Below are 57,216 nucleotides of genomic sequence, written 5' to 3'. Positions count from 1 at the left end.
CTTGATGACGCCCGTGTTGGACGGCGGCGTCTGCGGCAGGATGCTGCTCATCGCATAGGTGTAGTACCGGCTCTGCGTCTCGATGACGATCTCGTCGCCGGGCTTGAGGCGGTTGATGTAGCGGAACGGCTCGCCATGGGTGTTGCGGTGCCCGGCGAGCGCGAAGTTGCCCTTCTTGTCCCACGGCATGGCGGTCTTCAGGGGGCTCTTGCCGTAGTGGCCGACCATGCCGCGGTCGAGGACCTTGTGCTTGTCGATGCCCTCCGCGATCGGGGCCTTCACATCCAGCTTGGGGATGTAGAGGATCGCGAACCCCTGCCCGGGGGAGAAGGTGCCCGGGTCCCGGTTGTCGCCGCTCTCGTCCCACTTCTTCTGCAAGTTGTTCGCGGCGCCGTTGGCCTGCTGATGGGCACGGATGTTCGTCCACCACAGCTGATAGGTGACAAAGAGCAGCATCACCACGCCGAGCGTGATGAACAGCTCGCCGACCACCCGGCTCGCCACCACCCCGGGGCTGTCCTTGCGCGCCCGCGCGGCGCGCTTGGCCTCCATACGGGTGCGGGGCCGGGCGCCCCCCGCGCCCTCCGCGGCCCGCCCGTCGTCCGCCTCCGCCGTGCCGCGCCGGGCGCGGGAGCCATGGCGTCCGGCGCGCTTCCCGGTCCCCTGGGCGGCCTTACGGCGGGCGGCCCGGCCGCCGGGCGGGGTCGTGGGGTCGGCGTCCTGGTCCGGCTCGACCTTGCGCAGCATCACGGTCTGGTCGGCGAGGTGCGCGTCCACGGCGCGCAGGGCGACCGTCTCGTCGTCGCCCTGGGGCCTCACCGGAGGCAGGACGGCCGTCTCCGCGGCATCGGGGACGCGTGCGGACGGCTCGCCGGAGAAAAAGCCGGAGCCTGGGCCGGGGCCTCGGCCCGAGGACGCCCCCTGGGCGTCGCGTCCGGGCGTCTGGGCGGCGTGTGCGGGCCCTGGGGGCCCCGAGGGGGCCGCGCGGGCGCGTCGGCGCCCCGTGGGCGGCCCGGCCGCCTCAGCAGGCTCCTCAGGGCCGGTGGAGGCCGGGCGGGCGCGCCGGCGGCGGCCGGTCGGCGGCGGCACGGAGAGCGACGCGGTGCCCGTGGTACGCCCCGTGGGCCCGGACGGGACGGAGTCCGGCAGCGAGTCGGCCGACGGGCCGGTCAGCGAGTCTCCAGGACCCTCCACAGCCGCCGCGAACGCCTCCGGGCCCCCATGGGCGGCATGGGAGCCGTGGGCGCCATAGGCGTCATGGGCGGCGTGCCGCTCATGAGACCCGTACGACGCGTACGGGGCGGGCTCCCGGGCGCCACGGGCGGCGCCCTCGCGCTCGTGGCGCGGTCCGGTCACTCGCCGGCCTTACCGCCGACCGCCCCGACCACCGGGGCGAGCCCCGCGGACCGCCCCACGGCATCCGTGTCCCCGCACTCCACCAGCCAGTTGGCGAGCATTCGGTGGCCCCATTCGGTGAGGACCGACTCGGGGTGGAACTGGACGCCCTCGACGCGCAGTTCACGGTGGCGCAGCCCCATGGCGATACCGGTCTCCGTCCAGGCCGTGATCTCCAGCTCCGGGGGCACGGTGCCCCGTTCCACGGCCAGCGAGTGATAGCGGGTGGCGGTGAAGGGCGAGGGCAGCCCGCTGAAGACGCCGGCCTCCTCGTGGGTCACCAGCGAGGTCTTGCCATGCAGCAGCTCCGGGGCCCGTCCGACGACTCCGCCGTACGCGACGGCCATGGACTGCATCCCCAGGCAGACGCCGAACACCGGTACGCCGGTGCTCGCGCAGTGCCGCACCATGTCGACGCAGACCCCGGCCTCCTCAGGGGTGCCGGGCCCGGGGGACAGCAGGACCCCGTCGAAGCCGTCCTGGGCGTGGGCCAGGGAGACCTCGTCGTTGCGCACCACCTCGCACTCGGCGCCGAGCTGGTACAGGTACTGGACGAGGTTGAAGACGAAGCTGTCGTAGTTGTCGACGACCAGGATGCGCGTGCTCATCGCGGACCCGCCATCCCCTGGTCGACGGTCACGTCGTTGAACGGCAACAGGGGCTCCGCCCAGGGGAAGACGTACTGGAAGAGCACGAAGACGATCGCCAGCACCAGCACGAGCGAAATCAGCGCCCGCATCCATGCGTTACCCGGCAGATGCCGCCAGATCCAGCCGTACATGCCATCCCTACTCACCGATGACGAAGTCGATTGCAGCACCGGAGTGCAGCACCAGAGTAAGGGTCGAGGGGTGGGGCCGGAGGGTCAGCTGTACAAAGCCTTGGGCTTGCCTTGGGCTACGGATTGGGTCGCGTCGAGGTGTGCCCAGGCGATCAGACGGTGGCTGTGGCCCCACTCCGGCTCACAGGTCGTCAGCGTGAGATAGCGGCCGGGGCGCCGGAAACCGGAGGCGCGCGGCACCGGATCGATCACCTCGGTGTCGGTCGGCAGGGTGCGGTAGGGCCGCCGGTCGACCCGGTAGGTGAACCAGGTGGTGCCGTCGCTCAGCACCACCGCGTCACCCGGGCGCAGCTGGGGAAAGCCCTTGAAGGGGTCGCCGTAGGTGCGGCGGTGCCCGGCGACGGAGAAGTTGCCGAGGGCACCGAGGCGGGCGGTGCGGGAGTAGTGGCCGAGCCCCTTCTTCAGGGTGCCGGTGGCGGTGCCCTCGAGGACGGGTTTGGCCCAGTCGGCGCCGAAGCGCGGGATGTACATGATCGCGAAGGAGGCGCCGGGCTCATAGTGGCGCGGCTCGGACGAGGGTTCGGCACCGGCGGAGACCGTGCCGGTGGCCCAGCGGTCCTGGAGGTGGTCGATCTCGCCGTCCATGGCGCGGTCGGCCCGTACCGAGGTCCAGTAGAGGACGTAGACCACCAGAAGAACGATCAGAGCCCCGACGGTGACACAGATCTCACTGAGCGTTCTGACGATCAGCCGCGTTCTCATCGGCCCCCACTGTCCGCTCCCGCCGTCCCGGTGACGCCTACCGGTGTCCGCCGGCGCTATCCGATGGGCTGTGCCTGGTGCAGATCCACTGTGCCGGAGTAGCCGGGAAGAGTCACCGTGTCGTGCTTGTCGACTTTCCAGCCGAGGCCGTACGCATCGACATAGCTGCGGTAGTTCTGGATCGCGGGCGAGGCGGAGAGGGCGGCGCTCAGCTTGCCCCGGTCACCCACGGCGGTGACCTTGTAGGGCGGGGAGTAGACCTGGCCCTGGAGGATCAGGGTGTTGCCGACACAGCGGACCGCGCTGGTGGAGATCAGCCGCTGGTCCATGACCTTGATCCCCTTGGCGCCGCCCTGCCACAGCGCGTTGACCACGGCCTGGAGATCCTGCTGGTGGATGACGAGATCGTTGGGCTGGGGGTCCGGGACGCCGGGGATCTTCGGGGTGGCGTTGGGCGGGGCATCGGTGAGGGTGACGGTGAGCCCGGAGCCGGAGAGCTCCCTGGTGCCGGCGGTCTCCTCCAGGTCGGCCAGCTTGCGGCGCTCGGCCTCGGTGCTGCCGTTGTCCCGCCGGGCGAGGGCGTCGACCTCGGAGCGTATTTTGGCGGTGCTCTCGCCCAGGGTGCCGTTCTTACGGCTGCGCTCCTGGATAAGATCGGAGAGCCGCAGCATCGATTCATCACTGCGGAGATTGGTGCCCTGGGCTGTGTTGAAACTGGTCCAGAAGATCACTCCGGCCAGTGCGAAAACCGCTCCCGTGAGCAGCCGCACGGGCCGGAACCGGGGGTGGCGGGACGCCGGGGTGGGGAAGTCAGCGGAATTGCTCAACGTACCCTTACTCCTTACGACGCCGCGGAAGGACTACGCTAACCGACGTGTGGGGGAGGGACGTGGTCCCCGTCGCTGTCCCGCCCCGGCGCCGTCCGTACACATCCCCGCGCGGTCACGCAGCGCATCGACAGGAGAGTTCCTCGTGCCGAAGTCACGGATCCGCAAGAAGGACGACTTCACGCCGCCGCCCGCGAAGCAGGCAGCCAGCATCAATCTGAACAGCGGCCGCCGGTGGGTGGCACCGCTGATGCTGGCCATGTTCCTGATCGGCCTCGCGTGGATCGTCATCTTCTACGTGACCACGGGGGACATGCCGGTCGAGTCACTGGGCAACTGGAACATCGTCGTCGGCTTCGGCTTCATCGCCGCGGGCTTCGTCGTCTCCACCCAGTGGAAGTGACCTGGCTGTCCTCAGGGTCGTCCCCAGGTTGTCCACAGAGTTATCCACAGCCGGGGAAAACTCAGAAGATCTGTGGATAACCTCTGCCGTGTTGACGCCGGTGTGACCGGCGACGGGCGTCTGTTCGATCGTTCATACCCCCGCCTTCCTGCGAAAACGCAGGTCAGTCGGGGGGCGTCCGCAGGTTCTCCACAGGTTGCCTAAGATCCACCACTCGCTGTGGACAACTGAGCGGGTCCGGCCCGGTTCAGGTCATCGGAGATCGTCGGGAACCGTCCACGGCACTGTGGGCGGACGTCCGGCATGGCCCGCCGCTCACCGGCCGACCACTCCGCTCAGCCGGTGAGCTGCACCGTCCGGATCCACACCATCGCGACGATCGCGAGCAGCACCAGGACGCAGGTCCCGCGCTGCACCAGCGCCCGCTTGTCACGGGGCGCGTGCACCATCCCGTACGCCACCACCGTGCCCGCGACCAGGCCGCCGACATGGGCCTGCCAGGCGATTCCGGACCAGGTGAAGGTGAAGAGCAGATTCAGCGCCAGCAGTGCGATGACCGGGCGCATGTCGTAGTTCAGCCGGCGCATCAGCACGGCGGTGGCGCCGAGCAGACCGAAGATCGCGCCGGAGGCGCCAAGCGACGGCTGGTTCTGCGCGGCCAGGAGATACGACAGCGCACTGCCGCCCAGCCCCGACAGCGCGTACAGCACGATGAAGCGGGCGCGGCCGAGCGCGGCCTCCAGCGGGCCGCCGATCCACCACAGCGAGAGCATGTTGAAGGCGATGTGCATCAGCTGCTGGTGCAGGAAGACCGAGGTCACCAGGCGCCACCACTGGCCCTCGGCGACACCGACGATCTGCACCGTGCCGGGGTCGTAGGCGCGGCCGACCAGGTCGAGATCGTTCACCAGCCGGTCGCCCGCGGACAGCACCGCGAGCCATACCGCGATATTGATAGCGAGCAGGATCTTGGTGATCAGCCGGGGGTCCGACGTCATCGTGCCGCCGGCCAGTGTGCGCGGCCGCGCGGCACTCGGCGGGGGACCGGCGGCCGAGGCCCCGGACCCGGACGACACCCGTCCGCTCACGCACTCAGGGCACTGGAACCCCACAGAAGCGCTGATCATGCACTCGGGGCAGATCGGGCGCTCACAGCGGGTGCAGGTGATGCCGGTCTCCCGCTGGGGGTGCCGGTAGCAGCAGACCGCCTGGTCCTCCATGGTGTCCCCTCGCCCCTTGTTCCACTTCTGATCGGGCGTTCCCCCGCCCCGCTTGTTCACACGGACACTTGTTCACACGGACAAGCGGGGCATGAAAGTTCCCCGATGCGCTCAGCCCTCGCGGGTCTCCACGACGACCGACTCGATGACGACGTCCTGGAGCGGACGGTCGGTGCGCGGATTGGTCGCGGTGCCCACGATCGCGTCGACGACCTTCTTGCTGGCCTCGTCGGCGACCTCGCCGAAGATGGTGTGCTTACCGGTCAGCCACGCGGTCGGGGCGACCGTGATGAAGAACTGCGAGCCGTTGGTGCCCGGGCCGGCGTTGGCCATCGCCAGCAGGTACGGCTTGTTGAAGGCCAGGTCCGGGTGGAACTCGTCACCGAACTCATAGCCGGGGCCGCCGGTCCCGTTGCCCAGCGGGTCGCCGCCCTGGATCATGAAACCGCTGATCACCCGGTGGAAAACGGTGCCGTCGTAGAGCTTCTCCTTGGCCTTCTTGCCAGTGGCCGGGTGAGTCCACTCGCGACTGCCTTCGGCCAGTTCAACAAAGTTCTTGACCGTCTTGGGGGCGTGGTTCGGCAGCAGCCGGACCACGATGTCGCCATTGTTCGTCTTCAGGGTGGCGTAAAGCTGCTCGGCCACGATCAACCTTCCATCGTTTTCACTTCCGTCTCCTGATCCTCGCACGGACGCAACGCCGACGAGTAGCCGCGGAGGCGCCGCCGGGCGTGCCGACCCGAGCGGTTTCACCGAGAACCCCCCTATGACCCGGATGCCCGTTCACACATGCTGACCGCGCCGCCAACGGGCATGATCTCCACAAACAGGCATGATCTTTCTTGGGATGGAAACACGAAACTGGGCAAATAGAGCGCGCGAGGAAAACGCACGACTCTGAACCCCGGAGCTTGACCACGCCACCGAGGAGGAGGATCCCGTGACCCGCATTGACAGCGTGCGAGCCGCGACCGGCACGGCCAAGGGCAGTGTCCTGCACGCCGCGGAGGCGGTGGCACCCTACGCCGGCACGGCCAAGGACACCGCGGCGCGCTACGCGAACGAGGCCCGCGTACGGCTGGCGCCGAAGGTCTCGACCGCGGCGCACCAGGCCCGGTGCACAGCCGGTGCCCAGTACCACGCCCATGTCGCGCCACGGCTCAACCAGGCCCGCGGCACCCTGCCGCCGAAGGTGGACCAGGCCGCCACACGGGCCGCCAAGCGCACCCGTAAGGCGGCGCGGTACGCCGCCCACTACACCGCACCGCGGATGGAGCAGGCGATGGCCGGGATGCGCGCCGCCGCCGGACCCGCGCGCGAGGAGGCGGCCATCCGCACGGGCGCGGCCATCGCGGCGCTGCGCACCCATGTGACGGCCGCGGAGATCGAGAAGCTGGCCAGGAAGCACCGCCGCCGGGCCCGGGCCGCCCGTATCGCCAAGCGGGCGGCCTTCATCGGGCTGGTGGGCGCGGCCGTCTACGCCGCGTGGAAGTGGTGGGACAGGCAGGCCAACCCCGACTGGCTGGTCGAGCCCCCGGCGGCGACCGAGGTGGGCGACCGCGAGCGGCTATCGGCGGTGGACGGCAGCGACCAGAACACCCTCGACCCCGAGGCGCGGGCCAAGCAGGCCGAGGCCCGCAGGGACGACGAGCGCTGAACGGCGCCGCCGCACAGGGCGCCCGGCGCGGCCCTCCACGGCGAGCGCCCGGCGCGGCCCTCCACGAGGGGCGGGAGACCAAGGGATCTCCCGCCCCTCGCCCCGTCTCACCGCCTCGCGCCGTCTCCACGCCGCGTGCCGTTTCCGCACCAGCCCCCGGCTCAGCCCCAGTCCGCCGGGTCCTCCCCCTGGGAACGGCGCTGCCTCCGCTCCAGGAAGATCTCGGTGAAGACCGAGACCTTGGCCCGTAACGCCCAGGGGTCGAATGGCTTGGCCATGTAGTCCACCGCACCGGCCGCATAACCCCGCGAGGAGTGCTCGGGATCGGCGCCCATCGCGGTGAGGAAGATGATCGGGATGTCGCGGTTGCGAGGACGGCGCTTGATATGGGCCGCCGTCTCATAGCCATCCATCTCGGGCATCTGCACATCCAGCAGGATCACCGCGAAGTCATCGTGGTCGAGCAGCGCTTTGAGTGCCTCCTGTCCGGAGGTCGCGGTCACCAGCTCCTGGTCGAGCGTGGCCAGCACGGCCTCCATGGCCAGCAGATTGTTCTGCTGGTCGTCCACCACGAGGATCTTCGGCCGCGGGCCCGTGCCCCGCTTGGGCGCCGTGGGCCCCTCCGGACCCCCGGGCGCCTGCTCGGGCTGTGGCACGACGACCGGAGGCTGGGACTCCACCATGGCCAGCTGCCGCTCCAGGACCAGGCAGCGCTCCTCCGCCCGCCGCCCCCGCAGCCGCACCTCCTCCAGCTCCTCGGCCAGCCGCCGCACCTCCTGCTGGAGCAGATCCCGCTCCTTGAGCAGCTCGTCCCGGTCCGGGAGGTCCCGCTCCAGCGCGTCCGCCCGGGCACGCTCCGTCGCCCATGCCGCCTCGGCCTGGTTCAGCCGCACCTCGAGATCGGCGATGCGGTGCTTGCGGTCCAGCAGCGCCTCGCCCAGCGCGTCCTGGTGCGCCATGGAAACCCGCGCGTCCCGGTCGGCATCGGCCAGCTGGACCTGGAGGATCTCCATGGCGTGCCCGGGGGAGCGGCTGGTGCGGACCGCGGCCCGGTGCAGCTCCCGCACCAGCTCGATGGCGGCGGGGGTGGGAGCGACGCCCCGCCGCGCGGCGAGATCGGCGAACAGATCGAAGACGAACTCCCACGGCGGGATGCGGGTGCCGTTCAGAAACCGCGAGACGGTGCTCGGGTCCCGGTGCCTGCGCACCGCGTATCTGCGCACCGAGATCCCCAGCCCCAGGAACAGCTTCCTCAGCTCCACCGCGAACACCCGGCACTCCTCGGGCAGGTTCTCGCCCAGCGGATGCAGTTCACCCATCGTGTCCCCCTGTACGGCGGCCTGCGCCGATCAGACGACTCCCGGGCGATCTGCCCGAGTTGTGGGAAACACCCTGGAGCATCCCGCGGGTGTTGCGCCGGGTATTGACAGGAGTGGCAACACCGATATCAGGGGCGAAACGAAACAGCCAGGACACCGATCACGGTGTCCCGGCTGGCGATGGAGGTGGAGCCTAGGAGAGTCGAACTCCTGACATCCGCCATGCAAAGACGGCGCTCTACCAACTGAGCTAAGGCCCCTTCGCCGATCAGGATACCTGGTACCGACCACCATTCCCGACCGGGTATCGCTCGCGCGTAGACCTCTCCGTAGGATGCCACGCAAGATTCGCGGCAGCGAAGCGAAGGGGAGAGCGAGATGGACGCAACACAGCAGGATGCCACCGCGCGCGCACGGGAGCTTCAGCGCAGCTGGTACGGGGAGCCGCTGGGGGCGCTCTTTCGCCGTCTCATCGACGATCTCGGTCTCAACCAAGCACGTCTCGCCGCCGTCCTCGGTCTGTCCGCGCCCATGCTCTCGCAGCTCATGAGCGGCCAGCGAGCCAAAATCGGCAACCCCGCGGTCGTCCAGCGGGTACAGGCGCTCCAGGAGCTGTCCAGTCAGGCGGCGGACGGCAGGGTCAGCGCCGCCGAGGCAGCCGAGCGCATGGAGGAGATCAAGAAGTCCGCGGGCGGCTCCGTTCTCAACTCCACCCAGACCACGGCGAGCACGGGCGCCCCGACCGTAAGGCGAGTGGTGCGCGAGATCCAGTCGCTGCTGAGGTCCGTGTCGGCCGCGGGAGACATCATCGATGCCGCCGACTCCCTCGCCCCCACCCACCCCGAGCTGGCAGAGTTTCTCCGTGTGTACGGCGCCGGGCGGACCGCCGAGGCGGTCGCCCACTATGAGGCGCACCAGAGCTGACGGGCTGAACTGCTGACGAGTCGATGACGGGGCGGGCACGGCGCGATGGGTGAGATCTTCGCGGGCCGGTACGAGCTGGTGGACCCGATCGGGCGTGGAGGGGTGGGCGCCGTATGGCGCGTCTGGGACCATCGCCGCAGACGGTACGTGGCAGCGAAGGTGCTCCAGCAACGCGACGCCCACACACTGCTGCGCTTCGTCCGGGAACAGGCCCTGCGGATCGATCACCCCCATGTACTGGCACCGGCCAGCTGGGCGGCCGACGACGACAAGGTGCTGTTCACCATGGACCTGGTGGGCGGCGGCTCGTTCGCCCATCTCATCGGGGACTACGGCCCGCTGCCGCCCCGTTATGTGTGCACACTGCTCGACCAGCTGCTCGCCGGACTCGCCGCGGTGCACGCCGAGGGTGTGGTGCACCGGGACATCAAACCCGCGAACATCCTGCTGGAGTCCACCGGGACCGGCCGGCCGCACGTCCGGCTGGGCGACTTCGGCATCGCACTGACCAAGGGCGAGCCGCGCCTCACCGAGGCCAACTACGTGATGGGCACGCCTGGTTACTTCGCGCCCGAGCAGATGATGGGCGACGACCCGGACTTCCCCGCCGACCTCTTCGCCGTCGGGCTGGTGACGCTCTATCTGCTCACCGGGCACAAGCCGGACGGGGAGGCGCTCGTCAAGCTGTTCGAGCAGGGGGTGCCGAACGCGCCCACGGACGTGCCCGAACCGCTGTGGCAGGTGATCGCAGGCCTGCTGCAACCGGACCCCGAGAACCGCTTCCGCACCGCCACGGGAGCGCGGAAGGCGCTGGCGACAGCGATCGATCTGCTGCCCGAGGCCGACCTGGACGACGAGGCCATCGAGGTCTTCGACCATCTCGGGCCGCTGCCCACCGGGTTCGGCCCCGAAGGCCCGACCCGGCCGCGCCGCCGCCATGCGAAGGCCGACCCGCCCCAGGGGAACGGCTCGGCGCCGTCCGGACCTCAGTCCACCGCCGAGACGGCCCCGCCGTCGGCGCGGCCCCCGCCGCCCAAGCGGACCCGCCCCAGCAGCCCGCCGGTGAGGCGGCTCCTCCCCAGCCGGCCACTCCACAGCCGTCCATGTCCGACACCGGCAGCTTCACCCTCCCGCCGCCGCTCCCCCGGAACGACCAGCCACAGGTCCCGCAGACCCCGTCCGACCGGGCCTCGCGCCCCGAGACCCCGCCCGGCCGCACTCCGCACACCCATACGCCCGGGGCTCCTGGGTCTCCCGGGGCTCCGTCCTCCGAAGTCCGGTACACCGGGCCCCCATACGCCCAGGCGCCCCTGAACCGGACCCCACCGCCCCAGCCCGCGGGCCCGCCGACACCGACGCCCCCGCCACCGGCCGCCCAGCCCGCGACTCCGCCCCCGCCGGTCCAGCAGCCGTCGATACCCCACCCGCCGGCCCCGCCGACCCCTTCGACCGCGGCCCCGCTCCCACCGGCACAGCCGCCCGTGCACCATCCGCACCACGCACAGCAGCCCCCACACCCCGTACAGCCGGTGCAACATGCGCACCCGCATACGCCCACCCCCGCTCCCCATCCGACCGCGGCTCCCTCGCCGACTCCGACGCCGACACCCACGCCGACTCCGACACCGACCCCGACGCCGCCCCCGCGTGATTTCCCTTCTACTCGTCCATACACCGCCGAGCGGCCGCAAGTTCCCACCGCGACCCGGCGACGCCCCGGGCCGTCCCGGAGGGCGACGCTCTCGATCCTGATCGTCGCGGCGCTGTGCTTCGCCGTCGGCGCATGGGCGCTGGTCGCCTCGGGCTGAACAGCGCACTCCCCTGAGGCCCCCTGACGACGCCCCCGCTGACGACGCCCCGCGACACGCCTCGGAGAAATCAGACCCCGGCGACCGAACAGACCCGAGCCGCCAAACAGACCCCGGCCACCAGGCAGACCCCAGCCGCCGAACAGACCCCAACTACCAACCCGACGGCGGCCCGTACTGCTGAGACGAGGCCCGGCGCCTGGCGGCGTACGTCCACACGCCGAGCCCGAGCACCAGGGCCGTACCGGTGCCGATGCCCGCGTACCCCACCACCCGCAGCGCGGCCTTCGAGTCGGCGATGCCGGAGCCGGGCCCCTCCATCCGGTCGTCGTCCGCCGCGGCGTCCGGATGGCGCTTGGCCGCCCGCCGGTCGGCCGCCGTGAGCCCGAACCCCGCCTCGACCGGGTCCTTGTCGTAGCTGGGCCCGCCGCGCGCGGCGCCCGCGACCCGCACCCGCAGGACGACCGGCACCGAGGTGTTCAGATGCGGTGCCACCTGTGGCGGGTTGAGGGTGACCGCCAGGAAGTACCCGCCGCTGAAGCTCATCGCGCGGACCGTGGAGCCGGTGTTCGCATACCGGTTTCCGTAGGCCACCGGCGCGGTGGTCACCTGGGTGCGGGGCGACTCGCCGTCCTGTGCGGCGGGGGTGCCGCGCTTCGCGAGTCCGCGCGCCGGGTTGTAGGCGTGCATCGACAGTGCGCGGTCGAGCAGACGGGTGCTCTGGTCCTTGCCGTCGGCGGACATTTCCGCGACGGCGGAGAGGCGCTGGCCCCAGTCGACGGGCACCCGGTAGAAGTGCGTCTCCCCCGGCGTGATCTCGTCCCTCCACACCCCGGTCCCCAGGGTCGGCGCGTCGGTGAAGCCGCGCCCGCCGCTCCTCGGCCAGGCCGTGCCCTCCGGTGGCTCGGGCGGCGGTGTGCTCGAACTCCCCTCCGGGGCCGCCCCGGTGGCCCCGCCCTTCACGGGTGGTTCCACCATCAGCCGGAGCTCCACGGGCCAGCGCTCCGGGTCCGGCGATCCGTCCTGGCGCTCCACCGTCACCGCATAGCGCCCCGCCTGGTGGCAGGAAGCGGGGCCGGAGTCCGTCTGGCGGGAGGCGTAGTCGGCCAGGGGATAGGCGACGCCACTCGTCTCGACCTTCGGGGAGGCGGTGCCGCAGATGGCCCCGTCAGGGCTCTCCAGCGTCACCTTCACACCGTCGCGGTACGAGGTCACCTCCGCCCCCGGCCGGGGCGCCGCGACCGCCGAGACATAGGCGGCCGACTTCGTGTCGAGCGTCACGCCGTAGTACCGCTTCTCGCCCGGCCCGATGCTGTCGACATAGGTGCGGCCGGCCGCGAGGGAAGGGGCGCCCGGCTCACCGTCGGCGCCGTCTATCCGGGTGCCCCGGGTCTCGTACGCCCGGGCCCCGGCGGCACCGTCGGCGAGGGACGTCCCCGGTGCCGCGGCCACCGCGCACAGCGCCACCGCCGCGGCGAGACCGGCCCTGACCTTGCGGCGGTCCTTCATCGCGCGTCACTCCTCGTCGTACCGGCCGGTCAGCCCGTTCAACTTTGCCTGTGCAAGCTATTCGTTTGCGAGAGTGAAACACGAAGGCCGCCCGACATCCCGTCCCCCGACGCCCCCGCGACTTCCCCGTCAGGCGCCAGTAAAGCCGACGGGGCCCCGACCACTCCAGCGGTCGGGGCCCCGTATCGGGACTGTCGTAGGGGCTCACACACCCGAGCCTGCGGGCACGGAGTCGGTCGCCTCCGTCCACAGATCCTGCTCGGCGCGATCCGCCTGGATCTGGCGGTACACGAGGAGCCCGCCGATGGCGGCCAGTGCGACCAGGAGCAGCTTCTTCACTGCGCTACCTCGTCTCTTTCTTGACGTAGGGGACCTCTGGCGCCCGATGATACACACCGACCGATACCGATCGGTGACCTATGACCGGCATTGGCAGGTGAGAAATCGGGAAGGAACCGGGGATCAACTCCCGGCCCTCATACGACATCAGCCTGGACGGAGAAGATCTCCATCCAGGCTGATCGCGACGGTGGGGCTAACAGGACTTGAACCTGTGGCCTCTTCCTTATCAGGGAAGCGCTCTAACCGTCTGAGCTATAGCCCCGCGCTGCACCGAAAGATTAGCGCACCACCTGCCCCGTCCCAAAATCGGTATCGGCGGGCCGCTACTCGTCCTCGGCCAAGGTCAGCTCGACGCCGCCCACGAAGCCCGCCGACAGGTTGTAGATGAAGGACCCGAGCGTGGCCAGCGCGGTCGCCAACACCACATTGATCACGGCGATGATCGCGGTGAACCCCAGGACACGCGGAAGCGACAGGAACGACTCCAGGTCGAACCCGCTGCCCTTCTGCGACTCCGTCGCATCGCTGATGGTGTTGCCCACCGCGCTGAAGACGCCCATGGCGTCCATGACCATCCACAGCACCGCCACCGCGATCACGGTGCAGACGCCCAGCGCGATCGCCAGTAGGAAGCTGACCTTCATGACCGACCACGGATCGACCTTGGCGACCCTCAGCCGCGCCTTACGGGTCCGCGGCGCCTGACGGGCCCCCGCGGACGTACGGGGGCGCCGGACGCCCGTGGCGGCCTGCTGGTGCCCCTGCTGGGCGCCTTGGGCCGACTGCCCGGGCACCCCGGAACCGCCCCGTCCGGCCCCGCCGCCGGGCGGCGGGGCGTATGCCTGCGGCGGGTGGTACGGCTGCGCGGGCTGGGAGGGGGCGGGGCGCTCATTGGGGAGCGGGCTGGCGTACTGGGGGTGCGGATCGCGCTGCGGCCGCAGCTTCCGGGTCTCCGTCACGGCGGACTCCCCGGCCGGGCCACGGGCGCCTTCCCCAGCGGCGGTGCCGCCCACCGAAGTCGGGGCTCCCGGTCCCGGACGCCCTCCGGCGTCCGCACCGCCGCCCGCGGCACCCGTGGCTCCACTCACGACTTACTCCTCGGTCTCGTCGGCCGGGGGCTCTGTGCCCTCGGCCGCCTCGGACGCGGCCTCCTCGGCTGCCACGTTCCCGGACGAGGATTCCTCCTCGACCTCTTCAGCCTCACGACCGGCCTCGGCGTTCCGGGCGATGCCCACGACGGCATCGCGCTTACCCAGGTTGATCAGTTGGACGCCCATGGTGTCACGGCCCGTCTCCCTGACCTCATTGACCCGGGTACGGATCACGCCACCGCTGAGCGTGATGGCGAGGATCTCATCCGTCTCCTCGACCACCAGCGCCCCGACCAGGGAACCACGGTCCTCGACGATCTTCGCCGCCTTGATCCCGAGACCGCCGCGCCCCTGGACGCGGTACTCATCGACATTGGACCGCTTCGCGTACCCACCGTCCGTGGCGGTGAACACGAACGTACCGGGCCGGACCACATTCATCGAGAGGAGTTCGTCATCCTCGCGGAAGCTCATGCCCTTCACACCGGAGGTCGCGCGCCCCATCGGCCGCAGCGAATCGTCCGTCGCCGTGAACCGGATCGACTGCGCCTTCTTGCTGATCAGCAGCAGATCGTCCTCGGAGGAGACCAGCTCGGCACCGATCAGCTCGTCCTCGCGGCCGTCCTCCATCTCCCGGAGGTTGATCGCGATCACACCGCCGGAGCGGGGCGAGTCGTAGTCCTTCAGCGGGGTCTTCTTCACCAGCCCGGACTTGGTGGCCAGCACCAGATACGGCACCGCCTCGTAGTCCCGGATGGCAAGAATCCGCGCGATCTTCTCATCGGGCTGGAAGGCCAGCAGATTCGCCACATGCTGGCCGCGCGCGTCGCGTCCGGTGTCCGGGAGCTCGTACGCCTTCGCCCGGTAGACCCGGCCCTTGTTGGTGAAGAACAGCAGCCAGTGGTGGGTGGTCGAGACGAAGAAGTGCGAGACGATGTCGTCCTGCTTCAGCTTCGTCCCGCGCACGCCCTTGCCGCCGCGCTTCTGCGAGCGGTAGTCCTCGGTCTTGGTGCGCTTGACATAGCCGCCACGCGTGATCGTGACGACGATGTCCTCCTCGGCGATCAGGTCCTCGATGGACATGTCGCCGTCGAAGGGGACCAGCTTGGAGCGCCGGTCGTCGCCGTACTTCTCGACGATCGCGGTCAGCTCCTCGCTGATGATCTGCCGCTGCCGCTCCGGCGAGGCGAGGATCGCGTTGTACTCGTTGATCTTCGCCTGAAGCTCGTCGTGCTCCTGGATGATCTTCTGACGCTCCAGGGCGGCCAGCCGCCGCAGCTGCATCTCCAGGATCGCGTTGGCCTGGATCTCGTCGATCTCCAGCAGCCCCATCAGGCCGCCGCGCGCGGTGTCGACCGTGTCGCTGCGCCGGATCAGCGCGATGACCTCGTCGATCGCGTCCAGGGCCTTGAGCAGACCGCGCAGGATATGCGCCCGCTCCTCGGCCTTGCGCAGCCGGAAACGGGTCCGGCGGACGATGACCTCGACCTGGTGCGTGACCCAGTTACGGATGAACGCGTCCAGCGAGAGGGTGCGCGGCACACCATCGACCAGCGCCAGCATGTTGGCGCCGAAGTTGGTCTGAAGATCGGTGTGCTTGTAGAGGTTGTTGAGCACGACCTTGGCGACCGCGTCCCGCTTGAGCACGATGACCAGGCGCTGGCCGGTGCGCGAGGAAGTCTCGTCGCGGACGTCGGCGATGCCGCCGATCCTGCCGTCCTTCACCAGGTCGGCGATCTTCTGCGCGAGGTTGTCCGGGTTCACCTGGTACGGCAGCTCGGTGACCACCAGGCACTGCCGGCCCTGGATCTCCTCGACCTCCACCACCGCGCGCATGGTGATCGAGCCGCGCCCGGTGCGGTACGCCTCCTCGATGCCCTTACGGCCGACGACCAGCGCCCCGGTCGGGAAGTCCGGGCCCTTGATCCGGTCGATCAGGGCGTCGAGCAGCTCCTCCTGCGTGGCCTCGGGGTTGGCCAGGGCCCACTGGGCGCCCTCGGCCACCTCGCGCAGATTGTGCGGCGGGATGTTGGTGGCCATGCCGACCGCGATCCCCGCCGAGCCATTGATCAGCAGGTTGGGGAAGCGGGCCGGCAGGACCGTCGGCTCCTGGTTACGGCCGTCGTAGTTGTCCTGGAAGTCGACGGTCTCCTCGTCGATGTCCCGGAGCATCTCCATCGACAGCGGCGCCATCTTGCACTCGGTGTACCGCATGGCCGCCGCGGGGTCGTTGCCCGGGGAGCCGAAGTTGCCGTTGGAGTCGACCAGCGGCATCCGCATGGACCAAGGCTGGGCCAGCCGCACCAGCGCGTCGTAGATCGACGAGTCACCGTGCGGATGGTAGGTGCCCATGACGTCGCCGACGACGCGGGCGCACTTGTAGAAGCCCTTCTCGGGGCGGTACCCGCCGTCGTACATCGCGTACAGCACCCGGCGGTGCACCGGCTTGAGGCCGTCCCGGACGTCGGGCAGCGCACGGCTGACGATCACGCTCATCGCGTAATCGAGGTACGAGCGCTGCATCTCCGTCTCGAGGCCGACCGGCTCGACGCGGAGGGCGGCGCCGTCGGCGAGCTCGTCGGGGGTCTGGTCGTCGGGCGTGTTCGGGGTGTTCTCGTCGGCCATTGCTGGTCAAAGTCCTTCTGTCGTCTGCGGCTGGGGGCCGACTCAGATGTCGAGGAAGCGGACGTCCTTGGCGTTGCGCTGGATGAACGAGCGCCGTGCCTCGACGTCCTCACCCATGAGGACCGAGAACAGGTCGTCGGCCTGTGCCGCGTCGTCCAGCGTGACCTGGCCCAGGACGCGGTGGTCCTGGTCCATCGTGGTCACTCGCAGCTCTTCGGCGTTCATCTCGCCCAGACCCTTGAAGCGCTGGACGGAGTCGTCCCTGATGCGCTTGCCCTGTTCACGGCCGGCCTGGATCAGCGCGTCCCGCTCCCGGTCCGAGTACGCGTACTCGACCTCGTCCCGCCCCCACTTGATCTTGTAGAGGGGCGGACGGGACAGGAAGACATGGCCCGCCTCGACCAGCGGGCGCATGAAGCGGAAGAGGAAGGTCAGCAGCAGGGTGTTGATGTGCTGGCCGTCGACGTCGGCGTCCGCCATCAGAATGATCTTGTGATAGCGGAGCTTGGTGATGTCGAAGTCCTCGTGCACCCCGGTGCCGAAGGCGGAGATCAGCGCCTGGACCTCGTTGTTCTGGAGGATCTTGTCGACCCGGGCCTTCTCGACGTTGAGGATCTTGCCTCGGATCGGGAGGATCGCCTGATACTGCGGGTTACGGCCGGACTTGGCCGAGCCGCCGGCGGAGTCACCCTCGACGATGAAGATCTCGCACTTCGCCGGGTCGTTGGACTGGCAGTCGCTCAGCTTGCCCGGCAGCGACGCGGTCTCCAGCAGCCCCTTGCGGCGGGTCAGATCGCGCGCCTTACGGGCCGCGACACGGGCCGTGGCCGCCTGGATCCCCTTGCGGACGATGTCCGCCGCCTCATTGGGGTTGCGGTCCAGCCAGTCGGCGAGATGCTCGTTGACGATCTTCTGGACGAAGGTCTTGGCCTCCGTGTTGCCCAGCTTGGTCTTGGTCTGGCCCTCGAACTGTGGCTCGCCCAGCTTGACCGAGATGATCGCGGTCAGACCCTCGCGGATGTCCTCGCCCGTAAGGTTGTCATCGCGCTCCCGGAGCAGCTTCTTGTCGCGCGCGTACTTGTTGATCAGGTACGTCAGCGCGGCGCGGAAGCCCTCCTCGTGGGTGCCGCCCTCATGGGTGTGGATGGTGTTCGCGAAGCTGTAGACACCCTCGGTGTACTGCGCGTTCCACTGCATCGCGAGTTCGAGGGAGAGCATCCGCTCCTTGTCCTCGGCCTCGAAGCCGATCACCGTGGGGTGGACCAGCTCGCCCTTGCGGGAGTTGAGGTAGGTGACGAAGTCGACGATGCCGCCCTCGTAGTGGTACTTCACGGAGAGCGGCTTGCCCTCCTCGTCCACATGGGCCTCGCGCTCGTCCGTGAGCGAGATCGACAGCCCCTTGTTGAGGAACGCCATCTCCTGGAAGCGCCGGGCCAGCGTCTCGAAGGAGTACTCGGTGGTCTCGAAGACGTCCGGGTCCGCCCAGAAGGTGACCGTGGTGCCGGTCTCCTCCGTGGCCTCGTTCCGGGCCAGGGGCGCGGTCGGCGCTCCCGTCTTGTAGTCCTGGGTCCAGCGGTAGCCGTCCGTCCTGACCTCGACCGACACCTTCGACGACAGGGCGTTGACGACGGAGACGCCGACGCCGTGCAGACCGCCGGAGACGGCGTAGCCGCCGCCGCCGAACTTGCCGCCCGCGTGCAGCACGGTCAGCACGACCTCCACGGCCGGCTTCCCCTCCGAGGGGACGATGCCCACGGGGATGCCACGGCCGTTGTCGACGACGCGTACGCCGCCGTCGGCGAGGATCGTGACCTCGATGCTGTCGGCATGACCGGCCATGGCCTCGTCGACGGAGTTGTCGACGACCTCTTGGACGAGGTGGTGCAGGCCGCGCTCACCGGTGGAACCGATGTACATACCGGGTCGCTTGCGGACCGCCTCCAGCCCCTCCAGGACGGTGATCGCACTGGCGTCGTACGACGGCGAGGCCAGGGCCTCGCCATCGGGCGTGGACGGGATGTTTTCGATGGGGTTGCCGGAATCGGCCACGAAGCGCCCTTTCTGGCACAGCACGAGCCGTCTCCGGACAGGCGGGAGCGGCTGCGTCGTTCAACATGTGTCCGCAAGCGCTCGGTGCGCCAGCGGCGACGGTGTACGGCCCCAGTCTACCGGTAGCGCCGACAAGAATGGGGGCTTGCTGGCGCCTGAGTCCGCATGTGCCGCCCTGAACCGCCCGCCGCCGACTCCCCATATGCGGGGACGGGCTCCAAGAGGCTCACACCGCCACTCAGCGCTTCGGGCTGTCAACCACCGGCTACCGTGACCGGGGGTCTCAGCAGTCAACCTGTTACCGCCGGTTAACACGAGGGCGCGAGCCCCTGCTCAGCCGTAGGTGTCCCCGGGTCCTGTGGAGCCCGGGGAACGCAGCGGGCCATAGCGGCGGGGCGGGCCGCCGGGGCCCAGAACCTTGATCATCTTTACGGTGCCCTGGCCCAGATCCGCGTTCAGCCGGGCCACGAGCTGCGGGGCGAGCAGCCGCAGTTGGGTCGCCCACGCCGTGGAGTCGCAGCGCACCGTGAGCACCCGGGCGTCCTCGTCATAGCGCTGGGGCTCGCAGTGCTGGGCCACCTCGGGCCCCACCATCTGGGGCCAGCGGCCCATCACCCCGCCGACCGCGGCCGGGGTCTCCCAGCCGCGCTCGGTGATCAGCCGGTTGATCGCCGCACCGAGCGGAAGCGGATCGCGGCCATCGGCGCGTGCGCCGGAGCGCAGGCCCCCTCTGCGCGCCTGCTTCTTCTGCTGGGCCGCGGCCCCCCGGGCGCGCGCCTGCTCCTTGGCGGCGCGCAGCGCCACCCGCGCGAGATCGACCCCGGACGGCTCGGGCGCCGAGGGCTCGGGAACCGGCGAAGGCCGCCCTGGCTGGTCCATCCGGTCCGTCATACGCGCCGCACCTCGCCATCGGACACCGTGTAGCGCGTGCCGGCCAGCACATGCGGGACGTCGTCCTCCACCGCCGCGGTCACCAGCACCTGCTCCCCGGGGGCGACCAGCTCGGCCAGCCGCTCCCGGCGCCGCGCGTCCAGCTCCGCGAAGACGTCGTCCAGCACCAGCACCGGCTCGCCCGCCTCGGTGCGCAGCAGATCGTAGGAGGCCAGCCGCAGCGCGAGGGCGTACGACCAGGACTCACCATGGCTGGCGTAGCCCTTCGCCGGGAGCCGGCCCAGCTTGAGGACCAGGTCGTCGCGGTGCGGGCCCACCAGCGTGACCCCGCGCTCGACCTCCTGCTTACGGGCCTGGGTGAGGGCGGCCATCAGCAGCTCGTACAGCTCCTCGCGGCTGCCCGCGTCCATCAGGCCCTCACCGGCCGAGCCGCGGTACTCCAGCAGCACGGGGCCGCCGCCCGGGGCGAGTTGCTCGTACGCCTTGTCCGTGAGCGGCTGGAGCACGGAGATCAGATCGAGCCGCTGGGCGAGCAGCTCGGCACCGGTCCGGGCCAGATGCTGGTCCCAGACGTCGAGGGTGGACAGGGCCGCGTCGCCGCCACCGCCGCGCGAACCGTGGCGCCGGGCGAGGGCGGCGGTCTTCAGCAGGGTGTTGCGCTGCTTCAGCACCCGGTCGTAGTCGGAGCGGACTCCCGCCATCCGGGGCGCCCGCGCGGTGATCAGCTCGTCGAGGAAGCGACGGCGCTCACCCGGATCGCCCTTGACCAGGGCCAGATCCTCCGGCGCGAACAGCACCGACCGCAGGATCCCCAGCACATCACGCGGTCTGACCTGCGAGGACCGATTGATACGGGCGCGATTGGCCTTGCCCGGGTTGAGCTCGAGCTCGACGAGCTGCTGCCGGTCCCCCTGGACGACCGCGGCCCGGACCACGGCCCGCTCCGCGCCCATGCGCACCAGCGGGGCGTCGGAGGAGACCCGGTGGCTGCCGAGGGTGGCGAGATAGCCGACGGCCTCGACCAGATTGGTCTTGCCCTGGCCATTGGGCCCGACGAAGGCCGTGACGCCCGGGTCGAGAGCCACCTCGGCCCGGGCGTACGAGCGGAAGTCGGCGAGCGAGAGATGCGTGACGTGCATAGTGGGCTGCGCCGACCTCCCCCGGCAGGACTGCTTGCTCCACCCCGCGGGGTGGTTACTTCTCGCTGCTCTCGACGGCGTGGCCGCCGAACTGATTGCGCAGCGCGGCGACCATCTTCATCTGCGGCGAGTCCTCCTGGCGGGAGGCGAACCGGGCGAAGAGCGACGCGGTTATCGCGGGCAGCGGCACGGCGTGGTCGATCGCGGCCTCCACGGTCCAGCGGCCCTCACCGGAGTCCTCCGCGTAGCCCCGCAGCTTGGACAGGTGCTCGTCCTCGTCCAGGGCGCGGACGGCCAGGTCCAGCAGCCAGGAACGGATGACCGTGCCCTCCTGCCAGGACCGGACGACCTCGCGGACGTCGGTGACCGAGTCCACCTTCTCCAGCAGCTCCCAGCCCTCGGCGTACGCCTGCATCATCGCGTACTCGATGCCGTTGTGGACCATCTTGGCGAAGTGGCCCGCGCCGACCTTGCCGGCGTGGACGGCCCCGCCCTGGCCCTCGGGCTTGAGCGCGTCGAAGATCGGCTGGACCCGGGCCACATGCTCGGCGGCGCCGCCGTACATCAGGGCGTAGCCGTTCTCCAGGCCCCAGATACCGCCGGAGACACCGCAGTCGACAAAGCCGATGCCCTTGGCGTTGAGCTGCTCGGCGTGCTTCTCATCGTCGGTCCAGCGGGAGTTTCCGCCGTCCACGACGATGTCGCCGGGCGACAGCAGCTCGGCCAGCTCATCGATGGTGATCTGGGTGGGGACGCCCGCCGGGACCATGACCCACACCACACGCGGGCCCTTGAGCTTGCTGACGAGCTCGTCGAGGCTGTGGACATCGGCGACATCCGGGTTGCGGTCGTATCCGATGACGGTGTGGCCTGCGCGGCGGATGCGCTCGCGCATGTTGCCGCCCATCTTGCCGAGGCCGATGAGACCGAGCTCCATCAGTGATCCTTCGTAGTCCCTAGCGTTTCGCGGTGAGTCCGAGCCTACGCCCGCGGGTAGCCGCACAGATGTGGGCTACACCTGCTCATTCGCGCGTCTCAGCCGCTCAGCCGGACCGGCATGATCAGGTACTTGTACGCCTCGTCCGCCTCGGCGTCCATGGCGGGCTTGCCACTGAGCAGGGCGGGCTTGGTCGAGGTGGTGAAGGACAGCTGGGCGACCGGCGAGTCGATCGCGCTGAGCCCGTCCAGCAGGAACGTCGGGTTGAAGGCGATCGAGATGTCGTCGCCGTCGAGCTGGGCGTCCACCCGCTCCACAGCCTGTGCGTCGTCGCTCGATCCGGCCTCCAGGATCAGCACCCCCTGCTCGAAGGTGAGCCGCACCGGGGTGTTGCGCTCGGCGACCAGGGCCACACGCTTGACGGCCTCGACGAACGGGGCGGTCTCGATCACCGCGACCGAGTTGAACTCGGTGGGGAAGAGCGTGCGGTACTTCGGCAGGTCACCCTCGAGCAGCCGGGTGGTGGTACGGCGCCCGGCGCCCTCGAAGCCGATCAGGCCCTCGCCCGCACCCGAGCCGGAGAGCGCGAGGGCGACGGTGTCACCGCTGGTCAGCGACTTGGCGGTGTCGAGGAGCGTCTTGGCGGGCACCAGCGCGACGGCGGAGATGTCGGGGGTCTCGGGCTTCCACAGGAACTCGCGGACGGCGAAGCGATAGCGGTCGGTGGAGGCCAGCGTGACGGTGTCGCCCTCGATCTCGATCCGCACACCCGTGAGCACCGGCAAGGTGTCGTCACGGCCGGCGGCGATGGCGACCTGGGCCGCGGCGGCGGCGAAGACCTCACCGGGGACGGTGCCGGTCGCGGTCGGCATCTGCGGCAGCGCCGGGTACTCCTCCACAGGCAGGGTGTGGAGTGTGAATCGCGAGGAGCCGCAGACCACGGTGACCCGCACCCCGTCGGTGGAGATCTCCACCGGGCGGTTGGGAAGGGCGCGGCAGATGTCGGCGAGAAGGCGGCCGGAGACGAGGACCGTGCCGTCGTCCTCGATGTCGGCCTCCACGGAGACGCGGGCGGAGACCTCGTAGTCGAAGCCGGAGAGGCTGAGCGCGCCCTCCTCCGCCTTCATCAGGATGCCCGCGAGGACCGGCACCGGCGGTCGGGCCGGGAGGCTGCGGGCCGTCCAGGCCACCGCCTCCGCGAGTACATCGCGCTCCACCCGGATCTTCACCGTAAGCCGCCTCCTGCTGTTGCTGGCTCGCCCTGCTGGCCTTCGTCGTCGGCTGAGTCGCCGGAGACCAGTCTGACGCACGCCAGGGACAGTCGGTGCGGCTCGGGGTCAAGTCGGTGCACGGGGTGTCGGGCGGCTCGGCCCGAGGTTGTGCACAGGCCCCACTTCGAAGCGATTTCCCGGCTAACTCTATGTGGTCGTAGTAGTAGGGCCTGTGGAAACCGTGGAAAACTGAATACGCCCTGGTCAGGGACGGTTTTTTATCCACCGTGCCTGTGGGCGGAGGCCGTGGACAACCGGGGCTTTCTGTGGATGCCGAAGAGTTCTGCACATGCGATGCACAGACATCGGCCGGTTCTCCCCAGCGTCGTCCCCAGTTTTACCCACCTTCCCCACAGCCCAACCCGCCTCCTTGGTGTGACGCCTTTCACTCTCGCCGGTGACCGTGGCCGTTTCGTTGCCGAACAGTGGACAGCGGTGTGGAGAAGCTGTGGGCAATGGGCCTTCGGCTGTGGGTTGCCGGTGGACAAGCTGACGCGCGGCCCGTGGGCAGCTCGGTCATCCACAGTCTGTGGACTTCGGATAGCCACAATTCCACAACCACCTGACCTCGGGCGATGCCCTGCCCACCCCACACCCTGTGGACAGGATCGGGACAACTCATATGTCCCCAGGGTGTGGACGGTGGATGAGCTGTGGATCTGTGGAGAACCGGGTCTCCCGGACGGCGAATCGAACAGCTTCGTAGCCATGAACGACCACGCCCGGCGACGCGCGGCCCATGAACAGCGATGAACGGCTGTGCGCGGCGACGCGAGGCCATGACAGCGATGAACGGCCCTGCGCGGCGACGCGCGGCCATGAACGGCCATGAACGCTGAAGGGCGCCCCGGGAGTTGTCCGTCCCCGGAGCGCCCTTCAGCGGTTCGCGGTGGCCGTGTGCGGCTCCTCGCAGCCGTCTCAGCCGTTCTTGATGCGGTTGGTCAGCTCGGTCACCTGGTTGTAGATGGAGCGCCGCTCGGCCATCAGCGCCCTGATCTTGCGGTCGGCGTGCATCACCGTCGTATGGTCGCGGCCGCCGAACTGCGCGCCGATCTTGGGCAGTGACAGATCGGTCAGCTCCCGGCAGAGGTACATCGCGATCTGCCGCGCGGTGACCAGCACCCTGCTGCGGGAGGCGCCGCACAGATCGTCGACCGTATGCCCGAAGTAGTCGGCGGTCGCCGCCATGATCGCGGTGGCGGTGATCTCCGGGGCCGCGTCCTCGCCGCCGGGGATCAGATCCTTCAGCACGATCTCGGTGAGCCCGAGGTCCACCGGCTGCCGGTTCAGGCTCGCGAAGGCGGTCACTCTGATCAGCGCGCCCTCCAGCTCACGGATGTTGCGGGAGATCCGCGAGGCGATGAACTCCAGCACCTCCGGCGGAGCGTTCAGCTGCTCCTGCACCGCCTTCTTACGGAGGATCGCGATACGCGTCTCCAGCTCCGGCGGCTGCACATCGGTGATCAGGCCCCACTCGAAGCGGTTGCGGAGCCGGTCCTCCAGGGTGACCAGCTGCTTGGGCGGCCGGTCGGAGGAGAGCACGATCTGCTTGTTGGCGTTGTGGAGCGTATTGAAGGTGTGGAAGAACTCCTCCTGCGTCGACTCCTTGCTCGCCAGGAACTGGATGTCGTCGACCAGCAGGATGTCCATGTCGCGGTAGCGCTTGCGGAACGCGTCCGCCTTGCCGTCGCGGATGGAGTTGATGAACTCGTTGGTGAACTCCTCCGAGCTCACATAGCGCACCCGGGTGCCGGGGTAGAGGCTGCGTGCGTAGTGCCCGATGGCATGCAGCAAGTGGGTCTTGCCGAGCCCGGACTCCCCGTAGATGAACAGCGGGTTGTACGCCTTGGCCGGTGCCTCGGCGACGGCGACCGCCGCGGCGTGCGCGAAACGGTTGGACGCGCCGATGACGAAGGTGTCGAAGAGGTACTTGGGGTTCAGCCGCGCGGTCGGCTCACCGGGGCCGGACGCGGGTGCGGGCTGAGCGGCGAGCGGGCCGGGGGCGCCGGTCTGCGAGGGCAGGACGGGCGGTCCGCCGCGGGCGCGCTCGAGCGGATCGGGCAGATCGTGGCGCTGCTCGTACGGTGGGCGGTCGGGGCCCGGTCCGGGGCCGCCGTGGCCGCCACCCGGGCCCGGGCGCTCGACGCCCGGACCGCGGTAGTCGCCGCGCGGCTGCTGGTCGTACGGCTGCTGGTCATAGCCGGACGAGGAGTGCTGGGAGGCGTAAGGATCGCTCTCGGGAAAGCCGCCGAGCCGGGGCTGCTGCCAGCCGTAGTCGTCACGGGGCCGCGGCCAGGCGCCCGGATCGGGGCGCGGCTGCTGATAGCCGGGGTAGGCGGGGCGGGCCGACGGCAGATCGTCCGGCGCCTGGCGGCCGTAGCCGTCCCGGCCGTCGTAGCTCTCGTAGGACTCGCGCTGCTCGCGCTGCGACTGCGCCGGGACGATCGGTTCGCCGGCCGACTCGTCGACCGTGATCGCGATGCGGATCGGGCGGCCGCACTCCCGGCTCAGCGTTTCGCTGACGACGGGGGCCAGCCGGCCCTCCAGTACGCCCTTGGCGAATTCATTGGGGACGGCGAGCAGCGCGGTGTCGGCGACCAGTGCGAGGGGCTGGCACCGCTTGATCCAGTGCTCGTCCTTGGCCTCGACGCCTTGTCCGCCCTGCCCGGAGCCCTCTCCCAGCAGCCGCTCGAGCACACGTGGCCACACTGCGGCAAGATCGGCGGGTACGTCAGCCACAGGGCACGCTCTCTCACTCGCTGGGTGGGGGACGCCGACAGGTCCCACGAATGCGTGGTTCTCGGGACGGGCGTGAAGGAATCGGAGCCCAGCCACGGTAGTCAGGCCGGGGTGCACGGTTCAAGTCGTTGTCCACAGGGTGTGTACAAATGTGCCATGCGATGTCGCCGGGCGTTCCCTTGCCCCTAGCCTGAGGGGGAAAGCGCGCTGTCAGGGTGTCGGCCACCGGTTTGACCGGATGGCGTAACCGCGCGTACCGTAACGAGGTCGAGTTGTCGATGGCTGCTGCCGCCTGCCTCCGATGGGCAAGGATCACGGGCGTGATGACCTGTGATCGTGAAGCGGTGCACTCGGGCGTATTGCGAGCTACTCGTGGGCGCACGGTGACAGCCAAGCGATAGACCGCCACCTTCCGATTCATCTCTGGAGCCCCCGAGTGAGCAAGCGCACCTTCCAGCCGAACAACCGTCGTCGCGCGAAGACCCACGGCTTCCGGCTGCGGATGCGCACCCGTGCCGGCCGCGCGATTCTCGCGTCCCGCCGCAGCAAGGGTCGCGCCCGCCTGTCGGCCTGAGCAGCCTGACCCAAGGTCCATGACGTGCTGCCTACCGAGCATCGGCTGAGGCGGCGCGAGGACTTCGCGGCCGCGGTACGCCGAGGACGCAGGGCCGGTCGCCCGCTCCTTGTCGTCCATCTTCGTACCGGCCTCACCAGCGGTGATACGGACCCGCACGCATCCGGGGAGAGTGCTCCTCCGGCGCGTGCGGGTTTCGTCGTAAGCAAGGCTGTGGGCGGCGCCGTCGTCCGTAACCTGGTGAAGCGGAGACTGCGCCATCTCATGCGGGACCGCATCGACCGTTTTCCCGCAGGTAGCCTTGTGGTCGTACGGGCGCTGCCCGGCGCGGGTGAAGCGGGTCACGACCAGCTGGCCCGTGATCTCGACACGGCAGTGCAGCGGCTACTGGGAGGGGTGCCGCGATGAAGTACCCGCTGCTGTGGTTGATCAAGCTGTACCAGTGGACCATCAGCCCGATGTTGGGACCGGTCTGCAAGTACTACCCGTCGTGCTCGCACTATGGCTATACGGCCATCGATCGGCACGGCGCGGTAAAAGGAACGGCGCTGACGGCCTGGCGCATCCTGCGCTGCAACCCATGGTCGCTCGGTGGCGTCGACCACGTCCCGCCCCGGAAGCGTCCGGTGTGGCACCAGCGGCTGCGGAACCGCCTCGGCGGGCATCCGGCTGTGGAGCCTGCCGCACAGCCCGAGACCCAGCCCAACGCCCAAGGAGCCTGATTCGTGGACACGATCCTCGGTCCTCTTTATGACGTAGTTTCCTGGATCATCGTCCAGTTCCACTCGTTCTACAGCTTGATCTTCGATCGGGACAGTGGCTGGGCGTGGGGTCTGTCCATCGTTTCGCTGGTGGTGCTGATCCGTATCTGCCTGATCCCGCTCTTTGTGAAGCAGATCAAGTCGACGCGGAACATGCAGGCGCTCCAGCCCAGGATGAAGGCGATCCAGGAGCGCTACAAGAGCGATAAACAGCGTCAGTCCGAAGAGATGATGAAGCTCTACAAGGAGACGGGCACCAACCCGCTCTCGAGCTGTCTCCCGATTCTGGCGCAGTCACCGTTCTTCATTTCGCTGTACCAGGTGCTCAACCACATCGCGAACAACCGGACGGTCGGTGTCATCGACCAGTCCCTGCTGGACAGCGCCCGTAACGCCCATATCTTCGGCGCTCCGCTGTCGGTGAAGTTCCTGGACTCGGCCTCGAAGGTCGAATCCCTCGGCGCCTCGCTGACCGACGTCCGCATCGTCACGATCACCATGATCGTCCTGATGTCGGCGTCGCAGTTCTTCACCCAGCGCCAGCTGATGACCAAGAACGTCGACCTCACGGTGAAGACGCCGTTCATGCAGCAGCAGAAGATGCTGATGTACATCTTCCCGGTCATGTTCGCCGTCTTCGGCATCAACTTCCCCGTCGGTGTCCTCGTCTACTGGCTGACCACCAACGTCTGGACCCTGGGCCAGCAGATGTTCGTCATCCGCCGTAACCCGACCCCGGGCAGTCTCGCCTTCCAGGCCCGCCAGGAGCGGCTGCGGGCCAAGGGCAAGCTGAAGGAGGAGCCGGCCGAGGTCGCCGCGAAGGAGGCGGCCGAGACGGCGCGTGCCAACCGTCAGCAGCCCAAGCGCCAGACCAAGGCGCAGCGCGCCACGACCGGCCACAGCAAGGCCAGCTCGCAGTCGGGTCCCCCGGCCGATACGGAGAAGTCCACTGCTGCGGACAAGCCCGCCGAGAAGCAGGGCGCGGGGCAGAAGAAGGGCGCGCAGGGCGGCAAGCCGGCCGGCGGCTCGGCTTCCGGCTCCGCCCGCGCGAAGTCCGGCCAGCGCAAAGGCCAGCAGCGCCCCAAGCACCCGTCCAAGAAGTAACGAAGGAGTCCATCCGTGACGGAAGGCACCACCCCGGCCGCCGAGGGTGTCGACACCCTGACCCGCCTTGAGCAGGAAGGGGAGATCGCGGCCGACTACCTCGAGGGGCTGCTGGACATCGCGGACCTCGACGGCGACATCGACATGGACGTCGAGGCCGACCGCGCAGCGGTGTCGATCATCAGCGACTCGACCAGCCGCGATCTCCAGAAGCTGGTCGGCCGCGATGGCGAGGTGCTGGAGGCCCTTCAGGAGCTGACCCGCCTCGCGGTGCACCGGGAGACCGGCGACCGCAGTCGGCTGATGCTCGACATCGCCGGATACCGGGCCCGTAAGCGTGCTGAGCTGACCGAGCTGGGCACCAAGGCGGCCGAGGAGGCCAAGGGCACCGGTCAGCCGGTGAAGCTCAAGGCGATGACGCCCTTCGAGCGGAAGGTGGTGCACGACGCGGTGGCCGCCGCCGGGCTGCGCAGCGAGTCCGAGGGCGAGGAGCCCCAGCGCTGCGTGGTCGTGCTTCCGGTCTGAAGCAGTACCGCCTCGTGATCCACCCGGCCCCGTCTGCACGCAGACGGGGCCGAATCTTGTCAGCCTTACATCATCGTTCAGCACAGTGTTCGGTACGGAAGGATGGTCCCCGTGACGGAAGCAGCGGAGCTCCCCCCAGCGCCCCCCGAGGCAAGGGATGTATTCGGTGACCGTTTCCCGGAGGCCGTCCGCTACGGCGAGCTGCTGGCCGATGTGGGAGTGACGCGCGGGCTGATCGGCCCGCGTGAGGTGCCGCGGCTGTGGGAGCGGCACCTGCTGAACTGCGCCGTGCTCTCCGAAGTGGTGCCCAACGGCGTCACCGTCTGCGATGTGGGCTCGGGGGCCGGGCTTCCTGGTATCCCGCTCGCCCTGACCCGGCCGGATCTCCGGATCACGCTTCTGGAGCCGCTGCTGCGCCGGACGAACTTCCTGCGGGAAGTGGTGGAGCTGCTGGGGCTCGAGCATGTGACGGTGGTGCGCGGCCGCGCCGAGGAGGTACTCGGCAAGCTGGCTCCGATGCATGTGGTGACGGCTCGGGCGGTGGCCCCGCTGGACCGGCTGGCCGGCTGGGGGGTTCCGCTGCTGCGCCCGTACGGCGAGATGCTGCTTCTGAAGGGCGACACCGCCGAGGAGGAGTTGAAGCAGGCCCGGGCCGCGCTGGGCAAGCTGGGGGTGGTGGAGACCTCGGTGCTGCGTGTCGGTGAGGGTGTGGTGGACCCGCCGTCGACGGTGGTGCGGGTCGAGGTCGGGGAGAGCCCCGGAGGTGTGCGCTTCGCGGCGAAGCGGGCCAAGGCGGCTCGGCGGTCGCCCCGCCGTCGCCCCTGAGCCATCGACCTTGATCAGTGCCCCTGATCAGTTGGCTCCGAGTCATCGACCCTGAGCCGTTGGCTCGGAGTTGTCGGTCCGGAGTCGAGGGCATTGCTCCATACAAGCTGGCAAAACTACGCATACCGGAGTGTCGCGACCAATCGGCGAGGCGTCCCGTGCATCGTGTTTCACGTGAAACGTCGCTCCCTGCTGCATGGAATCATCAGTCGCGGTCGTGCGGCGGCCTCGCCCCGCGACCGCCGACCCCGTATGAACGTGGATTCATCCACAGGAGAACGGGCCTCGCTGGTTCACGACCCCAAAAGCATGGCAGGCTCTGCTTATTGCGAGCCTGATGTCGAGGAGAGTGAATCCTTGCGGTCCGACGCCAACATCGCGGGGCCGATGACCGATCCGGTCCCCGGCCCCCGTACTGAATTGTCGGGGGAGGATGTTTCACGTGAAACGCCGCCCCCGATGGACGACACCCCGATCGGTCGTGCCGCTCAGCTGGCGGTAGAAGCCCTGGGCCGTGCCGGTGAGGGACTGCCCAGGCCGGAGCAGACCCGGGTGATGGTGGTCGCCAACCAGAAGGGCGGGGTCGGAAAGACCACGACGACGGTCAATCTGGCCGCCTCGCTGGCCCTGCACGGTGGTCGTGTTCTGGTGGTCGACCTTGACCCCCAGGGCAATGCGTCGACGGCGCTGGGGATCGACCACCACGCTGAGGTTCCATCGATCTATGACGTGCTGGTCGACAGCAAGCCGTTGTCCGATGTGGTGCAGCCGGTCCCGGATGTGGAGGGACTGTTCTGCGCTCCGGCCACGATCGATCTCGCCGGTGCCGAGATCGAGTTGGTCTCCCTGGTGGCGAGGGAGAGCCGGCTTGAGCGGGCCATCGAGGCATATGAGCAGCCGCTGGATTACATCCTGATCGACTGCCCGCCTTCGCTGGGTCTGCTGACGGTCAATGCGCTGGTGGCCGGTGCGGAGGTGCTGATCCCGATCCAATGCGAGTACTACGCGCTGGAAGGGCTGGGTCAGCTGCTGCGGAACGTGGACCTGGTGCGGGGCCATCTCAACCCCAAGCTCCATGTCTCGACGATCCTTCTCACCATGTACGACGGCCGCACCCGACTGGCCTCTCAGGTCGCGGACGAGGTGCGCAGCCACTTCGGCGGTGAGGTGCTCCGGACGAGCATTCCCAGATCGGTGCGTATCTCCGAGGCCCCCAGCTATGGGCAGACCGTCCTCACCTACGACCCCGGGTCGAGCGGGGCGCTCTCCTATCTCGAGGCGGCCCGTGAGATCGCCCTCAGAGGTGTCAACGTGAACTACGACGCCCAGCACGCTCATGCCTTGCCCGAGTTCAGCCAGCACGACCAGCACAGCAGCATGCAGGAGGGGATTCAGTGAGTGAGCGACGCAGAGGACTGGGCCGTGGGCTCGGTGCCCTGATTCCTCCCGCGCCGAAGGGGACGGATAACGCCGGGCCCTCGGCGGGGGCGGGAACGGTCACGACGACCGGGGCCACCACCTCACCGACCGCGGTCCCGGTGCTCACCCAGGAGCGCGGAGTGGCGGCGGCCAAGGTGGCCGGTCTGCCCACGCATACGGTTCCACAGGAAACGGAGCCCGCACCGCGGGAGAAGGAGCCCGAGGCCGTCGAGCCGGTGGTGATGCCGGAGGAGGTGGCCGGGGCTCATTTCGCCGAGTTGCCGCTGGACTTCATCACCCCCAATCCACGGCAGCCCCGCGAGGTCTTCGACGAGGACGCGCTCACCGAGCTGGTCACCTCGATCCAGGAGGTCGGTCTCCTCCAGCCCGTCGTCGTACGCCAGTTGGCGCCGGAGCGCTATGAGCTCATCATGGGCGAGCGCCGCTGGCGGGCCTGCCGTGAGGCCGGGCTGGAGAAGATCCCCGCGATCGTCCGCGCCACCGACGACGAGAAGCTGCTACTCGACGCGCTGCTGGAGAACCTGCACCGGGCTCAGCTGAACCCGTTGGAGGAGGCGGCCGCGTACGACCAGTTGCTGAAGGACTTCAACTGCACGCATGACGAACTGGCCGACCGTATTGGGCGCTCACGTCCGCAGGTCTCCAATACCCTGCGGCTGCTGAGGCTCTCCCCGTCGGTTCAGCGCCGGGTGGCCGCAGGGGTTCTCTCCGCGGGGCACGCCCGGGCGCTGCTCTCCGTGGATGACCCGGAGGAGCAGGACCGGCTGGCCCACCGCATTGTCGCCGAGGGGCTCTCGGTGCGTGCGGTGGAGGAGATCGTCACTCTGATGGGGTCGCGGTCGGGTGGTACGACGAAGTCCAAGAGTCCGAGGGCGGGCGCGAGGGTGTCCCCCGCGCTCACGGATCTGGCGTCGCGTCTCTCCGATCGGTTTGAGACTCGGGTGAAGGTCGACCTCGGTCAGAAGAAGGGAAAGATCGTCGTCGAGTTCGCCTCGATAGAGGATCTGGAGCGGATCCTCGGCTCGCTGGCTCCCGGTGAGGGGCCGGTGCTGGAGCAGCCGCTCTCTCCCGAGGGCGAAGAGGCGGACGAGGACGAGTGAGGCGCTGCCCGTGCGGCCATGCCGTAGGGGCAGCGCGTGGGGCGGGTCGCGTACCGAGATGGTCGGAACGCGACCCGCTGTTTGCCAAAGGGCGGTATCGGTGCAATCTCGGCACGGATACGATGCGATCAGATAGGGCGGATCCATGTGGAGGCGCCGCATGTGGAGGTCAGGGCCATGCGATCGGTGAGCCGCACCGGACTGGTGGCCACAGGATTGGGTCTGGGCGCTGTCGGAGGTTTCGTCGGCAGTCTGCTCAGGGAGCGTAGTGCGCTGTCAGCCGCCCGTGGCGCGGCTGGCCACGGAAGTGAAGGACTGGCTTCATGGGGCGTCGGCTCGTACCGCTCACGCTGGACAACCTCCCGGACATCCCCAAGCGCTGTCGCGCCTGTGTCTTCTGGGAACTCGATCCGGTCAGCGGCGAGGCAGCCGTAAGGGCCGGCCGGCCGGAGCTGGAAAAGGAGGCATGGATCTCGGCCGTACTGCTGGAGTGGGGCTCCTGCGGCCGGGTGGTCTATGTCGATGAGGTTCCGGTGGGCTTTGTGCTGTACGCGCCGCCGGCGTATGTGCCGCGCTCCACGGCCTTCCCCACCAGTCCGGTGGCAGCGGACGCCGTCCAGTTGATGACGGCATGGCTGATGCCCGGATACCAGGGGCAGGGGCTGGGCCGGGTGATGGTGCAGACCGTCGCGAAGGATCTGATCCGCCGGGGCTTCAAGGCGGTGGAGGCGTTCGGGGACGCCACCTGGAAGGAACCGGCGTGTGTGCTGCCCGCCGATCATCTGCTGGCCGTGGGCTTCAAGACCGTACGGCCGCATCCGCGCTACCCCCGGCTGAGGCTTGAGCTGAGGACTACGATCTCCTGGAAGGAGGATGTCGAGCTGGCGCTGGACCGGCTGCTCGGCGCCGTCCAGAAGGAGCCCGCGCTTCGGCCGCTGTAGCGGATTCCGCGCTGTACAGCGTTCCACGTGAAACACGAAGGGGGCTGCCCGTACGGGCAGCCCCCTTCGTGGATGAGGACGACGCGAGGTTCGCTCAGCCGATGAAGTCGGACAGGTCCCGCTCGATGGCGGCCTTGGGCTTGGCACCGACGATGGTCTTGGCGACCTCGCCGCCCTGGTAGACATTGAGCGTCGGGATGGACATCACGCCGTACTTGGCGGCCGTCGCCGGGTTCTCGTCGATGTTGAGCTTGGCGATGACGATCTTGTCGGGGTGCTCGGCCGCGATGGCCTCCAGGGAGGGGGCGATCTGGCGGCACGGACCGCACCACGCGGCCCAGAAGTCGACGAGTACCGGCTTGTCGCTCTTGAGGACCTTCTCCTCGAAGTCGGCGTCCGTCACGGTGACCGTGGCACCGGCCATGGCAATCTCCTTAGTGAGTTGGTGCAGGGGTGGGAAGCGAAGTCAGACGGTGGCGTCGCCCTGACCGAGCGAGGCCAGATACCGCTCGGCGTCCAGCGCCGCCGAGCAGCCGGTGCCGGCCGCGGTGATCGCCTGACGGTAGGTGTGGTCCACGACATCGCCCGCGGCGAAGACACCGGACAGGTTCGTCCGGGTGGTGGGCGCATCCACCTTCAGGTAGCCGTCGTCGTCCAGGCCAAGCTGGCCCTTGAACAGCTCGGTCCGCGGGTCGTGGCCGATCGCGATGAACAGCCCGGTGACCGGCAGCTCCGAGGTCTCGTCCTTCTTGACATCGCGGATGGTGAGACCGGAGAGCTTGCCGTCTCCGTGAATCTCCTCGACCACGCTGTCCCAGACGAACGAGATCTTCGGGTCGGCGAAGGCCCGCTCCTGCATCGCCTTGCTGGCGCGCAGGGTGTCCCGGCGGTGGACCACCGTGACCGACTTGGCGAACCGCGACAGGAAGGTCGCCTCCTCCAGGGCCGTGTCGCCACCGCCGATGACGGCGATGTCCTGGTCCTTGAAGAAGAACCCGTCACAGGTGGCACACCAGGAGACACCACGACCGGAGAGCTCGTCCTCGCGCGGCAGTCCCAGCTTGCGGTGCTGAGAGCCGGTGGCCACGATGATGGTCTTGGCACGGTGGACCGTACCGGCGGAGTCGGTGACGGTCTTGATCTGCTCACTGAGGTCGACCGCGGCCACATCGTCCGGGATGAGCTCGGCGCCGAAGCGCTCGGCCTGGGCCCGCATGTTGTCCATCAGATCGGGGCCCATGATCCCGTCCCGGAAACCGGGGAAGTTCTCCACATCGGTGGTGTTCATCAGAGCACCACCGGCGGTCACGGAGCCTTCGAAGACCAGCGGCTTCAAGGAAGCGCGGGCGGTGTAGAGCGCGGCCGTATAACCCGCGGGCCCGGAACCGATGATGATCACGTTGCGGACGTCGCTCACGGATGACTTCCTTGTCTCTGCCGACTGCCGGACTGCTGACTGGGCGGGCGGCTCCGGGTTTCCCCCGGAATTCCGCTGCCACCCCACCCAACGGATCCTACGGGTCAGGCATTCCCGAGCGCTGTCAGGCAGGGCCCTGTGTGCGGTGTGCCTCAGTGCCGCGGGTAGGTCCGGGTCACCAGAAGCTCCCCGGGGGTCGACGGGGACGCCGAGACGCAGGATGCGTCGATCACGAAGGCGTCGACGCGTGTGCTGTCGGAGGGGTGCGGGAGGACGACGATATAGGCGGTCTGGCCGTCGTAGGTGTCCTGCTGCGCCGCGAGAGCCGGTTCCTTGCGCCCGGTGCCGCTCTGTACACAGGACGGCACCTCAGGGTCGTCGTCGGCACGCAGCGGCACATCGGGTGAGTTGCCCTGCCCGGTGACGCCATCCGACGCGGTGGACTTCCGGTCGGCGAGCAGCTCGTGCACGCGGTCCTTGAGCGTGCCCGAGGAGAGGGCGGAGTTCCCGGCGGAGCTCTGGCTGGCATGAGCCTGCTGGTCGGCGTCGCCGTGATCACCGGAGGGGCCGCTCGGGATGAAGAACGAACCGATGCCGATCACCGCCGCGGCGCATGCGCCACCGAGGACCACCTTGCGCCAGCGGCGAGCGCGGCCCGGGCGGGTGCCGGGTCCGGTGGATCCCCGTCTCGGCCCGGTGGCCCCACGCGGGCGCCCGGCGGGTCGGTCCGTCGCGGTGGAGCTCTTGGAGGCGGGCTCCACGGTGTCGGAGCCGGGGGTGCTGGAGATGCTGTCGGCCGTTTCACGTGAAACGGGCTCGGGCTCCGGAGTTTCACGTGAAACATCGGCCACGCCCTCGGGGGCGGTCGCGTCGAGAAGTGCTTCGGCGGCCAGCGCCGCGTCGATCCGGCCCGCGATCTCGGCGGGCATCCGCACCGGCCCGGGCAAGGTCCCGAGCAGAGAGCGGATCTCGTCCAGGGACTCCCATACGTCCGTGCACAGCACGCAGCTCGCGAGGTGAGTGCGCACATCGACGGCGCGGGACGGAGAGAGCAGACCTTCGGTGAGTGCGGAGATCTCCGCGACCTCAGGGTGCTCGTCCGTGTCCGTCGAGGATGTCACGCTCGCCCACCTCCGCCCTTCACGGCATCTGTGTCGTTCGGTCCTGCCGTCGGTGGGACGGACGTCCCCTGCGTCCGGTTCCTTCCCACGCCCGAGGGTGAGCTACCTCTCCCGCTGGGGTGGAGATGTGAGAGCAGCGGCAGCAGCCGTGCGCGGCCCCGGGCGCAGCGGCTCTTCACCGTGCCGGTGGGAACCTCCAGGACTTTCGCCGCCTCGGCGACGGGGTAGCCCTGCATATCGACCAGCACCAGGGCCGCGCGCTGCTCGGGAGGGAGGGTGCGCAGCGCCCGCAGCAGTTCGCGGTGGAGATCACCACGCTCGGCGGGAGCGGCGGCTGATTCATGAGGTTCCAGAAGTTGCTCGAGCCGCTCTGTGTCGTCGACGGGGGAGGTACGACGGGAGGCGGCCTTGCGGGCCCGGTCCAGACAGGCGTTGACCGTGATGCGGTGGAGCCAGGTCGTCACGGCGGACTGGCCCCGGAAGGTGTGCGCGGCGCGGTAGGCGGAGACGAGCGCGTCCTGGACCGCGTCGGCCGCTTCCTCACGGTCGCTGAGGGTGCGCAGCGCCACCGCCCAGAGTCTGTCGCGGTGGCGCCGCACTATTTCACTGAAGGCGTCCGGGTCGCCGTCGACGTGCCGGGCAAGGAGCTCGCTGTCGCTCGCCCCGCCGATGGTGGCGTCATCCAACGTTGAGCCCCCTGCCCGATCAACCGGCTCAGCCGGTGAACTTCACTTCGGCTATGGCCTGCTTGTAGCCGGGGTCGCTGTATGTGTCACCGGGCGCTTGCGGCATCGCGGTCATCCACACGACGACGTACCGGGCCGATTCAGGCCGGTTCACGGTGAGCTTGGCCGTGGTGTCCGAGGTCGTGGTTGTTGCGAGCTTCTTCATGGAACCCAACGGTGCGGAGGAGGAAAGCGAGTCCGCCGCGTACAGCGACACCGTGGTGTGGTCGCCGCCGTACTTTAGCCCGAGCGTGGCCGTCTTGGGCTTCTGCCCCGCACCAAGGTCGTACACCAAGCCCACACCCTTCTTGAAGGCCGGGTTGAGATCGGGGCCTTCGTCGTAGGACTTGCTGCGCCACACGGTGTCTGGGTTGTCGTCGTAGGTCAAGGGCACCTGGTTGGTGTGCTGGGGATTCCCGTCGGGGTAGTACTCCACGGCGTTCTGAATCTTCAGCGGTTTGCTGGCAACCTCCGCGCCCTTGCCGTCGTCCTTCTCACTGGAGTTGCTCGGACCGGGCTTGTTCTCCTCCTTGAGGAGAGTGTCCGCGAGCTGCCAGCTGCCGAGGCCGAGGGCGGCGATCAGAAGCGCGGAGACGGTCCACTTGAGGGCCTTGCCCGTGCGGCTCTGCAACGGCGGCGGAGGCGGCACGGGAGCGGCCGGGCGGGCCGTGTGCGGGGCACCGCCCCGGTTCGGCGGCTGGCCGTACACGCCCTGCTGGTACGTCGTGCGCTGGTACGCCGGGGAGGGGGTGAAGGCGGGCTCGGGCGGCCGGATGCGCGGCATGGCCGCGACGGCCTTGGCCAGCTCCTCGGGGGTGGTGCAGGGCTGGTCCTGACGGGACGCGGTGGCCCCGTCGTTGACCAGCGCGCGCATCGCGAGTTCGGACAGGCCGCGGTGCACTCCCGCGCGGACCTGGTCGGGGGCGATCAGGCCCACGCCCTTGGGCAGCCCGGAGAGGCCATAGGCGTTGGTCTCGTACGGCCAGCGCTGAGTGAGCGCCGCGTACAGCAGCGCGCCGATCGCCTCGGTTTCGGTGCGCTGGGGGTGGTCGGCGCTGATTCCGCGCAGGGCAGCCATCACGGCGAGTCCGCGGATGCGGTACTGGCCGGACTCGGTGCGCAACACGGAGCCGGGGTTCAACCGCAGATGTGCCAGGCCCTCGCGGTGGGCGGCGGCCATGGCCTGGGAGACCTGGCTGACCAATTGGTACGCGTCGTGCGGCTCGAGGGGCCCGGCGGCCAGCACGGCGGTGAGTTCGGTGGCGTCGGGGAGCCACTCATGGACGACATAGACGAGATCGTTCTCCTCGACGGCGTCGAGGACCTGGACGAAGCGAGGATCGCCCAGCAGGGCCGCCGAACGGGCGGCGGCCAGCACCGGCCTGGCACGTGGATGGTCCGCGGGCACCACATGCACCCCGACCGCACGCCGCAGCTTCTCGTCCACGGCACGCCAACTGCTGAATCCGTCCAGACGGGTGACGCACTCCTCCAGACGGTAACGTCTGGCCAGTTTGTGACCGCTGTGCAGCTCCAGCGAGTTGGCTTCGGCCGCGGCGCCCGCATCATCGGTGACCGCGGCCTCTGTCCCCTTACCGACCTTCTTCTTCGTCCCCGCCCCGTCGGCCGTGGCCTTGCCCGCCTCGGCGGTCAGCGGCTCCTCTCCACCGCTGTCGGCCACGTCGACGGCAGCCGTGCTCCGTTCCGCCACCGTCGTTCCTGCCTCCCCATCCGTTGCGCCTACTCCGAGCCAAGACAATTGTGCCCACAGTCCGCCGCTATGCACGACACACGGTGGCGGACGATGGTTGTGCTCAATGATCAGCGTCCGAGTCGTCCGCGCACCATACCGACCATGGCCGTCAGCTCCTCAACGCGCATCCGTTTCGCAGCAATGTAGAAGACCGCGATAAGAACGAGACCGCCGCCCAGCAAAGCCGCTACGGAGCCGACGACGCCCATTCCGAGGGTCTGCATGATGGCGTAGGCCGCGCCGCCGCCCAGGAGGGCGGCGGGGACGCTGGCGCCGACGAGACGGGTGTAGGTGCGTACGACGCGGGGGCCGTCCAGATCGCCGCCCAGCCGCTTGCGCAGCCGCTTCCAGGCCACGCCCACGCCGATGGCGTAGGCCAGGCCGTAGGCGGCCGCCATCCCGGCGACGGCCCAGCGGGCGGGGAGCACGACATAGGCGAGTGCGGAGCCGGCGGCGTTGACCGCGGCGATGATCACCGTGTTGTAGAAGGGGGTGCGGGTGTCCTCGTAGGCGTAGAAGCCACGGAGGACGACGTACTGCACGGAGAAGGGGATCAGACCGAGGCTGAACGCCATGAGGATGTAGCCCATGGAGACGGCCGCGTCGGTGCCGGAAGCGCCGAACAGCAGCGTGCACATGGGGATGCCCAGGGCGATGAAGCCGAAGGCGAGCGGGACGATGGCGACGGCGGAGGTGCGCAGGCCCTGTGAGATGTCGTCGCGGACCGCTCCGGAGTCGCCGTCGTGGGCCGCCCGGGAGATCCTGGGCAGCAGCGAGGCCATGACGGAGACGGTGATGATGGCTTGTGGCATGCCCCAGATGAGCTGGGCGCTGGAGTAGCCGACGAAGCTCATGCCCGGCGCGTTCTGGTTCTCGGCCTCGGAACCGGCCGCGGTGGAGAGCTGGGTCACGACCAGCACGCCCGCCTGGTTGGCGAGGACGAACAGCACTGTCCACTTGGCCAGCCTGGCGGCCTTGCCGAGGCCGTGGCCGCGCCAGTCGAAGCGCGGCCGGAAGCGGAAGCCGGTGGCTCGCAGATACGGGAACATCGCCAGGGACTGGACGACGAGCCCCAGCAGGGTGCCCATGCCCAACAGTCGGATGCCTTCGGCGGTGATGGTCGTGGTGTCCATCTTGGAGCTGCCGGCGGTGCCGAACACCCAGATGAACAGTCCGAAGGTGAAGATTATGACGATGTTGTTCAGGACCGGGGTCCACATCATCGCCCCGAACCGGCCCCGGGCATTGAGGATTTGGCCGACCACCACGTGAATGCCCATGAAGAAGATGGTGGGCAGGCAGTAGCGGGCGAAGGTGACCGCGACCTCGTTGTCGGCGGGGTTGTCCGCGATGGTCGGTGACATCGCGCGGATCAGCAGCGGCGCGGCGACCACGGTCACCGCGACCAGGAGGCCGAGCACCACCATCACCAGCGTGAGCAGCCGGTTGGCGAACGCCTCGCCGCCGTCGTCGTCCTCCTTCATCGCGCGCACGAGCTGCGGGACGAAGACCGAGTTCAGACCGCCGCCGATGGTGAGGATGTACACCATGGTCGGCAGCGTGTAGGCGAGGGCGTAGGTGGAGCCGAGGGTGGCCGCGCCCAGCCCCGCGAGGACCACCATCTGCCGGACGAAGCCGGTGAGCCGGGAGACCAGGGTGCCCGCGGCCATCAGCGCGCTGGACTGGAGCACGCTGGACGCGCGGCCCTTGCCGCCTGAGGACTTCTTCTGCTCGGGCTCGGCGGCGGGGGCGGTCACCACAGGAGCGGCCACCGTGGGAGCGGCGGCCGTCGCGTTGGCGGACTCGGATCTCGCCGGCCCGGGGACCGGTGCCTGCCCCTGTGCGTGAGCCTGTCCGTGCGGGTGGTTCTCCGCGCCCTGCGGATAGCCGCCCTGGCCCTGGGCGGGCCGGGGCTCATAGGGCTGCTGATCGCGGTAGAGATGCGCGAAGGCGTCCTGCTGCGGCTGCTGCGCCGTGCCGTAGCCGTTGCCGGGCCCCGGATAGCCCTGGCCCGGCTGATCGGCGGTGTACGGCTGCTGTGCCGTGCCCTGGGGGCCGGCGGCGGCCTCGGGGGCCCATGCGCGCGGGTCGGGGCCCTGCGGGGTGGGGGGCTGCGGATAGTGCTGCTGCTGGTAGCCGCCCTGCTGCGGGGCGTGCCGGTCGTAGATCGGATCCGTCAGCGGATCGTGGGCGTAGCGGTCCTGCGTCGGATACGGGTAGGGCGTGAAGCTGCCCGTCGCGTACGCGTCGTCCAGATACGGATCCGGTGCGTAGTACTGCTGGCCGTACGCCTGGCGCGGATCGGCCTGGGGAGCCTGGTGGGAATCGCCCAGATACGGATCCCGCTGGTGCGGTTCCTGTCCGTAAGGGTCGTGGGAGCCATGAGGGGAAGGCTGCGGCGGTGGTGGCACTCGGCCATCACCGTCATACGGCGCGTTCATCGCTACCCCACCTCATCGTCCACTGCGGCCGACCGGCCCCGGCATTGCTCAATGGTCCACTTTCTCACCCGAGCCGGATGGGCCAGCGCTTTGCGATCCGGTGTCCGGCGCCGGGTCACTCGGCTGCTCGGGCACGAGGGCGTGTGCGGGGTCACACCGGTCGGTCCGCGGTGCCTCGCTGTCGTCCTCATCCTGCCCGTGCGCCTTCTCGGCGTCTTCCCCGTCTCCGCCATCCTCATCGCTCTTCGCGGCCGCGCGCTTGCGCTGGACGTAGATCCGGACACCGGCGAGGACCAGCAGCAGCACACCGCCCGCGATCACGAGAATCACGGTGGACGTGATTTCGGTGACATTCACCTCGAACAGCATCTCCCGGCCGTAAGGCTGTCCGTCCGGGGTGTAGAGCTGGGCCGAGACCCACACCGGGCCGTTGGCGTTGGCCGTGGTCCCGAACTTCACGGACTGGCTGTGGCCGCCCTCCACATTGACCAGCTGGGGCTCGCTGACCGCCAGCCGGTTGCCCTGCTGGGAGCGGAGGACGAGCCGCAGCTCGACGCTCTGCACCAGGTTGTTCTGCACGGTCACCGGGACGGTCGCGCTCCGCCCGGAGAGGGTCATGTCCGTCTTCGGGACCAGGCGCACCTTCTTGGTGAGTCCGGACAGATAGGTCTGCACGTCGTGACGGAAGCCGGCCGCGTTGCGCGCCTCGCTCCGCCACGAGGTGGACATCTCGCGCCTGATCGCGTTCCCGAAGGGGGTGACCACCCGGTACTTGGCGGTGAGGATCGGCTCGAAGTTGTCCAGGGTCTTCTGGGTCTCCTGGATCTTGTTGAACGCGTCGGTGGGCAGCTCCCGCGCCCGCAGCGACCGGGGGTAGGAGCGGGAGCTGGGAACCCGCTGGGTGGCGTTCGGGTCCGGCTTCGCCTTCGCGGCCTGCCCCAGGCCCAGCGGCTGTGTCCACTGCCCGGAGAGGCCCTCCAGGGCCGCCGCCATCGCCTGCGCCTGGCTGGTGGTGGGCGTCCGCTGGGGGGCGACCACGATGCTGCGCTGCTTGTCCGGCGCCTGGAGGTTGACCATCTGGCTCTGGGCCAGGAACCGCTGGATGGCGAGCGTGGAGTTCTCCGCCTTGGACATGTCGCCGGTGAAGGCCGTCGACAGCCGCGCGTCGGCGACCACCGCCGTATTGCCGCCGCCGATCTGGCGGGCCGCGGTGGGGGTGTAGGAGAGACCGCCGGTCTCGCGCAGGCTGTCGCTGCGGGCGATGACGTTGTGCGCGCCCGCGGAGGTGGCGACGTCCACGATCGAGGAGTCGACCGCGCCGTCCACCGGCCAGGCGAAGTCCGTGCGCGGCCTCACCCCGAGGATGGTCTCCACGGTCGTCGAGGCGAGCTCGGTGGCGCCCTGGAGGTGGCTGAGGGCGCCGGTGACGTTCTTACCGCGGTGGGCGAGCGAGGCGAGGTCGGGATCGGCGAACGGCAGCGCGACCACCTGCTTGCCGTCCACGGCCTTCTGGAGGGCGTCGAGCCACTGCTTGGCGACCGTCTGGCCGCTGCCCGCCCTGGTCCCGTTGCCCGAGGGGTTCTGGACCTCGTACTTCTTCGTCATCGCGTCGACCGTGGCGAGCAGGTCGGGGTCGATCACCCAGGTGATGGGGAGGTTCTTCCCCAGCGTGACCATCTGCTGCAACCGGCCGCCCGGAGCCAGCTCCTCGGCGAGACGGTCGTCCCGGAAGATCGGGGTGCGGTCCTCGTCGTTGTCCGTGCGGGCGGTCACATGGACGGCGGAGATCAGCGGCCACAGATAGGTGAGCTGGGACTTCTTCGTGGACGGGCCCGACTGCCAGGGCAGGAAGGTCCGCTCGATGCCCAGCACCTGCGGCCACGGCTGACTGGAGGTGCCACCGGTGAGCGAGACGCCGAGCTGATAGACGCCGTTCTCCCCCAGGTGCAGCTGATCCACCGGTATGGACAGGGAGAAGTCACGGCTGGCGCCGGCCGACAGCTTGCCGATCTTCTTGGCGTATTTGCCGCCGATCTCGGTGCCGTCGAGGCCCTCGGAGTAGCCGGTGCGGTGGGCGGCGGTGTCGATCGCGTTGCGGCCGTTCATGGTCGGACCGACGCGCAGGGCCACCTGGGCGCCCGAGACGGTGCCCTTGGTGTCGTTGGTGACGGTGCCGCTGACGGTGAGGGTGTCGCTCTTCTTCGGTGCGGTGGGGGTCAGTGAAGTAATGGAGACGTCCACCGACCGCGAACCGGTGGCCTTGCTCTCCGCGTGGGCGGCCGGTGCCGCCGGAATCTGTGTCAGGCCCGCAATCATCGGCGCCGCGGCGAGCAGGGCCGCCGTGCGCCGCAACCATCGTCGGGCGCGAGCGGAAGTTGTCCCCCGGAGGTCTGCCGCATCGGCCACGCGCTCGCCCGTCCCTCGTCGTCAGTAGGTCGTCAGTGGTCGTCGCATTGTGCGTCCACGAAATGGTAACGATGCCCGCTGTGACGAAGTGCTGTGGACGGCTCCACAAGATCGTTACGCAGTGGTGGTACGCATCGGGTGTGGAGTCTCCGGGGCGCACGGCCACGTACCCTGTTCTGTTGTGCCGAACGCCAACAATGACAGCCGAACCCCGCAGCCGACCAACGCGCTCAGCCAGGTCCAGCGCCGCGCCGTGGGCGAACTCCTGCGGGTATCTCCCGTTGCCGACGATCTTGCCCGCCGTTTCCAGCAGGCGGGTTTCCGCCTGGCTCTGGTCGGCGGCTCGGTACGGGACGCGCTGCTCGGCCGGCTTGGTAACGATCTGGATTTCACCACGGATGCCCGGCCGGACGAGGTACTGAAGATCGTACGGCCCTGGGCGGATGCCGTCTGGGACGTCGGCATCGCCTTCGGCACGGTGGGCTGCCGTAAGGGCATGTCCCCAGGAAGTGGACCGGATCAGAGCTTCCAGATTGAAATCACGACTTATCGGTCAGAAGCCTACGATCGGACATCTCGGAAACCCGAGGTGTCGTACGGCGACTCCATCGAGGACGACCTGGTCCGTCGGGACTTCACGGTCAACGCGATGGCGGTGGCGCTCCCGCAGAAGGAGTTCATCGATCCGCACCACGGTCTGGAGGATCTCGCCGCCCGGGTGCTGCGCACCCCCGGGACGCCCGAGGAGTCCTTCTCCGACGATCCGCTGCGGATGATGCGTGCCGCGCGCTTCGCCGCACAGCTGGACTTCGAGGTGGCGCCCGAGGTGGTCGCCGCGATGACGTCGATGGCCGACCGTATCGACATCGTCTCGGCGGAGCGGGTGCGTGATGAGCTCAACAAGCTCATTCTGGCCGCCCACCCCCGCGAGGGGCTGCGGCTGCTGGTGGAGACCGGGCTCGCCGACCGCGTACTGCCGGAGCTTCCGGCGCTGCGCCTGGAGCGTGATGAGCACCACCGCCACAAGGATGTGTACGAGCATTCGCTGACGGTGCTGGACCAGGCCATCGATCTGGAGACCGAGGGGCCCGATCTGGTGCTGCGGCTGGCCGCGCTGCTGCATGACATCGGTAAGCCCAAGACGCGCCGCTTCGAGAAGGACGGACGGGTCTCTTTCCACCACCACGAGGTGGTGGGGGCCAAGATGACCAAGTACCGGATGACGAAGCTCAAATACTCCAATGAGCTGATCAAGGAAGTCTCACGTCTGGTCGAGCTGCATCTGCGCTTCCATGGCTATGGCACGGGGGAATGGACCGACTCCGCGGTCCGCCGCTACGTCCGTGACGCCGGGCCGCTGCTGGAGCGGCTGCACAAGCTGACCCGCTCGGACTGCACCACCCGTAACCGGCGGAAGGCGATGGCGCTCTCGCGGGCGTACGACGGCCTGGAGGAGCGCATCGCCCGGCTGGAGGAGCAGGAGGAGCTGGACGCCATCCGGCCGGATCTGGACGGGAACGAGATCATGAAGATTCTCGGCATCCCTCCGGGTCCGAACGTCGGCAAGGCGTACAAGCATCTGCTGGAGCTGCGGCTGGAGCACGGCCCGATGGAGCGGGATGATGCGATCGCCGCCCTCCAGGAGTGGTGGGAAGCCCAGTCGGAGGGCTGAGCCCCTCAGGTTTCACGTGAAACGTCGACCCGCTTGGCGTTCTCCTGGTCATGTTTCACGTGAAACATGACCAGGAGTGCGGTGGCCGCGTAGAGCAGCGCCACACCGATCAGCAGCGCGGCGGATGTGCCGTCCGGCGGCAGTATCACCGCGGCGACCGCGGCGGCTCCCACGAAGGCGACGTTGAACAGCACGTCATAGAGGGAGAAGATCCGGCCGCGGAACTCATCGGCGATGTCGGACTGCACCACGGTGTCGGTGGCGATCTTCGCGCCCTGGGTGACAAGCCCGAGGACGAACGCGGCGACAAGCATGGGAGCGGGCTCGAAGGGCAGCCCGAGACCCGGCTCCAGAAAGGCCGCGCCCCCCGCGCACACCATCACCCAGGAGAGCCGGCCGTCCGGTCGGGGGGAGGTACGGGCCCGCAGCCGGGCCACCGCCCATGGCGTGATCACCGCCGCCGCGAAGAAGCCGGCCCCCGAGACGCCGACGGCCAGCCCCAGAAGCGCGAGCCCCTCGGACTCGGTATCGGCCCATGCGTAGCGGCAGAGCATCAGCACCGTCACCGTGAGCGCGCCGTAGCAGAAGCGCATCAGCGTCATCGCGATCAGCGCCACGGTGGGGTCCCGGCGTTCCAGCAAATGGCGTACACCCGCGACCAGGCCCCGCGCGGTGCTCATCAGGGCCGCGGAGAGACGGGGCTGAAGGGACGCGGGGTCGGGCCCCAGCAGGCCCGGTGTCATCAGCAGGGCCGTGAGCCCGGCGACGAGATAGAGCGCGGCGCCCACCAGGACGACCAGCGCGTCCGATGAGGTGCCGCCCGGGCCCGACAGCCGGACGATGAAGGCGAGGCTGCCCCCGGCCGTGGCGGCGAGCGTTCCGGCGGTCGGCGAGAGCGAGTTGGCCATGACCAGACGCTCCTGGCTGTCGACGACCCGCGGCAGGGCCGCCGAAAGCCCGGCCAGGACAAAGCGGTTGACGGCCGTCACCGACAGGGCCGAGACATAGAAGAGCCACTCCGGCACCTGGCCGAGGACCAGCACGGCGGTTCCGGCGGCCAGCCCCGAGCGCAGCAGATTGCCGTAGAGCAGCACCTGCCGCCGGCGCCAGCGGTCCAGCAGCACACCGGCGAAGGGGCCGAGCAGGGAGTAGGGGAGCAGCAGGACGGCCATGGCGGAGGCGATGGCCGCGGCGGAGGTCTCCTTCTCCGGGGAGAAGACCACATAGGTGGCGAGCGCGACCTGGTAGACGCCGTCGGCCGACTGGGACAGCAGACGGATGGCCAGAAGGCGGCGGAAGTCCCGCAGTTGCAGCAGTACGCGGAGATCACGCACAACAGGCATGGTGTCAGCCTCACACACCACACGGGCCTCCGGGTGTATTACCCGAAGGCCCGTGATCATGCGGCGGGAATCAGCGCATGGCGCTTCAGCGCTCGACCTCGCCCTTGATGAACTTCTCCACGTTCTCCCGCGCCTCGTTGTCGAAGTACTGCACCGGCGGGGACTTCATGAAGTAGGAGGAGGCGGAGAGGATCGGGCCGCCGATACCGCGGTCCTTGGCGATCTTCGCGGCGCGCAGCGCGTCGATGATGACACCCGCGGAGTTCGGGGAGTCCCACACCTCGAGCTTGTACTCAAGGTTCAGCGGGACATCGCCGAACGCACGGCCCTCCAGGCGGACGTACGCCCACTTGCGGTCGTCCAGCCAGGCCACGTAGTCCGACGGGCCGATGTGGACGTTGTCGGCGCCCAGGTCGCGGTCGGGGATCTGCGAGGTGACGGCCTGGGTCTTGGAGATCTTCTTGGACTCCAGGCGCTCGCGCTCGAGCATGTTCTTGAAGTCCATGTTGCCGCCGACGTTCAGCTGCATGGTGCGGTCCAGGATGACGCCCCGGTCCTCGAACAGCTTGGCCATCACGCGGTGCGTGATGGTCGCGCCGACCTGGGACTTGATGTCGTCACCGACGATCGGCACACCGGCCTCGGTGAACTTGTCCGCCCACTCCTTGGTGCCGGCGATGAAGACCGGGAGCGCGTTGACGAAGGCGACCTTCGCGTCGATGGCGCACTGGGCGTAGTACTTGGCGGCGTCCTCGGAGCCGACCGGGAGGTAGCAGACCAGAACGTCGATCTGCTTGTCCTTGAGGACCTGCACGACGTCGACCGGGGCCTCGTCGGACTCGTCGATGGTCTGGCGGTAGTACTTGCCGAGTCCGTCGAGCGTGTGGCCGCGCTGGACCGTGACACCGGTCGTCGGCACGTCGCAGATCTTGATGGTGTTGTTCTCGCTGGCGCCGATGGCGTCGGCGAGGTCCAGACCGACCTTCTTCGCGTCCACGTCGAAGGCGGCCACGAACTCCACGTCCTTCACGTGGTAGTCGCCGAACTGCACGTGCATCAGACCCGGCACGCGGATGTCCGGGTCGGCGTCCTTGTAGTACTCGACGCCCTGCACCAGCGAGGCGGCGCAGTTACCCACACCGACGATGGCTACACGAACCGAACCCATTCCGGTTGCTCCCTGTGTGTACTGGACGAGGCCGAGCGGATGCCGGGCCTCACTTGGCGGTGTCATCGGACGGATCCGGCAGGGAACCACCCCGGTGCCGGGGCGGGCCGTCCGTATCTCCTGACTGGTCCTGCTGTGGCGGCCGGTCCTCGTCCCGCTCGGTCGTCCGGTCCTGCCCGGCGGCGCCGCCGCGCTGGTGGCGCCCGGCCCGCTCACTCTCGATCAGCTCGTTCAGCCAGCGCACCTCGCGCTCGACCGACTCCATCCCATGCCGCTGTAGCTCGAGGGTGTAGTCGTCCAGCCGCTCACGGGTGCGGGCCATGGCGGCGCGCATCTTGTCCAGGCGCTCCTCCAGGCGGCTGCGCCGCCCTTCCAGCACCCGCATCCGGACGTCTCGTGACGTCTGGCCGAAGAAGGCGAAGCGGACGCCGAAGTGCTCGTCCTCCCAGGCGTCCGGCCCGGTGTGGGAGAGCAGCTCCTCGAACCGGTCCTTCCCCGCCGCCGTGAGCCGGTAGACGATCTTCGCCCGGCGGCCGGAGAGCGGCGTCGCGGGAGCGTCCTGGGAGACGCTGCCGGACTCCTCGATCAACCAGCCGTTGCCGACCAGCGTCTTGAGGCAGGGATAGAGGCTGCCGTAGCTGAAGGCACGGAAGACGCCGAGTGACGTGTTGAGCCGCTTCCGCAGCTCGTATCCGTGCATCGGGGACTCGCGCAGCAGGCCGAGGACGGCGAACTCCAGCACGCCGGAACGTCTGCTCATCCCCCGCCTCCCCTCTCTCTTGGACCCGCTATGTCGAGCTGATGTATCGACTCGATACATCCAGACGATAGAACTGTGCTCCTTGCGGGACAAGAGGGACCACGGTGAACGCCGTCACATCATCAATTCGTGGCACTCAATCTGACGGTTATGGAGTGAAGGTGGCGGCTGGGCGGGTTTTGACCGTGCGTACTCTGTTCGCCATGCAGACCTATGGGAACCATGTGACGCCGCGATGCGTCCTCGTCCCGGATGCAGTGCGTCCGGTTGCCTGGTGCAGCCGGATCGCACACTGGGGGGACCGGAAGCCATCTGCCGCTTTCAGGCGATAGCGCCTGCCCGAGGAGAAGTCGTTCCATGAGCGAGCACCGTCGCAAGCCGCCACAGCCCCAAGGCGGCGGACGAGCAGCGGCCCGGCGAGCCGGACAGCAGCCGTCCGGCCGCCGCGCAGCACCGACGCACAACGCCGCAGCCGGCTCCGGCGCCGCCCCGCAGGGGGAAGAGCGTCCTTACGGCGGCCGGGCGGCGGCCCGGCGTGCCGCCCAACGGGGCGGTGGCCGTAGACGAGTATCCGATCCAGGCCCTGGCCACGGCGGTGGCGGCCGCCGGGGAGGTGGTGGTGGCCGACGTGGCTCGGGGGGCGATGGGGACCCCGGTAAGAAGCGCTTCATCGACTACCCGCGCGGGGGCAGGTCGGGTTTCCGGCGCTGGGTCCCGTCCTGGAGGCTGGTGACGGGCACCTTCATCTTCTTCTTCGCGGTACTTCTCGGCGCCGTCGGCATAGGACTGTTGCTGGTGGAGGTACCGACCGCCCAGGCCGCGTCCCAGACCCAGAAGAACGTCTACTACTGGGGGGACGGCAAGCAGATGGTGGTCTCCGGCGGTGGTGACCTCAACCGTCAGATCGTCCCCCTCAGCAAGATCCCCAAGTCCATGCAGAACGCGGTGATCTCCGCGGAGAACGCCAGCTTCTACGACGACAACGGCGTCGACCCGATGGGTATCGCCCGCGCGGTCGTCAACATGGCGAAGGGTGGGGCGACCCAGAGTGGTTCGACCATCACCCAGCAGTTCGTGAAGAACACCTACCTGGATCAGTCGCAGACCGTCACCCGTAAGGTCAAGGAACTGTTCATCTCCGTCAAGGTCGGAATCAAGATGGACAAAGACGACATCCTCGCGGGGTATCTCAACACCGCGTACTACGGACGCGGGGCCTATGGCTGCCAGGCGGCGGCCCGTGCGTACTACGACCGGGACTGCGAGGACCTGACGCCGAGCCAGAGCGCCTTCCTGGCCTCGACGCTCAATGGCCCGAACCTCTACGACCCCAATGGTGGCTACGGCGCCACGGCCACCAAGGAGGCCAACACCAAGCGGGCCAAGGGCCGCTGGGAGTGGATCCTCAAGCGTGAGGCCGCGGTGCGCAGGATGCCCGGGACCGAGGCCCAGGAGTGGATCGGCAAGGGGTTCCCGATGCCGCAGGACCCCAAGGTGGCCACCAACAAGCAGGGCCAGATCGGCTACCTCACGGACCTCGCCGACAACTACATCATCGCCAACTCCAATATCAGCAAGTCCCAGCTGGACAAGGGCGGCTATCAGATCCACACCACCTTCGACCGGAAGAAGATCAGCGAGCTGACCCGGGCGGTCGAGAAGGTCTCCAAGGAGAGCATCAAGCCGAAACAGCGCGAGGTGGACAAGTACGTCCAGTTCGGCGGCGCCTCGGTGGAGCCCAAGACGGGCAAGATCGTGGCCATCTACGGCGGCAAGAACGCGCTGGAGCACTACCGCAACAACGCCGACTACACCGGTGTCCAGGTGGGCTCGACCTTCAAGCCCTTCGTGCTGGCCGCCGCGATGACCAATGGCGCCCGCGATCCGAAGGGACCACGGGAGCAACCCGACTCCGAGCGGACCCTGGTCGCGCCGAACAGTGTCTACAACGGCGACAACAAGGTGACCCTGCGGGACTACGACGGCAATGTCTGGCACGACAAGGACGGCAAGGAGTGGCACCAGAGGAACGACGGTGACGAGGACAAGGGCCCGATCAGCCTGCGCACCGCCATGCAGTTCTCGGTGAACACCCCGTTCATCCAGCTGGGCATGGACGTCGGCACCGACAAGGTGCGGGACGCGGCCCTGGCGGCCGGCCTCAGCAAGGAGCAACTGGCCTCGATCACCCCGACGTTCTCGCTCGGCACCTCCGCGCCCAGCGCCATCCGGCTCGCCGGGGCGTACGCCACCTTCGCGGCCAGCGGTCAGCAGGCCGATCCGTACTCGGTGGAGCGGGTCGAGGACAAGAACGGCCCCGTCTACGACCACAAGCAGGACGCCGAGCTCAAGCGGGCGTTCGACTCGAACGTGGCGAACAACGTCACCGACGTCCTGGAGAACGTGGTCCAGCACGGCACCGGCACCTCGGCGAAGATCGGCCGTCCGGTCGCGGGCAAGACCGGAACCACCGACGAGAACAAGTCGGCCTGGTTCTCCGGCTACACCCCGCAGCTGTCCACCGCGATCGGCATGTGGCGGGTGGACGACCAGGCCAAGAGCCAGAAGTTCCTGTCCATGCGCGGCGTGGGCGGTCAGGAGACCATCCACGGTGCGTCGTTCCCGGCGCAGATCTGGGCCGACTACATGCGCGGTGCCCTGGAGGGTGTGCCGGTCAAGAACTTCCCCGCGGCCACTCCGCTCGGCGAGAAGGTCTTCGGCGACGGCGCGAGCCCGAGCCCGACCCCGACGACGGACAAGCCGTCGGAGTCCCCGTCGGAGTCCCCCTCGGAGTCCCCGTCGGAATCGCCCTCGGAGTCGCCGTCCGACAGCCCCAGCCCGACGGACACCTGTGACCCGCTGGACCTCGACTGCCAGGACAACGGCGGCAACGGCAACGGCGGCCAGAACGGAGGCGGGAACGGCGGTCCGGGCGATCCGACCTCGTCGCCGACCACGGAGCCGCCCGGCGGTTCCGGTGGCATATTCGGCGGCCCATCGGGCCGCAAGAAGGACTAGCCCGCAGCCCCGTACGATCCGTTCACCACTCGCCGGCCGCGCCGGAGCGAATACCGCTCCGGCGCGGCCGACGCCGTTCCAGGCCCTGGACGGCCCTCTGCGCCTCTCGCACACCACTCCCCGCCCGGGGAGCCCACCCAGGCGTCCGCGGCGCGCTCAGCGGCCGCTGGGGCGGTCCTGACTCCTCCCGTGAGGCTCGTACGGCAGGATGGAGGCCATGAGCGTGCGCGAGGACCCACAGGCCCAGCCCGTCAGGCCGACCTCCGAGGACCCGGTGGCCGCGGCCGGCAGCGAGCTGATCGGTGGGCCGGCCGGGCGCCGGGCCCTGCTCGGCACGGGCTGGTGGACCCCGGTGCGGATCGTGGCGATCGTCGCCATCGGCATGTTCGCCCTGGGCATGGCGCAGAAGCTGCCGTGCTACGACGGCGGCTGGTTCTACGGCGCCACCGCCCAGTACACCCACGCCTGCTACTCCGACATACCGCACCTCTACAACGGCCGCGGCTTCGCCATCGACCTCGTCCCGTACTTCGACCGCATACCGGACAGCGTCTCGGGCGGGATGCAGTACCTGGAGTACCCGGTCCTCACCGGCCTTTTCATGGAGGTCGCCTCCTGGATGACCCCGCACGGCGGCTCCATCCAGGACCGTGAGCAGATCTACTGGCTGGTCAACGCGGGCATGCTGATGGTCTGCACCGCGGTGATCGCGGTCTGTGTGGCCCGTACGCACCGCCGCCGCCCCTGGGACGCGCTGCTGGTCGCCCTGGCCCCCGCCTTCGCGCTCACGGCCACCATCAACTGGGACCTGTTCGCCGTCGCCCTTACGGCCGCCGCCCTGCTCATGTGGTCCCGCAGCCGCCCATTGGCCGCCGGTGTGCTGCTGGGGCTCGCGACCGCCGCGAAGCTCTACCCCGGGCTGCTGCTCGGCCCGCTGCTGTTGCTCTGCCTCCGCGCGGGACGGCTGCGGGCCTTCTGGACGGCGGCGGGCGGCGCCTTGGCCGCCTGGCTCGTGGTGAACCTCCCCGTGATGGTCTCCACGCAGGGCGGTCTGCACATCCGCGACGGGTGGAAGACCTTCTACACCTTCAGCCAGGAGCGCCCCGTCGACTTCGGCTCCCTGTGGCTGATCATCTCGCAGCGCACCGGGAACCCCCTGGAGGATGTCAACACCTACGGGACCGTCCTGATGGTCCTGGCCTGCGTCGGAGTGGCGGCGCTCGCCCTGTGCGCCCCGCGCCGTCCGCGCCTGGCCCAGCTGAGCTTCCTGATCGTCGCGGCGTTCGTGCTCACCAACAAGGTGTACTCACCGCAGTACGTGCTGTGGCTGATCCCGCTGGCGGCCCTGGCCCGACCGCGCTGGCGGGACTTCCTGGTCTGGCAGGCGTGCGAGGTCATGTACTTCCTCGGGATCTGGATGTACCTCGCGTACACGGGCAGCGGCGACCAGCACCGGGGGCTGCCCGCCGAGGGCTATCAGCTGGCGATCGCCGTGCATCTGCTGGGGACGCTCTATCTGTGCGCCCTGATCGTCCGGGACGCGCTGGTGCCGGAGCGGGACCCGGTGCGCCAGGACGGTTCCGACGACCCAGGGGGAGGCGTGCTGGACCGGGCCCCGGACGCGTTCGTGCTGGGGGAGGCGCGGCGTGCTTCCCGGTACGAGGGCGCGGCGCTGGTGGACTGGGGCGTCCACCGGGAGTGAGCTCCGGACGGGAGCTCCTCCCGGTGGTGCGGACTCAGCGGTCGAGCAGCCGGTCGAACTGCGTCGTGGTGTGCCGCAGATGCGCCACCAGTTCGTCCCCCACCTGGGGCGCCGGGACCTCGGTGGGCACGAACAGGATGGACACCTGCATATGCGGCGGCTCGGCGAACCACCGCTGCTTGCCCGCCCATACGAACGGCGAGAGGTTGCGGTTGACGGTCGCGAGACCGGCGCGGGCGACCCCCTTGGCACGGGGCATCATCCCGTGCAGCGCCTTGGGCGCCTCCAGCCCGACGCCGTGGGAGGTGCCGCCGGCCACGACGACCAGATAGCCGTCGGAGGCGGCCTTCTGCTGGCGGTAGCCGAAGCGGTCGCCCTTCGCGACGCGGGTGACGTCGAGCACCGAGCCCCGGTACTCCGTCGAATCGTGGTCGCCCAGCCACAGCCGGGTGCCGATGCGCGCCCGGAAGCGGGTCTGCGGGAACTGCTGCTGTAGCCGGGCCAGTTCCTCGGCCTTGAGGTGGCTGACGAACATGGTGTGCAGCGGCAGCCGCGCCGCCCGCAGCCGGTCCATCCAGCCGATGACCTCCTCGACCGCGTCCAGGCCGTCGGTGCGGTCGAGCGGGAGGTGGATGGCGAAGCCTTCCAGCCGGACGTTCTCTATCGCGGCGTGCAGCTTGGGCAGGTCCTGCTCGGTGATGCCGTGCCGCTTCATGCTGCTCATGACCTCGATGACCACACGCGCGTTCACCAGGCCGTAGACGCCGTCGACCGACGAGACCGAGCGGATCACCCGGTCGGGCAGCGGTACCGGTTCCTCGCCGCGGCGGAAGGGGGTGAGCACGAGCAGGTCACCACTGAAGAAGTCCTTCATCCGGGCGGCCTCGTACGTGGTCCCGACGGCGAGGATGTCGCTGCCGATGCGGGCCGCTTCCTCGGCCAGCCGTTCATGGCCGAAGCCGTAGCCGTTGCCTTTGCAGACCGGGACTATCCCTGGGAACTGCTGGATCACCATCTGCTGGTGCGCCCGCCAGCGCGCGGTGTCGACGTAGAGGGTGAGCGCCATTGACCGGTCCCGGAACCTTTCTCGTAGCCGCGGTGTATTGGAGATATGGGAAACAGCGAATCGAGGTCAGCGGCGCGACATGTAGATGTCGAGCGCCTTGTGCAGGAGCTTGTTGAGCGGGAAGTCCCACTCGCCGAGGTATTCGGCAGCCTGCCCGCCGGTGCCCACCTTGAACTGGATCAGGCCGAAGAGATGATCTGTCTCATCGAGGGAGTCGCTGATGCCGCGCAGGTCGTAGACGGTCGCGCCCAGCGCGTAGGCGTCGCGGAGCATCCGCCACTGCATCGCGTTCGAGGGCCGGACCTCGCGTTTGTGGTTGGCGGAGGCGCCGTAGGAGTACCAGACATGGCCGCCGACGATCAGCATCGTCGCGGCGGCCACGGCCTCGTTCTCGTGCATCGCGAAGTACAGCCGCATCCGGTTGGGGTCCTCGGTGTTGAGGGCCGTCCACATGCGCTGGAAGTAGCTGAGCGGGCGGGGCCGGAAGTGGTCGCGCTCCGCGGTGATCTCGTAGAGCCGCTGCCACTCGGGCAGATGCTCGTAGCCGCCCTGGACGACCTCGACACCGGCCTTCTCGGCCTTCTTGATGTTGCGGCGCCACAGCTGGTTGAAGCTCTTGTGGACATCTTCCAGGGAGCGGTTCTCCAGCGGCACCTGGAAGACGTACCGCGGCTGGACGTCACCGAAGCCGGCCCCGCCGTCCTCGCCCTGCTGCCAGCCCATGCGCCGCAGCCGCTCGGCGACCTCGAAGGCGCGCGGCTCGATGAAGGTGGCCTCCACATCGCGCAGCCGCTTGACGTCGGGGCTCTGGATGCCGGACTTGATCGCGTTGGCATCCCAGCGGCGGATGATGACCGGCGGGCCCATCTTCACGGAGAACGCGCCCTGCTGCTTCAGATGCGCGAGCATCGGACGCAGCCAGTCCTCCAGGTTGGGCGCGTACCAGTTGATGACCGGGCCCTCGGGGAGATAGGCGAGATAGCGCTTGATCTTGGGCAGCTGACGGTAGAGGACGAGACCGGCGCCGACGAGCTGACCCGTGGTGTCGAACCAGCCGAGGCTCTCCGAGCGCCACTCCGACTTGACGTCGGCCCATGCCGGGACCTGCATGTGGCTGGCCGCCGGCAGGCTCTGGATGTACGCCAGATGCTGCTCTCGGCTGATCGTCCTCAGGGTCAGGCTCATGTGGGGCGCTCCTCGGCAGGTTTGTCCCCAGGGTCGGGGCTCCGGCTCTCGCGCCGAAGCCTACTGCGACCGGGACGCGCCCCGTTCGGGCCTGGGGCAACCGGGCCCTGGCGGGCTCAGCCCAGCACGCCGCCGAAGAGCCCTCCGTGTGCCATACCGAGGTAGAAGCCGACCGCCGAGGCACCGAGCCCGATGATCAGCACGAACCGCTCGCCGGTGGTCGCGGAGATCAGCTGGCCCCAGGCGCCGGTGAGCATCCCGACGAGCCCGGTCCAGGAGCTGACCAGGTGGAGCTGGGTGAAATGCGCCGTGATGAAGGCGATCGCCCCGATCACCAGCGTGGTCACGGCGAAGGCGTTCTGAACGGGATGCGGCTTGCCATCGGTGTCCAGGAAGGAGAGCAAGCCGTGATGGGGTCGTGCTGCCTGTGCCATGGGCCACCTCCAGGTAGGCACATAGAGCAAGGCGGCGAACTGTAATGCCGCTCACACCCGATGTGTACAGATTGCGGGCTAAGACGCCCGGATTTCAAGCGGGCGGCCGTAGCCGGGTACTGTGTACCGTCCGCGGTGGTGTCTGTACGGACGCCGAAGCGGATACGCATCACGACCCTCCTGCCACGGATCGACCGTGGCCGCTGAGTCCAAAGGAGGTGGGTTCCACATGCGTCACTACGAGGTGATGGTCATCCTCGACCCCGATCTCGAGGAGCGCGCTGTCTCCCCGCTGATCGAGAACTTCCTTTCCGTTGTCCGTGAGGGCGATGGCAAGGTCGAGAAGGTCGACACCTGGGGCCGTCGTCGTCTCTCGTATGAGATCAAGAAGAAGCCCGAGGGCATCTACTCGGTCATCGACCTTCAGGCCGAGCCTGCGGTCGTCAAGGAGCTCGACCGCCAGCTGAACCTGAATGAGTCGGTCCTCCGGACCAAGGTCCTCCGTCCCGAGACCCACTGACGCGTAAGCGTTCAGCGGTCATCGGGGCCGTATCGCAACGAGTAGCAAGCAGCCCAGCAGTACCCGCCGAGAGGTTCCCCCAATGGCAGGCGAGACCGTCATCACGGTCGTCGGCAATCTCGTCGACGACCCCGAGCTGCGTTTCACCCCGTCCGGTGCGGCGGTCGCGAAGTTCCGCGTCGCGTCCACTCCCCGTACCTTCGACCGGCAGACCAACGAGTGGAAGGACGGCGAGAGCCTCTTTCTCACGTGCTCGGTGTGGCGGCAGGCCGCGGAGAACGTGGCCGAGTCGCTCCAGCGCGGTATGCGCGTCATCGTGCAGGGCCGGCTGAAGCAGCGGTCCTACGAGGACCGTGAGGGGATCAAGCGCACGGTCTATGAGCTGGATGTCGACGAGGTCGGCGCCAGTCTGCGCAACGCCACAGCCAAGGTCACCAAGACCACCGGTCGCGGTGGTCAGGGCGGCTATGGCGGCGGTGGCGGGCAGGGCGGTGGCTGGGGCGGTGGCTCCGGCGGCGGTCAGCAGGGCGGCGGCGCACCGGCCGACGACCCGTGGGCGACCAGCGCACCGGCTGGCGGCCAGGGTGGCGGCGGCGGCGGTGGTGGCTGGGGCGGCGGCTCCGGCAACTCCGGCGGCGGCTACTCGGACGAGCCGCCCTTCTAGACCCGAGGCGTTGTTTCACGTGAAACGAGGCGTTGTTTCACGTGAAACAGCGCGCGGTCTGGTCAGGGCGACCAGCACACACTTCTTGATCACACTGGAGAGAGACAATGGCGAAGCCGCCTGCTCGCAAGCCTAAGAAGAAGGTTTGCGTGTTCTGCAAGGAGAAGATCTCCTACGTCGACTACAAGGACACGAACCTGCTGCGGAAGTTCATCTCCGATCGCGGCAAGATCCGTGCCCGCCGGGTCACCGGCAACTGCACCCAGCACCAGCGTGACGTCGCCACGGCCGTGAAGAACAGCCGTGAGATGGCGCTGCTGCCCTACACCTCCACCGCGCGATAAGGGAAGGGTGACCGAGTCATGAAGATCATCCTCACCCACGAGGTCTCCGGCCTCGGCACTGCCGGTGACGTCGTGGACGTCAAGGACGGTTACGCCCGTAACTACCTCGTTCCCCGTGGTCTGGCGATCCGCTGGACCAAGGGCGGCGAGAAGGACGTCGAGCAGATCCGCCGCGGTCGTCGCATCCGCGAGATCGCCACGATCGAGCAGGCCAATGAGGTCAAGGCTCGGCTCGAGGGCGTCAAGGTCCGGCTGAAGACCCGTGCCGGCGATGCCGGCCGGCTGTTCGGCTCCGTCACCCCGGCCGACATCGCTTCGGCGATCAAGGACGCGGGTGGCCCGGACGTGGACAAGCGCCGGATCGAGGTGCAGTCCCCGATCAAGACCCTGGGCGCGCACCAGGTCTCGGTCCGTCTGCACGCCGAGGTTGCCGCCAAGGTCGGCGTCGAGGTCATCGCCGCCTGACGACGACCGCGACGGTCGCCCTGGCCACCGTGCACCGGAGGGCCGCACCCTAG

General features: G+C 69.0%; 51 protein-coding genes and 2 tRNA genes (1 of these 53 only partly in view). 20 read left to right on the top strand and 33 right to left on the bottom strand.

The window, feature by feature from the left end:
* From NQU54_RS11215 to NQU54_RS11195, 5 genes are all read right to left on the bottom strand, one after another.
* A protein-coding gene (locus tag NQU54_RS11215) for a class E sortase (RefSeq protein ID WP_257630924.1) crosses the window boundary here: on the bottom strand, positions 1-1,356 show its 5' portion. 159 nt of this gene lie to the left of the window's left edge; the window shows 1,356 of its 1,515 coding nt (coding positions 1-1,356); the start codon lies at positions 1,354-1,356; the stop codon falls past the left edge of the window.
* The gene (locus NQU54_RS11210; RefSeq protein ID WP_257630923.1) at positions 1,353-2,003 is read right to left on the bottom strand and encodes an aminodeoxychorismate/anthranilate synthase component II; all 651 of its coding nucleotides are present in this window, start codon (positions 2,001-2,003) and stop codon (positions 1,353-1,355) included. The genes NQU54_RS11215 and NQU54_RS11210 overlap by 4 nt, the downstream gene beginning before the upstream one ends.
* Positions 2,000-2,176 carry a hypothetical protein gene (locus NQU54_RS11205; RefSeq protein ID WP_087684247.1) on the bottom strand — a complete coding sequence of 59 codons (177 nt, stop codon included), beginning with the start codon at positions 2,174-2,176 and terminating at the stop codon, positions 2,000-2,002. Before NQU54_RS11205 ends, NQU54_RS11210 begins: the two co-directional genes overlap by 4 nt.
* An 84-nt stretch (positions 2,177-2,260) precedes the next feature.
* Positions 2,261-2,938, bottom strand: a complete 678-nt coding sequence (locus tag NQU54_RS11200) for a class E sortase (RefSeq protein ID WP_257630922.1) — start codon at positions 2,936-2,938, stop codon at positions 2,261-2,263.
* Positions 2,939-2,994: 56 nt separating this feature from the next.
* Positions 2,995-3,765 (bottom strand): DUF881 domain-containing protein, encoded by a 771-nt coding sequence (locus tag NQU54_RS11195; protein ID WP_257630921.1) that lies wholly within the window; start codon positions 3,763-3,765, stop codon positions 2,995-2,997.
* 145 nt (positions 3,766-3,910) lie between these two features.
* Here NQU54_RS11195 and crgA point away from each other — a divergent pair, with 145 nt between their 5' ends.
* Positions 3,911-4,168, top strand: a complete 258-nt coding sequence (gene crgA, locus NQU54_RS11190; protein WP_030827826.1) for a cell division protein CrgA — start codon at positions 3,911-3,913, stop codon at positions 4,166-4,168.
* Positions 4,169-4,503: 335 nt separating this feature from the next.
* On the opposite strand, the gene NQU54_RS11185 is transcribed toward crgA, so the two are convergent.
* On the bottom strand, positions 4,504-5,388 hold the full coding sequence (locus tag NQU54_RS11185) for a rhomboid family intramembrane serine protease (protein WP_251771801.1): 885 nt from the start codon (positions 5,386-5,388) through the stop codon (positions 4,504-4,506).
* A 111-nt stretch (positions 5,389-5,499) separates the two neighbouring features.
* On the bottom strand, positions 5,500-6,033 hold the full coding sequence (locus NQU54_RS11180; protein WP_069861444.1) for a peptidylprolyl isomerase: 534 nt from the start codon (positions 6,031-6,033) through the stop codon (positions 5,500-5,502).
* A gap of 295 nt (positions 6,034-6,328) precedes the next feature.
* Here NQU54_RS11180 and NQU54_RS11175 point away from each other — a divergent pair, with 295 nt between their 5' ends.
* On the top strand, positions 6,329-7,045 hold the full coding sequence (locus NQU54_RS11175) for a DUF5324 family protein (protein ID WP_257630920.1): 717 nt from the start codon (positions 6,329-6,331) through the stop codon (positions 7,043-7,045).
* A 161-nt stretch (positions 7,046-7,206) separates the two neighbouring features.
* Here NQU54_RS11175 and NQU54_RS11170 read toward each other — a convergent pair whose 3' ends face one another.
* Positions 7,207-8,364, bottom strand: a complete 1,158-nt coding sequence (locus NQU54_RS11170) for a response regulator (RefSeq protein WP_257630919.1) — start codon at positions 8,362-8,364, stop codon at positions 7,207-7,209.
* Positions 8,365-8,551: 187 nt separating this feature from the next.
* A tRNA-Ala gene (locus NQU54_RS11165) sits at positions 8,552-8,624 on the bottom strand.
* A gap of 118 nt (positions 8,625-8,742) precedes the next feature.
* Here NQU54_RS11165 and NQU54_RS11160 point away from each other — a divergent pair.
* On the top strand, positions 8,743-9,288 hold the full coding sequence (locus tag NQU54_RS11160; RefSeq protein ID WP_069861242.1) for a helix-turn-helix domain-containing protein: 546 nt from the start codon (positions 8,743-8,745) through the stop codon (positions 9,286-9,288).
* A 45-nt stretch (positions 9,289-9,333) separates the two neighbouring features.
* Positions 9,334-10,602 carry a serine/threonine-protein kinase gene (locus NQU54_RS11155; RefSeq protein WP_257630918.1) on the top strand — a complete coding sequence of 423 codons (1,269 nt, stop codon included), beginning with the start codon at positions 9,334-9,336 and terminating at the stop codon, positions 10,600-10,602.
* A gap of 647 nt (positions 10,603-11,249) precedes the next feature.
* Here the strand turns inward: NQU54_RS11155 and NQU54_RS11150 are convergent.
* The 11 genes from NQU54_RS11150 to dnaA all read right to left on the bottom strand — a co-directional run bounded on the left by NQU54_RS11150 (position 11,250) and on the right by dnaA (position 25,689).
* Positions 11,250-12,605 carry a hypothetical protein gene (locus NQU54_RS11150; RefSeq protein WP_257630917.1) on the bottom strand — a complete coding sequence of 452 codons (1,356 nt, stop codon included), beginning with the start codon at positions 12,603-12,605 and terminating at the stop codon, positions 11,250-11,252.
* Between the two features lie 204 nt (positions 12,606-12,809).
* Entirely contained in the window at positions 12,810-12,944 is a 135-nt protein-coding gene (locus NQU54_RS11145) for a DLW-39 family protein (protein WP_003958712.1), read from the bottom strand.
* A gap of 191 nt (positions 12,945-13,135) precedes the next feature.
* Positions 13,136-13,209 (bottom strand) — tRNA-Ile (locus NQU54_RS11140).
* 61 nt (positions 13,210-13,270) lie between these two features.
* Positions 13,271-14,035: a DUF3566 domain-containing protein gene (locus NQU54_RS11135; protein WP_079152839.1), complete on the bottom strand. Its 765-nt coding sequence runs from the start codon at positions 14,033-14,035 to the stop codon at positions 13,271-13,273.
* A gap of 3 nt (positions 14,036-14,038) precedes the next feature.
* Positions 14,039-16,663 (bottom strand): DNA gyrase subunit A, encoded by a 2,625-nt coding sequence (gyrA, locus tag NQU54_RS11130; RefSeq protein ID WP_257630916.1) that lies wholly within the window; start codon positions 16,661-16,663, stop codon positions 14,039-14,041.
* Between the two features lie 42 nt (positions 16,664-16,705).
* Complete coding sequence (gyrB, locus tag NQU54_RS11125) at positions 16,706-18,736, bottom strand: DNA topoisomerase (ATP-hydrolyzing) subunit B (RefSeq protein ID WP_079258285.1); 2,031 nt, start codon at positions 18,734-18,736, stop codon at positions 16,706-16,708.
* Between the two features lie 309 nt (positions 18,737-19,045).
* The gene (locus NQU54_RS11120; RefSeq protein ID WP_079258284.1) at positions 19,046-19,603 is read right to left on the bottom strand and encodes a DciA family protein; all 558 of its coding nucleotides are present in this window, start codon (positions 19,601-19,603) and stop codon (positions 19,046-19,048) included.
* Complete coding sequence (recF, locus tag NQU54_RS11115) at positions 19,600-20,742, bottom strand: DNA replication/repair protein RecF (RefSeq protein ID WP_257630915.1); 1,143 nt, start codon at positions 20,740-20,742, stop codon at positions 19,600-19,602. The genes NQU54_RS11120 and recF overlap by 4 nt, the downstream gene beginning before the upstream one ends.
* A 55-nt stretch (positions 20,743-20,797) precedes the next feature.
* Positions 20,798-21,679, bottom strand: a complete 882-nt coding sequence (gene gnd / locus NQU54_RS11110) for a phosphogluconate dehydrogenase (NAD(+)-dependent, decarboxylating) (RefSeq protein WP_069861229.1) — start codon at positions 21,677-21,679, stop codon at positions 20,798-20,800.
* Positions 21,680-21,777: 98 nt separating this feature from the next.
* Entirely contained in the window at positions 21,778-22,908 is a 1,131-nt protein-coding gene (gene dnaN, locus NQU54_RS11105; protein ID WP_167502394.1) for a DNA polymerase III subunit beta, read from the bottom strand.
* Positions 22,909-23,868: 960 nt separating this feature from the next.
* Positions 23,869-25,689, bottom strand: coding sequence for a chromosomal replication initiator protein DnaA (dnaA, locus tag NQU54_RS11100; protein ID WP_308408479.1), 1,821 nt, complete (start codon positions 25,687-25,689; stop codon positions 23,869-23,871).
* A gap of 436 nt (positions 25,690-26,125) precedes the next feature.
* Between dnaA and rpmH the strand changes: the two genes are divergently transcribed.
* The 9 genes from rpmH to NQU54_RS11055 all read left to right on the top strand — a co-directional run bounded on the left by rpmH (position 26,126) and on the right by NQU54_RS11055 (position 32,959).
* A complete protein-coding gene (gene rpmH / locus NQU54_RS11095; protein ID WP_003956500.1) occupies positions 26,126-26,263 on the top strand; it encodes a 50S ribosomal protein L34 in 138 nt (45 codons plus the stop codon).
* A gap of 24 nt (positions 26,264-26,287) precedes the next feature.
* Entirely contained in the window at positions 26,288-26,671 is a 384-nt protein-coding gene (gene rnpA, locus NQU54_RS11090; protein ID WP_079152838.1) for a ribonuclease P protein component, read from the top strand.
* Positions 26,668-26,985, top strand: coding sequence for a membrane protein insertion efficiency factor YidD (yidD, locus tag NQU54_RS11085; protein ID WP_030827780.1), 318 nt, complete (start codon positions 26,668-26,670; stop codon positions 26,983-26,985). Before rnpA ends, yidD begins: the two co-directional genes overlap by 4 nt.
* 3 nt (positions 26,986-26,988) lie before the next feature.
* Entirely contained in the window at positions 26,989-28,128 is a 1,140-nt protein-coding gene (yidC, locus tag NQU54_RS11080) for a membrane protein insertase YidC (protein ID WP_257630914.1), read from the top strand.
* Positions 28,129-28,143: 15 nt separating this feature from the next.
* Complete coding sequence (locus NQU54_RS11075) at positions 28,144-28,653, top strand: Jag family protein (RefSeq protein ID WP_020869968.1); 510 nt, start codon at positions 28,144-28,146, stop codon at positions 28,651-28,653.
* A gap of 102 nt (positions 28,654-28,755) precedes the next feature.
* Positions 28,756-29,478, top strand: coding sequence for a 16S rRNA (guanine(527)-N(7))-methyltransferase RsmG (gene rsmG, locus NQU54_RS11070; protein WP_257630913.1), 723 nt, complete (start codon positions 28,756-28,758; stop codon positions 29,476-29,478).
* 309 nt (positions 29,479-29,787) lie between these two features.
* Positions 29,788-30,876 (top strand): ParA family protein, encoded by a 1,089-nt coding sequence (locus tag NQU54_RS11065; protein ID WP_079152837.1) that lies wholly within the window; start codon positions 29,788-29,790, stop codon positions 30,874-30,876.
* Positions 30,873-32,018 carry a ParB/RepB/Spo0J family partition protein gene (locus tag NQU54_RS11060; RefSeq protein ID WP_257630912.1) on the top strand — a complete coding sequence of 382 codons (1,146 nt, stop codon included), beginning with the start codon at positions 30,873-30,875 and terminating at the stop codon, positions 32,016-32,018. The genes NQU54_RS11065 and NQU54_RS11060 overlap by 4 nt, the downstream gene beginning before the upstream one ends.
* Positions 32,019-32,341: 323 nt before the next feature.
* Positions 32,342-32,959 carry a GNAT family N-acetyltransferase gene (locus tag NQU54_RS11055; protein WP_037954609.1) on the top strand — a complete coding sequence of 206 codons (618 nt, stop codon included), beginning with the start codon at positions 32,342-32,344 and terminating at the stop codon, positions 32,957-32,959.
* Positions 32,960-33,053: 94 nt separating this feature from the next.
* Here NQU54_RS11055 and trxA read toward each other — a convergent pair whose 3' ends face one another.
* From trxA to NQU54_RS11020, 7 genes are all read right to left on the bottom strand, one after another.
* Entirely contained in the window at positions 33,054-33,383 is a 330-nt protein-coding gene (gene trxA / locus NQU54_RS11050) for a thioredoxin (RefSeq protein WP_069861217.1), read from the bottom strand.
* A 42-nt stretch (positions 33,384-33,425) separates the two neighbouring features.
* Entirely contained in the window at positions 33,426-34,376 is a 951-nt protein-coding gene (trxB, locus tag NQU54_RS11045) for a thioredoxin-disulfide reductase (protein ID WP_069861215.1), read from the bottom strand.
* Positions 34,377-34,528: 152 nt separating this feature from the next.
* A complete protein-coding gene (locus NQU54_RS11040; RefSeq protein ID WP_257630911.1) occupies positions 34,529-35,497 on the bottom strand; it encodes an RsmA family anti-sigma factor in 969 nt (322 codons plus the stop codon).
* Positions 35,494-36,183: an RNA polymerase sigma factor SigM gene (gene sigM, locus NQU54_RS11035; protein WP_257630910.1), complete on the bottom strand. Its 690-nt coding sequence runs from the start codon at positions 36,181-36,183 to the stop codon at positions 35,494-35,496. Before sigM ends, NQU54_RS11040 begins: the two co-directional genes overlap by 4 nt.
* Positions 36,184-36,211: 28 nt before the next feature.
* The gene (locus tag NQU54_RS11030) at positions 36,212-37,933 is read right to left on the bottom strand and encodes a protein kinase family protein (protein WP_257630909.1); all 1,722 of its coding nucleotides are present in this window, start codon (positions 37,931-37,933) and stop codon (positions 36,212-36,214) included.
* 110 nt (positions 37,934-38,043) lie between these two features.
* A complete protein-coding gene (gene murJ, locus NQU54_RS11025) occupies positions 38,044-40,416 on the bottom strand; it encodes a murein biosynthesis integral membrane protein MurJ (RefSeq protein ID WP_257630908.1) in 2,373 nt (790 codons plus the stop codon).
* 48 nt (positions 40,417-40,464) lie between these two features.
* A complete protein-coding gene (locus tag NQU54_RS11020) occupies positions 40,465-42,822 on the bottom strand; it encodes a DUF6049 family protein (RefSeq protein ID WP_257630907.1) in 2,358 nt (785 codons plus the stop codon).
* Between the two features lie 181 nt (positions 42,823-43,003).
* On the opposite strand from NQU54_RS11020, the gene NQU54_RS11015 reads away from it, so the two are divergent.
* Positions 43,004-44,494 (top strand): CCA tRNA nucleotidyltransferase, encoded by a 1,491-nt coding sequence (locus NQU54_RS11015; protein ID WP_257630906.1) that lies wholly within the window; start codon positions 43,004-43,006, stop codon positions 44,492-44,494.
* A gap of 5 nt (positions 44,495-44,499) precedes the next feature.
* On the opposite strand, the gene NQU54_RS11010 is transcribed toward NQU54_RS11015, so the two are convergent.
* From NQU54_RS11010 to NQU54_RS11000, 3 genes are all read right to left on the bottom strand, one after another.
* A complete protein-coding gene (locus NQU54_RS11010) occupies positions 44,500-45,837 on the bottom strand; it encodes an MFS transporter (protein WP_257630905.1) in 1,338 nt (445 codons plus the stop codon).
* Between the two features lie 85 nt (positions 45,838-45,922).
* Positions 45,923-47,005 (bottom strand): inositol-3-phosphate synthase, encoded by a 1,083-nt coding sequence (locus NQU54_RS11005; protein WP_257630904.1) that lies wholly within the window; start codon positions 47,003-47,005, stop codon positions 45,923-45,925.
* A 49-nt stretch (positions 47,006-47,054) separates the two neighbouring features.
* Positions 47,055-47,765 (bottom strand): PadR family transcriptional regulator, encoded by a 711-nt coding sequence (locus NQU54_RS11000; RefSeq protein ID WP_069861199.1) that lies wholly within the window; start codon positions 47,763-47,765, stop codon positions 47,055-47,057.
* A gap of 357 nt (positions 47,766-48,122) precedes the next feature.
* On the opposite strand from NQU54_RS11000, the gene NQU54_RS10995 reads away from it, so the two are divergent.
* Together NQU54_RS10995 and NQU54_RS10990 are read left to right on the top strand one after the other, a co-directional pair.
* A complete protein-coding gene (locus tag NQU54_RS10995) occupies positions 48,123-50,783 on the top strand; it encodes a transglycosylase domain-containing protein (protein ID WP_257630903.1) in 2,661 nt (886 codons plus the stop codon).
* Between the two features lie 217 nt (positions 50,784-51,000).
* Positions 51,001-52,485: a glycosyltransferase family 87 protein gene (locus NQU54_RS10990; protein ID WP_069861436.1), complete on the top strand. Its 1,485-nt coding sequence runs from the start codon at positions 51,001-51,003 to the stop codon at positions 52,483-52,485.
* Between the two features lie 34 nt (positions 52,486-52,519).
* On the opposite strand, the gene NQU54_RS10985 is transcribed toward NQU54_RS10990, so the two are convergent.
* The 3 genes from NQU54_RS10985 to NQU54_RS10975 all read right to left on the bottom strand — a co-directional run bounded on the left by NQU54_RS10985 (position 52,520) and on the right by NQU54_RS10975 (position 55,170).
* A complete protein-coding gene (locus tag NQU54_RS10985) occupies positions 52,520-53,551 on the bottom strand; it encodes an alanine racemase (RefSeq protein ID WP_069861195.1) in 1,032 nt (343 codons plus the stop codon).
* A gap of 66 nt (positions 53,552-53,617) precedes the next feature.
* The gene (locus NQU54_RS10980) at positions 53,618-54,736 is read right to left on the bottom strand and encodes a lipid II:glycine glycyltransferase FemX (RefSeq protein WP_069861193.1); all 1,119 of its coding nucleotides are present in this window, start codon (positions 54,734-54,736) and stop codon (positions 53,618-53,620) included.
* A gap of 116 nt (positions 54,737-54,852) precedes the next feature.
* Positions 54,853-55,170, bottom strand: a complete 318-nt coding sequence (locus NQU54_RS10975) for a hypothetical protein (protein WP_079258271.1) — start codon at positions 55,168-55,170, stop codon at positions 54,853-54,855.
* Positions 55,171-55,399: 229 nt separating this feature from the next.
* Between NQU54_RS10975 and rpsF the strand changes: the two genes are divergently transcribed.
* From rpsF to rplI, 4 genes are all read left to right on the top strand, one after another.
* Complete coding sequence (rpsF, locus tag NQU54_RS10970; protein ID WP_020869989.1) at positions 55,400-55,690, top strand: 30S ribosomal protein S6; 291 nt, start codon at positions 55,400-55,402, stop codon at positions 55,688-55,690.
* Between the two features lie 82 nt (positions 55,691-55,772).
* Positions 55,773-56,354, top strand: coding sequence for a single-stranded DNA-binding protein (locus NQU54_RS10965; protein ID WP_069861189.1), 582 nt, complete (start codon positions 55,773-55,775; stop codon positions 56,352-56,354).
* 107 nt (positions 56,355-56,461) lie between these two features.
* Positions 56,462-56,698: a 30S ribosomal protein S18 gene (gene rpsR / locus NQU54_RS10960; protein ID WP_003978893.1), complete on the top strand. Its 237-nt coding sequence runs from the start codon at positions 56,462-56,464 to the stop codon at positions 56,696-56,698.
* An 18-nt stretch (positions 56,699-56,716) separates the two neighbouring features.
* Positions 56,717-57,163: a 50S ribosomal protein L9 gene (rplI, locus tag NQU54_RS10955; protein ID WP_069861187.1), complete on the top strand. Its 447-nt coding sequence runs from the start codon at positions 56,717-56,719 to the stop codon at positions 57,161-57,163.
* The last annotated feature ends 53 nt before the right edge of the window (positions 57,164-57,216 follow it).

Origin of the sequence: Streptomyces malaysiensis subsp. samsunensis, assembly GCF_024519315.1 — a bacterium.
Classification (GTDB): Bacteria; Actinomycetota; Actinomycetes; order Streptomycetales; family Streptomycetaceae; genus Streptomyces; species Streptomyces malaysiensis.
The sequence above is the reverse complement of the archived record's forward strand: the minus strand, read 5'-3'. Positions and strand labels throughout refer to the sequence as shown.

Bases quoted from the DNA above. Each gene is read 5' to 3' on its own strand.
- NQU54_RS11210 (WP_257630923.1), bottom strand. From the start codon at position 2,003: ATGAGCACGCGCATCCTGGTCGTCGACAACTACGACAGCTTCGTCTTC.
- NQU54_RS11205 (WP_087684247.1), bottom strand. From the start codon at position 2,176: ATGTACGGCTGGATCTGGCGGCATCTGCCGGGTAACGCATGGATGCGG.
- NQU54_RS11200 (WP_257630922.1), bottom strand. From the start codon at position 2,938: ATGAGAACGCGGCTGATCGTCAGAACGCTCAGTGAGATCTGTGTCACC.
- NQU54_RS11185 (WP_251771801.1), bottom strand. From the start codon at position 5,388: ATGGAGGACCAGGCGGTCTGCTGCTACCGGCACCCCCAGCGGGAGACC.
- NQU54_RS11170 (WP_257630919.1), bottom strand. From the start codon at position 8,364: ATGGGTGAACTGCATCCGCTGGGCGAGAACCTGCCCGAGGAGTGCCGG.
- NQU54_RS11160 (WP_069861242.1), top strand. From the start codon at position 8,743: ATGGACGCAACACAGCAGGATGCCACCGCGCGCGCACGGGAGCTTCAG.
- NQU54_RS11155 (WP_257630918.1), top strand. From the start codon at position 9,334: ATGGGTGAGATCTTCGCGGGCCGGTACGAGCTGGTGGACCCGATCGGG.
- NQU54_RS11150 (WP_257630917.1), bottom strand. From the start codon at position 12,605: ATGAAGGACCGCCGCAAGGTCAGGGCCGGTCTCGCCGCGGCGGTGGCG.
- gyrA (WP_257630916.1), bottom strand. From the start codon at position 16,663: ATGGCCGACGAGAACACCCCGAACACGCCCGACGACCAGACCCCCGAC.
- NQU54_RS11120 (WP_079258284.1), bottom strand. From the start codon at position 19,603: ATGACGGACCGGATGGACCAGCCAGGGCGGCCTTCGCCGGTTCCCGAG.
- recF (WP_257630915.1), bottom strand. From the start codon at position 20,742: ATGCACGTCACGCATCTCTCGCTCGCCGACTTCCGCTCGTACGCCCGG.
- gnd (WP_069861229.1), bottom strand. From the start codon at position 21,679: ATGGAGCTCGGTCTCATCGGCCTCGGCAAGATGGGCGGCAACATGCGC.
- yidD (WP_030827780.1), top strand. From the start codon at position 26,668: ATGAAGTACCCGCTGCTGTGGTTGATCAAGCTGTACCAGTGGACCATC.
- rsmG (WP_257630913.1), top strand. From the start codon at position 28,756: ATGGTCCCCGTGACGGAAGCAGCGGAGCTCCCCCCAGCGCCCCCCGAG.
- NQU54_RS11065 (WP_079152837.1), top strand. From the start codon at position 29,788: ATGGCAGGCTCTGCTTATTGCGAGCCTGATGTCGAGGAGAGTGAATCC.
- NQU54_RS11055 (WP_037954609.1), top strand. From the start codon at position 32,342: ATGGGGCGTCGGCTCGTACCGCTCACGCTGGACAACCTCCCGGACATC.
- trxA (WP_069861217.1), bottom strand. From the start codon at position 33,383: ATGGCCGGTGCCACGGTCACCGTGACGGACGCCGACTTCGAGGAGAAG.
- murJ (WP_257630908.1), bottom strand. From the start codon at position 40,416: ATGAACGCGCCGTATGACGGTGATGGCCGAGTGCCACCACCGCCGCAG.
- NQU54_RS11010 (WP_257630905.1), bottom strand. From the start codon at position 45,837: ATGCCTGTTGTGCGTGATCTCCGCGTACTGCTGCAACTGCGGGACTTC.
- NQU54_RS11005 (WP_257630904.1), bottom strand. From the start codon at position 47,005: ATGGGTTCGGTTCGTGTAGCCATCGTCGGTGTGGGTAACTGCGCCGCC.
- NQU54_RS11000 (WP_069861199.1), bottom strand. From the start codon at position 47,765: ATGAGCAGACGTTCCGGCGTGCTGGAGTTCGCCGTCCTCGGCCTGCTG.
- NQU54_RS10995 (WP_257630903.1), top strand. From the start codon at position 48,123: ATGAGCGAGCACCGTCGCAAGCCGCCACAGCCCCAAGGCGGCGGACGA.
- NQU54_RS10990 (WP_069861436.1), top strand. From the start codon at position 51,001: ATGAGCGTGCGCGAGGACCCACAGGCCCAGCCCGTCAGGCCGACCTCC.
- NQU54_RS10985 (WP_069861195.1), bottom strand. From the start codon at position 53,551: ATGGCGCTCACCCTCTACGTCGACACCGCGCGCTGGCGGGCGCACCAG.
- NQU54_RS10980 (WP_069861193.1), bottom strand. From the start codon at position 54,736: ATGAGCCTGACCCTGAGGACGATCAGCCGAGAGCAGCATCTGGCGTAC.
- NQU54_RS10975 (WP_079258271.1), bottom strand. From the start codon at position 55,170: ATGGCACAGGCAGCACGACCCCATCACGGCTTGCTCTCCTTCCTGGAC.
- rpsF (WP_020869989.1), top strand. From the start codon at position 55,400: ATGCGTCACTACGAGGTGATGGTCATCCTCGACCCCGATCTCGAGGAG.
- NQU54_RS10965 (WP_069861189.1), top strand. From the start codon at position 55,773: ATGGCAGGCGAGACCGTCATCACGGTCGTCGGCAATCTCGTCGACGAC.
- rpsR (WP_003978893.1), top strand. From the start codon at position 56,462: ATGGCGAAGCCGCCTGCTCGCAAGCCTAAGAAGAAGGTTTGCGTGTTC.
- rplI (WP_069861187.1), top strand. From the start codon at position 56,717: ATGAAGATCATCCTCACCCACGAGGTCTCCGGCCTCGGCACTGCCGGT.